The organism is Corallococcus macrosporus (assembly GCF_017302985.1).
In the GTDB taxonomy this organism is placed as follows: domain Bacteria; phylum Myxococcota; class Myxococcia; order Myxococcales; family Myxococcaceae; genus Corallococcus; species Corallococcus macrosporus_A.
This window is the reverse complement of sequence record NZ_JAFIMU010000013.1, coordinates 115,344-171,056: the sequence shown is the minus strand read 5'-3', so window position 1 is coordinate 171,056 and position 55,713 is coordinate 115,344. Positions and strand designations below refer to the sequence as shown.

At 69.6% G+C, this 55,713-nt stretch carries 50 protein-coding genes (2 of these 50 running past the window's edge); 16 read left to right on the top strand and 34 right to left on the bottom strand.

Annotated features, from left to right (window positions below; all coding sequences use genetic code 11):
* Positions 1-578, bottom strand: the 5' portion of a protein-coding gene (locus JYK02_RS34975) for a crotonase/enoyl-CoA hydratase family protein (RefSeq protein ID WP_207057267.1). 250 nt of this gene lie to the left of the window's left edge; only the first 578 of its 828 coding nucleotides appear in the window; the start codon lies at positions 576-578; the stop codon falls past the left edge of the window.
* A 130-nt stretch (positions 579-708) separates the two neighbouring features.
* Between JYK02_RS34975 and JYK02_RS34970 the strand changes: the two genes are divergently transcribed.
* A complete protein-coding gene (locus JYK02_RS34970; protein WP_207057266.1) occupies positions 709-1,278 on the top strand; it encodes a hypothetical protein in 570 nt (189 codons plus the stop codon).
* 5 nt (positions 1,279-1,283) lie between these two features.
* On the opposite strand, the gene JYK02_RS34965 is transcribed toward JYK02_RS34970, so the two are convergent.
* The 4 genes from JYK02_RS34965 to JYK02_RS34950 all read right to left on the bottom strand — a co-directional run bounded on the left by JYK02_RS34965 (position 1,284) and on the right by JYK02_RS34950 (position 4,789).
* Entirely contained in the window at positions 1,284-2,066 is a 783-nt protein-coding gene (locus JYK02_RS34965) for an endonuclease/exonuclease/phosphatase family protein (RefSeq protein WP_207057265.1), read from the bottom strand.
* Complete coding sequence (locus JYK02_RS34960) at positions 2,063-3,358, bottom strand: hypothetical protein (RefSeq protein WP_207057264.1); 1,296 nt, start codon at positions 3,356-3,358, stop codon at positions 2,063-2,065. The genes JYK02_RS34965 and JYK02_RS34960 overlap by 4 nt, the downstream gene beginning before the upstream one ends.
* Before the next feature lie 64 nt (positions 3,359-3,422).
* On the bottom strand, positions 3,423-4,109 hold the full coding sequence (locus JYK02_RS34955) for a DUF72 domain-containing protein (RefSeq protein ID WP_207057263.1): 687 nt from the start codon (positions 4,107-4,109) through the stop codon (positions 3,423-3,425).
* A 164-nt stretch (positions 4,110-4,273) separates the two neighbouring features.
* Entirely contained in the window at positions 4,274-4,789 is a 516-nt protein-coding gene (locus tag JYK02_RS34950; protein ID WP_242589554.1) for a hypothetical protein, read from the bottom strand.
* A 256-nt stretch (positions 4,790-5,045) separates the two neighbouring features.
* Between JYK02_RS34950 and JYK02_RS34945 the strand changes: the two genes are divergently transcribed.
* Positions 5,046-6,017, top strand: a complete 972-nt coding sequence (locus tag JYK02_RS34945; protein ID WP_207057262.1) for an aldo/keto reductase — start codon at positions 5,046-5,048, stop codon at positions 6,015-6,017.
* Between the two features lie 11 nt (positions 6,018-6,028).
* On the opposite strand, the gene JYK02_RS34940 is transcribed toward JYK02_RS34945, so the two are convergent.
* The gene (locus tag JYK02_RS34940) at positions 6,029-6,958 is read right to left on the bottom strand and encodes a LysR family transcriptional regulator (protein WP_207057261.1); all 930 of its coding nucleotides are present in this window, start codon (positions 6,956-6,958) and stop codon (positions 6,029-6,031) included.
* A gap of 102 nt (positions 6,959-7,060) precedes the next feature.
* On the opposite strand from JYK02_RS34940, the gene JYK02_RS34935 reads away from it, so the two are divergent.
* Positions 7,061-7,699 carry a glutathione S-transferase N-terminal domain-containing protein gene (locus tag JYK02_RS34935; RefSeq protein ID WP_207057260.1) on the top strand — a complete coding sequence of 213 codons (639 nt, stop codon included), beginning with the start codon at positions 7,061-7,063 and terminating at the stop codon, positions 7,697-7,699.
* Here JYK02_RS34935 and JYK02_RS34930 read toward each other — a convergent pair.
* Positions 7,693-8,376 carry a DUF1361 domain-containing protein gene (locus JYK02_RS34930; RefSeq protein ID WP_207057259.1) on the bottom strand — a complete coding sequence of 228 codons (684 nt, stop codon included), beginning with the start codon at positions 8,374-8,376 and terminating at the stop codon, positions 7,693-7,695. The genes JYK02_RS34935 and JYK02_RS34930 overlap by 7 nt on opposite strands.
* 170 nt (positions 8,377-8,546) lie before the next feature.
* Here JYK02_RS34930 and JYK02_RS34925 point away from each other — a divergent pair, with 170 nt between their 5' ends.
* Positions 8,547-9,953 (top strand): hypothetical protein, encoded by a 1,407-nt coding sequence (locus JYK02_RS34925; RefSeq protein WP_207057258.1) that lies wholly within the window; start codon positions 8,547-8,549, stop codon positions 9,951-9,953.
* Position 9,954: 1 nt separating this feature from the next.
* Here the strand turns inward: JYK02_RS34925 and JYK02_RS34920 are convergent, their stop codons facing one another.
* The 11 genes from JYK02_RS34920 to JYK02_RS34870 all read right to left on the bottom strand — a co-directional run bounded on the left by JYK02_RS34920 (position 9,955) and on the right by JYK02_RS34870 (position 22,397).
* A complete protein-coding gene (locus JYK02_RS34920; protein WP_207057257.1) occupies positions 9,955-10,878 on the bottom strand; it encodes a hypothetical protein in 924 nt (307 codons plus the stop codon).
* A gap of 1 nt (position 10,879) precedes the next feature.
* Positions 10,880-13,627, bottom strand: coding sequence for a TonB-dependent receptor (locus JYK02_RS34915; protein ID WP_242589553.1), 2,748 nt, complete (start codon positions 13,625-13,627; stop codon positions 10,880-10,882).
* Between the two features lie 146 nt (positions 13,628-13,773).
* Positions 13,774-15,273: a hypothetical protein gene (locus JYK02_RS34910; RefSeq protein ID WP_207057255.1), complete on the bottom strand. Its 1,500-nt coding sequence runs from the start codon at positions 15,271-15,273 to the stop codon at positions 13,774-13,776.
* Positions 15,270-15,932, bottom strand: a complete 663-nt coding sequence (locus tag JYK02_RS34905) for a hypothetical protein (protein ID WP_207057254.1) — start codon at positions 15,930-15,932, stop codon at positions 15,270-15,272. Before JYK02_RS34905 ends, JYK02_RS34910 begins: the two co-directional genes overlap by 4 nt.
* A gap of 357 nt (positions 15,933-16,289) precedes the next feature.
* On the bottom strand, positions 16,290-16,661 hold the full coding sequence (locus JYK02_RS34900; protein WP_207057253.1) for a hypothetical protein: 372 nt from the start codon (positions 16,659-16,661) through the stop codon (positions 16,290-16,292).
* A gap of 42 nt (positions 16,662-16,703) precedes the next feature.
* Positions 16,704-17,432: a hypothetical protein gene (locus JYK02_RS34895; protein ID WP_207057252.1), complete on the bottom strand. Its 729-nt coding sequence runs from the start codon at positions 17,430-17,432 to the stop codon at positions 16,704-16,706.
* Between the two features lie 198 nt (positions 17,433-17,630).
* A complete protein-coding gene (locus JYK02_RS34890) occupies positions 17,631-19,052 on the bottom strand; it encodes a Kelch repeat-containing protein (RefSeq protein ID WP_207057251.1) in 1,422 nt (473 codons plus the stop codon).
* Between the two features lie 82 nt (positions 19,053-19,134).
* A complete protein-coding gene (locus JYK02_RS34885; RefSeq protein ID WP_207057250.1) occupies positions 19,135-20,079 on the bottom strand; it encodes a hypothetical protein in 945 nt (314 codons plus the stop codon).
* A gap of 15 nt (positions 20,080-20,094) precedes the next feature.
* Complete coding sequence (locus JYK02_RS34880) at positions 20,095-20,553, bottom strand: hypothetical protein (protein WP_347402654.1); 459 nt, start codon at positions 20,551-20,553, stop codon at positions 20,095-20,097.
* Between the two features lie 14 nt (positions 20,554-20,567).
* Positions 20,568-21,323 carry a class I SAM-dependent methyltransferase gene (locus JYK02_RS34875; protein WP_207057248.1) on the bottom strand — a complete coding sequence of 252 codons (756 nt, stop codon included), beginning with the start codon at positions 21,321-21,323 and terminating at the stop codon, positions 20,568-20,570.
* Between the two features lie 63 nt (positions 21,324-21,386).
* Positions 21,387-22,397, bottom strand: coding sequence for an NAD(P)-dependent oxidoreductase (locus tag JYK02_RS34870; RefSeq protein WP_207057247.1), 1,011 nt, complete (start codon positions 22,395-22,397; stop codon positions 21,387-21,389).
* Between the two features lie 136 nt (positions 22,398-22,533).
* On the opposite strand from JYK02_RS34870, the gene JYK02_RS34865 reads away from it, so the two are divergent.
* From JYK02_RS34865 to JYK02_RS34855, 3 genes are all read left to right on the top strand, one after another.
* Positions 22,534-23,118, top strand: a complete 585-nt coding sequence (locus JYK02_RS34865) for a TetR/AcrR family transcriptional regulator (RefSeq protein WP_207057246.1) — start codon at positions 22,534-22,536, stop codon at positions 23,116-23,118.
* A 129-nt stretch (positions 23,119-23,247) separates the two neighbouring features.
* Entirely contained in the window at positions 23,248-24,126 is an 879-nt protein-coding gene (locus tag JYK02_RS34860) for a hypothetical protein (protein WP_207057245.1), read from the top strand.
* A gap of 43 nt (positions 24,127-24,169) precedes the next feature.
* Complete coding sequence (locus JYK02_RS34855; protein WP_207057244.1) at positions 24,170-25,066, top strand: hypothetical protein; 897 nt, start codon at positions 24,170-24,172, stop codon at positions 25,064-25,066.
* Between the two features lie 72 nt (positions 25,067-25,138).
* Here JYK02_RS34855 and JYK02_RS34850 read toward each other — a convergent pair whose 3' ends face one another.
* Entirely contained in the window at positions 25,139-28,741 is a 3,603-nt protein-coding gene (locus JYK02_RS34850; RefSeq protein ID WP_207057243.1) for a hypothetical protein, read from the bottom strand.
* Between the two features lie 240 nt (positions 28,742-28,981).
* On the opposite strand from JYK02_RS34850, the gene JYK02_RS34845 reads away from it, so the two are divergent.
* Positions 28,982-29,914 (top strand): hypothetical protein, encoded by a 933-nt coding sequence (locus JYK02_RS34845; protein ID WP_207057242.1) that lies wholly within the window; start codon positions 28,982-28,984, stop codon positions 29,912-29,914.
* A gap of 4 nt (positions 29,915-29,918) precedes the next feature.
* Here the strand turns inward: JYK02_RS34845 and JYK02_RS34840 are convergent, their stop codons facing one another.
* The 5 genes from JYK02_RS34840 to JYK02_RS34820 form a co-directional block, all read right to left on the bottom strand.
* A complete protein-coding gene (locus JYK02_RS34840; RefSeq protein ID WP_207057241.1) occupies positions 29,919-30,380 on the bottom strand; it encodes a DUF3592 domain-containing protein in 462 nt (153 codons plus the stop codon).
* Between the two features lie 89 nt (positions 30,381-30,469).
* Positions 30,470-31,963: a hypothetical protein gene (locus JYK02_RS34835; protein ID WP_207057240.1), complete on the bottom strand. Its 1,494-nt coding sequence runs from the start codon at positions 31,961-31,963 to the stop codon at positions 30,470-30,472.
* Positions 31,964-32,043: 80 nt separating this feature from the next.
* Positions 32,044-33,372: a PQQ-dependent sugar dehydrogenase gene (locus tag JYK02_RS34830; protein WP_207057239.1), complete on the bottom strand. Its 1,329-nt coding sequence runs from the start codon at positions 33,370-33,372 to the stop codon at positions 32,044-32,046.
* Positions 33,373-33,432: 60 nt separating this feature from the next.
* Entirely contained in the window at positions 33,433-34,575 is a 1,143-nt protein-coding gene (locus JYK02_RS34825; protein ID WP_207057238.1) for an esterase/lipase family protein, read from the bottom strand.
* A gap of 93 nt (positions 34,576-34,668) precedes the next feature.
* Positions 34,669-36,564, bottom strand: a complete 1,896-nt coding sequence (locus JYK02_RS34820) for an SEL1-like repeat protein (RefSeq protein ID WP_347402657.1) — start codon at positions 36,562-36,564, stop codon at positions 34,669-34,671.
* A gap of 420 nt (positions 36,565-36,984) precedes the next feature.
* Here JYK02_RS34820 and JYK02_RS34815 point away from each other — a divergent pair, with 420 nt between their 5' ends.
* The 3 genes from JYK02_RS34815 (at position 36,985) to JYK02_RS34805 (ending at position 39,424) form a co-directional block, all read left to right on the top strand.
* Positions 36,985-37,467: a hypothetical protein gene (locus JYK02_RS34815; RefSeq protein WP_207057236.1), complete on the top strand. Its 483-nt coding sequence runs from the start codon at positions 36,985-36,987 to the stop codon at positions 37,465-37,467.
* Between the two features lie 123 nt (positions 37,468-37,590).
* Positions 37,591-38,205 (top strand): hypothetical protein, encoded by a 615-nt coding sequence (locus JYK02_RS34810; protein WP_207057235.1) that lies wholly within the window; start codon positions 37,591-37,593, stop codon positions 38,203-38,205.
* Positions 38,206-38,209: 4 nt separating this feature from the next.
* A complete protein-coding gene (locus tag JYK02_RS34805) occupies positions 38,210-39,424 on the top strand; it encodes a methyltransferase (RefSeq protein ID WP_207057234.1) in 1,215 nt (404 codons plus the stop codon).
* Here the strand turns inward: JYK02_RS34805 and JYK02_RS34800 are convergent.
* Positions 39,402-39,701 (bottom strand): hypothetical protein, encoded by a 300-nt coding sequence (locus tag JYK02_RS34800; protein WP_207057233.1) that lies wholly within the window; start codon positions 39,699-39,701, stop codon positions 39,402-39,404. The genes JYK02_RS34805 and JYK02_RS34800 overlap by 23 nt on opposite strands.
* Before the next feature lie 220 nt (positions 39,702-39,921).
* Here JYK02_RS34800 and JYK02_RS34795 point away from each other — a divergent pair, with 220 nt between their 5' ends.
* Both JYK02_RS34795 and JYK02_RS34790 read left to right on the top strand, forming a co-directional pair.
* On the top strand, positions 39,922-42,981 hold the full coding sequence (locus JYK02_RS34795) for a kelch repeat-containing protein (RefSeq protein ID WP_207057232.1): 3,060 nt from the start codon (positions 39,922-39,924) through the stop codon (positions 42,979-42,981).
* Positions 42,982-43,026: 45 nt separating this feature from the next.
* Positions 43,027-43,428 (top strand): hypothetical protein, encoded by a 402-nt coding sequence (locus JYK02_RS34790; RefSeq protein ID WP_242589551.1) that lies wholly within the window; start codon positions 43,027-43,029, stop codon positions 43,426-43,428.
* Positions 43,429-43,449: 21 nt separating this feature from the next.
* Here JYK02_RS34790 and JYK02_RS34785 read toward each other — a convergent pair whose 3' ends face one another.
* The gene (locus tag JYK02_RS34785) at positions 43,450-44,529 is read right to left on the bottom strand and encodes a peptidylprolyl isomerase (RefSeq protein WP_347402653.1); all 1,080 of its coding nucleotides are present in this window, start codon (positions 44,527-44,529) and stop codon (positions 43,450-43,452) included.
* 124 nt (positions 44,530-44,653) lie between these two features.
* Positions 44,654-45,682, bottom strand: a complete 1,029-nt coding sequence (locus tag JYK02_RS34780; protein WP_207057231.1) for a hypothetical protein — start codon at positions 45,680-45,682, stop codon at positions 44,654-44,656.
* Positions 45,683-45,954: 272 nt separating this feature from the next.
* On the opposite strand from JYK02_RS34780, the gene JYK02_RS34775 reads away from it, so the two are divergent.
* A complete protein-coding gene (locus tag JYK02_RS34775) occupies positions 45,955-48,084 on the top strand; it encodes an alpha-amylase family glycosyl hydrolase (RefSeq protein WP_207057230.1) in 2,130 nt (709 codons plus the stop codon).
* Between the two features lie 151 nt (positions 48,085-48,235).
* On the opposite strand, the gene JYK02_RS34770 is transcribed toward JYK02_RS34775, so the two are convergent.
* The 3 genes from JYK02_RS34770 to JYK02_RS34760 all read right to left on the bottom strand — a co-directional run bounded on the left by JYK02_RS34770 (position 48,236) and on the right by JYK02_RS34760 (position 49,951).
* Positions 48,236-48,574: a hypothetical protein gene (locus JYK02_RS34770; protein WP_207057229.1), complete on the bottom strand. Its 339-nt coding sequence runs from the start codon at positions 48,572-48,574 to the stop codon at positions 48,236-48,238.
* A 145-nt stretch (positions 48,575-48,719) separates the two neighbouring features.
* On the bottom strand, positions 48,720-49,241 hold the full coding sequence (locus JYK02_RS34765; protein ID WP_207057228.1) for a hypothetical protein: 522 nt from the start codon (positions 49,239-49,241) through the stop codon (positions 48,720-48,722).
* Positions 49,242-49,408: 167 nt separating this feature from the next.
* A complete protein-coding gene (locus JYK02_RS34760; RefSeq protein ID WP_207057227.1) occupies positions 49,409-49,951 on the bottom strand; it encodes a hypothetical protein in 543 nt (180 codons plus the stop codon).
* 198 nt (positions 49,952-50,149) lie between these two features.
* On the opposite strand from JYK02_RS34760, the gene JYK02_RS34755 reads away from it, so the two are divergent.
* Entirely contained in the window at positions 50,150-50,671 is a 522-nt protein-coding gene (locus tag JYK02_RS34755) for a hypothetical protein (protein ID WP_207057226.1), read from the top strand.
* Positions 50,672-50,692: 21 nt separating this feature from the next.
* On the opposite strand, the gene JYK02_RS34750 is transcribed toward JYK02_RS34755, so the two are convergent.
* The 4 genes from JYK02_RS34750 to JYK02_RS34735 form a co-directional block, all read right to left on the bottom strand.
* Positions 50,693-52,096 carry a UdgX family uracil-DNA binding protein gene (locus tag JYK02_RS34750; protein WP_207057225.1) on the bottom strand — a complete coding sequence of 468 codons (1,404 nt, stop codon included), beginning with the start codon at positions 52,094-52,096 and terminating at the stop codon, positions 50,693-50,695.
* Entirely contained in the window at positions 52,096-53,346 is a 1,251-nt protein-coding gene (locus tag JYK02_RS34745) for a putative DNA modification/repair radical SAM protein (RefSeq protein ID WP_207057224.1), read from the bottom strand. The genes JYK02_RS34750 and JYK02_RS34745 overlap by 1 nt, the downstream gene beginning before the upstream one ends.
* Before the next feature lie 102 nt (positions 53,347-53,448).
* Positions 53,449-54,903, bottom strand: coding sequence for a carotenoid oxygenase family protein (locus JYK02_RS34740; RefSeq protein ID WP_207057223.1), 1,455 nt, complete (start codon positions 54,901-54,903; stop codon positions 53,449-53,451).
* 11 nt (positions 54,904-54,914) lie between these two features.
* Positions 54,915-55,325, bottom strand: coding sequence for a DUF2141 domain-containing protein (locus tag JYK02_RS34735; RefSeq protein WP_207057222.1), 411 nt, complete (start codon positions 55,323-55,325; stop codon positions 54,915-54,917).
* Positions 55,326-55,468: 143 nt separating this feature from the next.
* On the opposite strand from JYK02_RS34735, the gene JYK02_RS34730 reads away from it, so the two are divergent.
* Positions 55,469-55,713 carry the beginning of a sigma-70 family RNA polymerase sigma factor gene (locus tag JYK02_RS34730; RefSeq protein ID WP_207057221.1) on the top strand. 697 nt of this gene lie beyond the right edge of the window, so 245 of the gene's 942 nt are visible here — the first part of the coding sequence; it begins with the start codon at positions 55,469-55,471; the stop codon falls past the right edge of the window.

The window sequence follows — 55,713 nt, the reverse complement described above, 5'->3', positions numbered from 1 at the left end:
ACCAGGCCCATGCGCAGCGCTCGCGCCGCGTCCACGTCGCCGCCGGTGTACGCCAGCTCGCGCGTGTTCCCCTCGCCGATGATGCGCGGCAGCCGCTGGAGCGCGCCCAGGTCCGCGACGATGCCGACCTTCACCTCGCGCAGGGAGAACTTCGCCTCCTGCGAGCAGTACCGGAAGTCACACGCGGCGATGAGGTCCATGCCTCCGCCGATGCACCAGCCATGCACCGCGGCGATGACGGGCTTCTTGCACCGGGCCACGCCTTCCGTGGCCTGCTGCATCTCTCCAATCAGCTTGAGCAGCTGGCTGCGCTCCTTCGCCAGGTTGCTCTCCGACGTGAGCAGCGGCCCCAGGGACTCCATCATCCCCATCAGGTCCAGGCCGTAGGTGAAGTGGCTGCCCTCGCCGCGCACCAGCACCACGCGCACGGCGTCGTCGGCGTCCAGCAAGCGGAGCGCCTCGGGCATCTCGCGCCAGAAGTCGGGGCCCATGGCGTTGCCCTTGCCCGGGCCGGTGAGCACCAGCTCGGCGATGCCGTCGGCCTTCTCGATGCGCAGTGACTTGTACGTGCCGTCCATCCGTTTCCTCCCGGGGAAGTGAGCGGACGGCACTTGAGCAGATGCCGCGCGGCGCCTCCACTCCAGCAGTGCCTTCATTCCGGCGGACGTTCGGAATAGAGAGCGAAGACACACGCCTCATGGAGGTCCGATGTCGCCGCGCCATCTCGTGCCCTGGTTGTTGCTGGTGGGCCTGTTCACCGCCTGCGCTTCGTCCTCCCCGGCGGAACGCCCGGCGCGCCAGCCCCCCTCGGTTCTCTTCCAATCGCCGCTCGCGCTGCTGCTCGAGCAGCACGCGGAGCTGGCGCTCACCACCGACCAGTTGATCCAGGTGGGCCAGCGGCAGGAGGCGCTCGACGTGACCAACCGGCCCTACCGTGAGCAGCTCCGGCTGGTCTGGCACCCCGAACCGGCCCCAGGCGAGGGCCCCCCGCGCGGGCCCGGGGTGGGCAACAGGAACGCCCCCGTGGGCCTGGGAGGCCGGCCCGCCTACAGGTCCGCCGCCCGGCCTCGCGGGCCCCTGAGCGAAGAGGACCAGACGCGGCAGCAGGCCCTGTTCCAGGCGATGGAGGAGAACGAGATGGCGGCCTACCGCGACGTCGAAGCGCTCCTGGACGAGACGCAGAAGCCGAAGGCGCAAGCGCTGGTCGCGAAGCTGCGCGAGGAGCGACAGCGCGCGCGGGAGTCCATGAAGGAACCCGAAGCCACACCGGCGCCGTAGTCCCGCTAGCGCATCAGCCGCGCGGCGATCGGCAGGTGGTCAGAGGGCTCCTGCTCCGAAGGCATCGGCGTCCGCGCGTCCAGCGTCGTCAGCCGGTCTGGCAGGGCTCGCAGCGCGCTGGAGTGGAAGAGGAAGTCGATGGCCTTGGGCTCGCCGTTCGCGTTGCAGGTCGGCTGATGCTGGCCCGCGTAGGCGTCGAGCAGCCCGGCCGCTTCGAACGCCCGGACCAGCGGCTCCCCGGGCCGGGCGTTGAAGTCGCCGCACACGACCCACGAGGCGTTCGGATCCTTCCGGATCAATTCGTGGATCAGCTCGGTGGCCTGCTGCATGCCCTGGTGCTGCTCCACCGGCCGGTCGGGCCGGTCCCAGCGCAGGTGCGTGCAGGCCACGCGCAGCCGCTCCCCGCCGATGTCGAAGTCCACGACCAGCGCCAGATGTCCGGAGATGCGCCCGTCCTCCAGCCGGTCGCTGAAGTGATGGACCCGGTGGCCGGTGCTCCGCTCCAGGCGGTGGAACACCGCGCAGCCATCGGGGCGGCCTTGCTGCTTCTGGGCCATCACCCCTGTGTACCCGCGCGGCGTCAGCGCCTCCTGGAGCGCGGCGAAGCTGTCGGGCTCCACCTCCTGAAGACAGACGATGTCCGCGTCCAGCTCCAGGATGCGGCAGGCCAGCAACGCATGACGGCTTCGCGGCCTGAGCAGGTGCGCGGGCGTGTGCGGGAACCACTCCGGCTTGACGTAGGCGTCCGCCAGGATGTTGTACGAGGCGACCCGCAGGTCCACGGTCATGGCTTCGCGGCCTCGGCGTTCCAGCGCTGGAGCTGCTCCTTCGAGGGGAAGCCCTGCACGCGGTAGCGCTCCGGATACACCCCCAGCTCGGGCATCAGCAGCGTGCCGGCGTCACGCACCACGAGGTCCCACGGGACGGTGGCCACGGGAGGTGCGTCGGGGCCCAGCGCCGCGTCCACGAAGAGGATGACGTCCGTGCGCGGGAGCAGCGACTCGCCTTCGTTGGACCAGACGGTCCGGCTGTAGAAGTGTCCCTGGTCGTCCTGCTCCGGCAGGTAGCCCGCGACGAAGACCTTGCCGCCCTCCTGCTCCTGTTGCTGCCGGAGCCGTGCGGTCTGCTCCTGGTAGCCGCGCATCCGGCTGACGAACGCGAGCCTCTCCAGGATGATCCGGGACGGGCTGCCCGGCTCGGGGAGGAAGGGGCGCCAGCCGTCCGCCGTGAGGCGCAGCGCGGTCCCGTCCACGGGGCGCGGCGCGGTGACGCCCTCCTGGGCCGCCTCCGCCACGGTGAGCAGGCCCGTGGCGTCCTCGGAGCCGGTGATGAGCAGGGTGTCCCGGTTGGGCACCACCACCACCGGATCCCCCCGCACCTCGCAGCCGCGCACCACGTCGTCCAGGAACAGCCGCGAGGCCGCGTAGCTGTCGTTCGTGAAGAGCCCGCAGGCGCCCAGGGTCAGGCTCCTGAGCGGGACGGGGTCCAGCCGCCGCAGGTTGGCGAGCGCATCGGCGCGGGCCTGCTCGTACGTGATGCCCCAGCGCGACAGCTCCTCCGGGGGCACATAGCGCATGGCGTCCGGGGTGTCCTGGACGAGCGCCTCCGCCAGCACCTCGCCCAGCGGCCGCCAGGACACCGGGGCCGGCTCTCCGGACTCCAGGGAGAACTGCTCGAAGGTGTCGCGGGCGCGCACGACCAGCATCAGCCGGGGACGTGCCTGCGCATAGGTCGCCGGGGCCTCCGGGAGCACGCCCGCGCGTCCCAGGCGCGCGAGCAACGCGCCACGCTGTTCAGGCGGGCTGGCCAGGTATTCGCGGTGGAAGTTGCCGAGGAAGAGGGACATCCCCAGGCCGCCGTCCGGGGAGTAGCGCTGGATGAGGAAGCGCTCCGGGTCGTACTTCAGCTCGCCCGTGGGGTCCGCGGCGCGGAGGGCTTCCAGGGCCTGCTCGGCGAAGGCGTCCGGGTCCTCCGCGTCCGGTGACAGCTTCTTCTCGCCGTTGCTGAGGACCAGCGCGACGGCGAGCACCAGGGCCGAGACACCGAAGCCGACCCCCTTCCACTGCGCATTGCGTGACATGGGGCCGGGAGCAGACACCGCCCAAGCGGCCTTGTGCAAATCGTCCGGACCCCGGCGGACTCTTTCAGCCTGTCGCAGGCTGCCCGTCGAGCCGCAGCAACGACAGCGCATTGGGCAGCGCGGCGCCTTCCGCCGTGTTGTCGAAGATGCACCACACGCGCCGGCCGGCCTGCTCGTGCTTGGAGATCTCCCTGGCCAGCGCCTCCAGGAACGCCTGGGAGTAGGGGGAGTAGTACATCTTCGGCGAGCCGTGCAGCCGGTAGTAGACGACCTCCGCGTCGGGAGGCTCGGGCGCATCCACCGCGATGGGGTCCGCCTTCACGTAGCGGATGCGCGCGTCGTCCAGGACGCGCCGGGCCTCGTCCGTGAACCAGGTCCGGTGCCGGGGCTCGCACACGACGTCGACGGGGGTCCGCTCCCGCAGGGCCTGGAAGAAGGCGCGGGCTGTTTCGGGCTCGAGCTGGAGGCTGGGAGGCAGCTGCACCAGCAGGCAGCCCAGCTTCGCCTCCAGGTGGCCCGCCTCGCCCAGGAAGCGCTCCAGCGGCGCCTGCGCGTCGCGCAGGCGCAGCTCATGGGTGAGGACCTTGGGGACCTTCACCGCGAAGCGGAACGTCTCCGGGACGCTATCCCTCCAGCGCGCGTAGGTGGCGGGCCGGTGCGGCCGGTAGAAGGACGAGTTGAGCTCCACCGCGGGCAGGACGCGCGCATAGCGCTCCAGGTGGGTGCCCTCCGTGGGGAAGTGCTCGCCCACCGCGCTCGACAGGCTCCAACCGGCGCAGCCGACCCGGCAGCGCTCTGGTGCAGGAATGGAAGGTCCCTGGCGCACTCCAGGAATCTAGGCACGGGCAGGCGCGGCGTCACGGTGGAGGCCACGGCCCGGCGTCATCCGCCGGGCGCAGCCGCTCGCGGTGAGCCCTAGTACTTGCAGACCCGGCAGCCGAGATTGCAGGACGTGGAGATGGTGCAGCAGTAGCCGGGGCTGGGCGTGCAGCAGTAGCGCCACGCGCCGCACGTCACGCAGCAGGTGATGCCCTGATCCGCGGGCGCGGCCAGCGGGTTGAAGGGCAGGGGCTTGTCGTCGATGGTCGTCACCGCCACGTTGAAGGCGGCGCGCAGGCCCCGGTGGACCTGACCGTCGGCGCGGGCCTCGATGACCTCGATGGGCGCGGCCGAGTCCAGGTCATAGCCGTTGTAGATGGTGTAGCGCACGGTGTCCGGCCCGATGACCTCCGGCACGATGCGGTAGGAGAGCTTCCGCGACTCGTTGGTGGCGCTGAAGCCCTGTCCATCCACCGCGCGCACGACCGCGCTCTCTCCGGTCTCGCTGTAGACCGTCATGGCGATGATCTTCTTGTCGTTGGCGGCCTGCGCACTGCCCACCACGAAGAACAGCGAAACCAGCCCCACCAGCCTTGCAGCGGTCTTGAGCATGCACGTCTCCTTGTCTCGGGTTACGCACCCAAGACGCCTCCGGAATGACTGTCTTTGGGGCGATGTCCCACGGGCCAGGGCCTGCCGCCGGGACGCAACACTCGGGCCTCCCCATCCGCCAGCCAACGCCTCACCCGGAGGCCGCGGACCGTGCTGGACATCCCCGCACGCGGGTGCTCAGGCTCGCCGGCTCGAACGGGAGGACCGGCCCGTTTCCGCGCAGGGCGTTTCCGCGACCGGCCAAACAGGGGTCACCATGAAGTACTCGAATCTGGGGCGTACAGGGCTCTCCGTCAGCCGCATCTGTCTGGGCACGATGAACTTCGGCTGGACGACCGAGGAGCCGGATGCGCACGCCATCATGGACTCCGCGCACGCCAAGGGGATCAACTTCTTCGACACGGCGAACGTGTACGGCTGGGGTGAGAACAAGGGCCTCACGGAGAAAATCATCGGCAACTGGTTCGCGCAGGGCGGCGGCCGTCGCGAGCGCACCGTGCTGGCGACGAAGGTCTATGGCCCCATGGGCGAATGGCCCAACGAGGGCAAGCTGTCCGCGCTCAACATCCGCCGCGCCCTGGACGCGAGCCTCAAGCGGCTGAAGACCGACTACATCGACCTGTACCAGTTCCACCACGTGGACCGCGCCACGCCGTGGGAGGAGATCTGGCAGGCCATGGAGGTCGCGGTGGCGCAGGGCAAGGTGCTCTACGTGGGCAGCAGCAACTTCGCGGGCTGGCACCTCGCGCAGGCGCAGGCGGCGGCCGCGCAGCGCAACTTCCTGGGCCTGGTCAGCGAGCAGTCCCTCTACAACCTGCTGGCGCGGACGGTGGAGCTGGAGGTGCTGCCGGCCGCCCGTCACTACGGCCTGGGCGTCCTGCCGTGGTCACCGCTCCAGGGCGGGCTGCTGGGCGGCGTCCTGCGCAAGGAGCGCGAGGGCAAGCGCAGGCTGGAGGGCCGCGCGCAGGAGCAGCTCCAGAAGCACCGTGAGCGCATCGAGCGCTACGAGGCCTTCGCGGACGAGCTGGGCCACGAGCCCGGGGACGTCGCGCTGGCGTGGCTGCTCCACCAGCCCGCCGTCACCGCGCCCATCATCGGGCCGCGCACCGCCGGACAGCTCGACTCCGCGTTGCGCGCGGTGGACGTGAAGCTCGACGAGAAGGCGCTGGCGCGGCTGGATGAAATCTTCCCCGGCCACAAGACCGCGCCAGAAGACTACGCCTGGTAGCGGCGGGGCCCTCAAACCACCGCGAGTCCGCGGGGCACCGTGGGCTCGAGCGCGGCGTGGAGGCGGAGCGCGGCGTCGCCGAACTCCTTGCGCCAGGCCATCCGCCAGGGCCGCCGCAGGGGCCCTGACGCCAGCCGCTTCACGACGAGGTCGCCCTTGCCCAGGTGCGGGGCGGTGATCCACTCGGAGAGCACCGCCACGCCCAGGCCCGCGCGGGCCACGTCGAGGATGGCCTCGGTGAGCGGCAGCCGCTCGATGCGCAGCCGGGGCCGCTCGCGGCCGAACACCTGCGTCATGAACCACTGCGACTCCGCCGGGGGCGTCTGCCCCGTCAGGAGCGTGTGCTCGCGGAGGTCCTCGCGGGTGAGCGCCCGGCGCGACGCCAGCGGGTGCGACGCGGCCATCACGAAGATGATCTCATCCGAGAAGAGCGGCCGCGTCTCGATGCCAGTCCTCGGCACGGACGCCGTCGTGAGGAGCGCCACGTCCAGCTCTCCCGCCACCAGCGCCTGAACGGGATCCTGCGTGTGCTCCACCGCCAGGGAGATGTGGAGGCCTGGCAGGCTCTTGCGCAGCGTCACCAGCGCGGACGGCAGCCAGTGGTAGGCGGTGTAGCACTCGCAGACCAGGCGCAGGCGGATGGCCGTCGCCACCGGCGCGCGCACGCGGTGCTCCAGGTCGCCCAGCTCCACCAGCAGCCGCGTGGCTCCGGAGACGAGCTCCTGTCCCGCGGGCGTGGGCACGAGCCCGCGCGGAGTCCGGTCGAAGAGGCGCGTCCCCAGCCGCTCCTCCGCCGCGAGCAGCGCGCGGCTCACCGCCGGCTGCGTCAGGTGCAGGACCGCCGAGGCCTTCGCCGTCGTTCCCGCGGCGGCCAGGGCCAGCACCACGCGCAGGTCGCGCACGTCCAGGCGGGGGGAGGGAGGCGGAGCAATGTCTTCCATGCATCCAGTCTATGCCAACGATGCGTTGGACGCATCCCCCCCGGAGGCGCAGATTGCCGCCTGTCTCGCGAAGGCTTCACCCGACGTCCTGGAGGTCACACCATGCAGCTCTACTTCTCCCCCCTGTCCTGCTCCGCCGCGACCCGCATCACCCTGCACGAAGCGGGCGTGGAGGCGGAGTTCATCGAGGTCGACACGAAGGCGAAGCGCACGCTCGACGGCCGCGACTACCTGCAGGTGAATCCGCTGGGGCTCGTCCCCGCGCTGCGCATCGACAACGGAGACGTGCTGACGGAGAACGCCGCCATCCTGCAGTACCTCGCTGGCACGCTGCCCCACGCGGCCCTCGCGCCGGACGACGGCCCGGGGCGCGTGCGGCTCCAGCAGTGGCTGTCCTTCATCGGGACGGAGCTGCACAAGGCGACCTTCACCCCGCTCCTCGACGCGAAGGCGAACGATGGCGCGAAGGCCTATGCCCTGGAGCGCTCGGCCGCCCGGTTCGCGTGCCTGGAGCAGCACCTCACCGGCCGTGAGTTCCTGCTGGAGCGCTTCAGCGTCGCGGATGCGTACCTGACGACGATCCTCAACTGGTGCGCGGCGACGCCCATCGACCTGAAGAAGTGGCCCGCGATCAGCGCTTACTTCGCGCGCATGCAGGACCGCCCCAGCGTCGCGAAGGCCTTCCGGGAGGAGCGCAGGCTCTACGGTGCCCAGCAGGAACGGCGCAAGCTGGCTCAGTGACGGCGCACGCGGGCGAGCAGGGCCTCATAGCCGGCGTAGGACAGCGGCAGCAGCAGGGCGAAGAGGAGCGTGACCTGGGGCAGGGAGGGGTGGGCCAGGGGCTCGCGCACGTGGGCGGCCATCGCGCCGATGAGGCGGTCCGGCCGCGTCAGCACGTCCCAGCTGTTCCAGCGCTCCACCCGGCCCAGGTAGATGCCATAGCCGCACAACAGGGACGTGATGGCGACGAAGGCCCACGCCGCCGTCCGTCCCCAGCGCTCCTCCAGCCACTGCTTCCAGATCTCCAGCGACAGCAGGCCCAGCATCCACCCGGTGGCGGCGAACAGGGCCAGCAGGGCCGCGTCGAACCAGAGCGGCACCACCGGCCGCCGGTGCAGGTGGATGAAGTCGGTGAGCAGGTAGGGCGCGTTGGGAAAGAGCGCGAGCCAACCGACCGCCAGCGGCGCCAGGGTCCAGGTGCGGTCCAGGCCCCACAGCATGAGCACCCGCGCGAGCAGGGCCAGCAGGTAGGGCGCCCACGCGAGGAACAGGTTCCATGACAGAAAGGCGAAGCTGGCGCGCTCGCTCCAGTCGAGCCGGACGGCCAGGAGGTCCACCGCGAGCAGGCTGCTCACGGTCGCGGGCAGCAGGCCATGGCGGCTCAGGACGGACAGGAAGTCAGACGTGGGTCGGGACATGGTGGCGTGTGTGGCGAGGCAGCCGCACTTCGTGGCGGAATGGCCACGGAAGAAGCCCCTCGGGCCGGACCCAGAGCAATGCGCGGGCCAGCCCACGGCACCCCGGGCTGCAATGCCAGGCGATTTCGGGACAGACTGGGCCCACCCGTATTCCTCGCCAAAGGTGGGTCATGGTCCACGCTCCTGTCGTACTCGCGACGCTGATGCTCGCGGGCGCCGCTCCCGTTCCGGATGAAGCCGCGATGTGGAAGGCCATCTTCTCCCTGGAGCGGCCCGTCCCGGCGACGCGGGCCCGCTCGGAGTCCGAGCTGCTCAAGGGCGGCGCCACGGCCTATGGCGTCCTGGTGAAGGTCGCGCGGGTCGGGGGCATGGAGCAGGCCCTGGCGGCCGCCGGGCCGACCTCGTCCTGCAGCATCACCGCCACGGCGCGCTTCACGGCGCAGCGCCCGGATCGCTCGATACTGCCCACGAAGGCGGTGGACCTGGCGGCGCGGATGCTGATGGAGGACGCGGCGCTGCGTCAGCGGGCACAGCGGTCCGAGGAGCCGTTCGAGCGGGGCCTGGCGCTGGCGGCCGCGTCACGGGTCCCCGCGACGCAGGTGGAGGCCCTGGCGGCGATGCGGCTGGAGCCGGATCCGAAGCTGCGGCTGTGGGCCACCGCGTTCGCGGAGTGCTTCACGCACCTGGCCGAGAAGCGGAACGACGGCTCCGCGGAGGCCCTGGACGCCGCGGCGAAGGAGCTGGCGGAGCTGGCCGACGAGGTGCGCGCGCCCCTGCGGTGCGTGGAGCCTGGAGAGCTGGAGCCGGTGCTCGTGGACGAGCTGGCCCGGGGGCTGGCCGAGTCCTCCGGATACTCCTCTTCCAATGACGCCATGATTCTCACCGTGCGGCGCGAGAACGGTGAGCGAGTGGAGCTGAGCCCCGAGTGCGCGCTGGCGGCCTATGACGCGGCGGCGGCGAAGGGGGGCTACGACGAAGGATTGCTGACGCCGATGGCCACGACGATGCACGGCGACCTGAAGCTGAGGAAGGCCGCGGGACAGCGGCTCGCGCGCGATCTGGCCCACATGCAGGAGCACCGCCGCAACCACCTGGCCGCGGAACTGGTGCTCGCGGGCCACGAGGTGCCCCGGAAGGTGACCTTCGATGCGACGCGGCTCTCGTTCTCGACCGTGGAGCTGGAGGCCGCGGTGCGGCAGGGCAGCCCGGAGGCGAAGGCCGCCATCCAGAAGCTCATCCTCTGCAGCAGCGACATGGATCAGCGGGAGATGGCCCTGCTCGGCTACGTCGGAACGAAGGCGGCGGCGGACAAGGCGTATGCGCTCGCGCGGCAGTGTCCCTCGGGGAAGGCCGCGGCCGTCGCGGCGCTGGTGCGGCTGAAGGACCCCCGGGCCCTGAAGCTGCTGCCCCAGGCCATGGAGGACTGGGGCTTCAACCAGGAGGCGCTCAAGCGCGCCCTCCTGGAGGCCTACACCCCGAAGCTGGGGGAGGAGCTGCTGGCCCTGGAGGCCAAGGGCAACAACCCGGCGCGCTCCGCGGTGCAGTGGCTGAAGGCCGCGAACGTGATGAAGCCGTAGCTCACGGACTCCAGCGCGCGCGGCGCGTCACCCAGGAGCTGCCGCCGCGCCCGTCGCGCACCACGGCCCAGAACGTCACCTCCTGGGCCTGTGCGCCTTCCGCCGGCTCCCACTCCACGCGGTGCCGTCCCTCCTGGCCGCCGAAGTCCGCGCCGCCCGTCTCCGACAGGCTGAACTCGCCCAGCGTGCTGTACCAGGCGATCTCCCACGCCTCCTTGAGGTTGACGGCCTGCAGCCGTAGGCCCGGCACCACGTAGTTCTCCTCCAGGGCCGACACGTCGTCCGCCGTCACCACGAAGGGCCCCGGGCCGCTCAGCTCCAGCGGCTCGTTCTCCGGCCACGGCGCGTCGTCCACGCGCAGGCCCGGGATGACCGGCTGCACGTTCGCCGTCATGCCCTCCACCACCGGGCACCAGAAGACCATCAGCTTCTGCGCGTACACCTCCTCGTCGCCCGCCGTGACGCGGAGGACCAGCGGCATGCGGATGCCGCCCAGCCCCTTGTACGCGTCCTCCTCCAGCACGCGCTCCAGGAGCAGCTTGTCCCCCGAAACCCGGGCCGCGCCGGGGCGGATGGCGAGCGTGAGTTCGCCCGCGACCGTCGAGCCCTCCGCGAGCAGCGCGCGGTCCGCTTCGTTCGCGCACGTGCGGTCGGACTGATCCGCGCAGGCCCACAGCGTGTACTGGAGGGGGCGTCCCCCGCCGGCGGGGTCCACCAGCAGCGCGCGGTACGTCAGCTCCTCCGCGAGCTCGTCGAAGGCCTCCGGCGTCTGGTCGCAGGTGGAGGCGATGAACTCGGGCTTCTCCGTGGAGATGCCGAGCACGCGCAGGTCGTGCACGTTCGAGGGCTTGTCCTCGGGTTCGACGCAGGCGAAGGAAGCCAGCGCCAGGAGCAGCAGGCCTCCGGTGTGGAGCAGGGCTTTCATGTCAGAAGCTTCCTTTCACGCCCACCACGGGGAGGATGGGGATGCCGGGCACCTCGTACTCCCGGCGCTGCCGGTAGTCAGCGAAGGTGAACTCGACGTTCTCCGCGTTGTAGAGGTTCTGCACGTCCAGGTAGACCCCCAGGGTCCAGCTCTGGAACTGCCAGCTCTTGTCCAGCCGCATGTCCAACTGGTGGAAGCCGGACGTGCGCGCGGAGGCATAGGGGCCGTACGTGCCGTTGAAGCGGTTTCTGTCCACCTGGTACAGGTCGTACGAGTGGGCGATGGGCGTCGTCGGACGGCCGGTGGTGTAGCGGAAGCGCCCGCCCAGCTCCCAGCCGTTGCCCAGCACGTAGTTGCTCACCAGCGTGAGGATGTGCGTCTGGTCGAAGGGGCTGAGGCCGTACGTGTCGTCGCCGTTGCCGCCGAAGCCTCCGCCAAAGCCGCTCCCGTTGTCCTCGGGAGCAGGGCCCGCGCGTCCATCCAGGGACTGGCTGAAGGTGTACGACAGCCAGCCGGACCACCGGTCGGAAGCGGACGCGCGCTGCTTCTTCACCATCACCTCCAGGCCCAGGGCGCGGCCGATGCCCTGGTTGGAGTACGGCACCTGGATGACGCCTCCGCCCGGCAGCGAGCGCAGCTCCCCGGGCGCCGCGATGTTGTTGTAGCGGCGGTTGAAGAAGCCCGTCACGTCCACGTTGAGCACGTCCGTCAGCCGGTGCTCCACGCCGAGGCTGCTCTGGAACGCCCGCTGGTACGCGAGCTCCGGGTTGCCGTAGGGCAGGGTGATGAAGCGGAACGTCTCCGCCGGCTGGCTGTAGAGGCCGAGCGAGCCCTTGAGCTGGGTGCGCTCGGTGGCCTCGAAGCGCACCCACAGCCGGGGATCCAGCACCAGGTTCCGCGCGTCGCCCGCGAGCTGGTAGTTGCCGCGTACGCCGGGGGTGAAGGTGAACTTCCCCACCTTCAGGTCCGCCTCCACGAAGAGCGCGCCGTCGAAGGACCCGAGGCCAATCTTCTCCACCAGCAGCTCGCCCACGGACTCGGCGCCGGGGAAGGCCACGTACTCGAAGTTCTCCGGCGCGGGGAACTCCACGTCGAAGGACTGGTGCTCGTAGACGATGTCCAGGCCGGTGCGCACCGTGAGCGCGGAGGACAGCTCCAGGCCCAGCACCTCGCGCGCGCCCACCGTGTAGCCCACGCCGTCCTGCTTCGCGGCGCCGAACTTGAAGCTGGTGCCGTCGTAGCCCACGTACGGCGTGAAGACGGACGTGAGCGCGCCCTTGCGGTACGTCCAGTCGCCCTTGAGGCGGTGGAAGAGGGTGTGCGTGTCCACCGTCAGGTCGCGCTCCGTCTCCGGTCCGGAGGACACCAGGCGCAGCTGGTCGTCACTGCCGAAGGCCATGACGTAGCCGGTGCTGCGCGCGCCGCCCGCCTGGGCCTGCGCCTCCTCCTCCGTGCGGGCATCCCGCTTCGCGCCGAAGTCCACGCGCACCTGGTAGTCCCAGTAGCGCGGCACCACGGACAGCGTGCTGCCCTCGTCCTTGGGGAGCACCAGCGGCAACAGCGTGTCGATGTACGAGCGCCGCGCGGCGGCGGCCACGCTGATGCCGTCCGTCACGGGCGCCTCCAGGAAGAAGCCCGCGTCCAGCAGGTCCACCTTCACGGAGCCGTGGAACGTGTCGGCGGCGCCCTTGCGCGTGCCCACCTCCACGATGCCGCCCACCGCGCGGCCGTACTGGCTGCCGTAGCCGCCCGGGAAGAAGTCGAGCTGGTCGATGAACTCGGCGTTCACCACCGAGGGACCGCCGAGGAGGTGGAAGAGGAGGGGGATGCTGACCCCGTCCATCATCGTCGCCGTCTGGCCGGGGTTGGAGCCGCGCACCAGCAACTGGCCGGAGATGAAGGGCGCGCGCGCCACGCCCGGCAGGGTCTGGATGACGCGGATGGGGTCGCCGAAGGTGCCCGGCGTCTTCTGCGCCTCCTGACGCGTGATGGTCCGGCGCACGACCTCCTTCTTCGGGCGCTCGGAGCGAACGACGGTCTCCAGCGCGCCGGCGGTGGGCGCGAGGAAGAAGTTCACCTCCGTCGTCTCGTTCGCCTGGAGCTGCTCCTTCGTCTGGTAGAGCTGGAAGCCGGACGCCACCACGCGCACCGCGCACTCGCCGGGCGGCACCTCCAGCGTGAAGCGGCCGTCCGCGTCGGAGATGGCCTCGGGGGCCTCCGGGTCGTCACCGCAGCGCACGGTGGCGCCTGCCACCCGCGAGCGGCTGCCTCGAGAGATGAGCTGCCCGGTCAGCGTGGCCTTCGGCGCCGCCTGCGCCTGCTGCTCCGGCCCCGGGGTCTGCTCCGGAGGCGCGGCGAGGGTGAAGTGGTAGATGTACTCCACCTGCACGGGCGCGGGCACTCCGTCCACCTCCGCGGGGGAGAAGCGGAACTGGCGCACCGCCGCGATGGCCGCCTCGTCGAAGCCATGGCCCGCGGGCTCCGTGGGCAGCACGTCCGACACGCTGCCGTCCGCGGCGATGGTGATGATGAGGCGCACGGACGCGGTGAGCCCCTCCGCGAGCGCCTCGGGAGGGTAGGCGGCCTCCACCTGCTGCAGCAGCGCCGGAGGCTTCGTCATCACGGGCTGGGCCTGCGCGGCCGCTTCCGTGGGCGGCGCGTCGGCCTGCGGTGCCTGCGCCAGTGCCGGAGACGCCAGCAGGAGCGAGGCCGCGGCGAGCGCGCTTCGGGCTTTCAGATTCGGGGACATGGGGCGGCGGAGCATACGGGATGCGGCGTCTGCTTCAGCGCGCCCAAATCCACGGCCCGGACCGAATGTCACAGGCCCGTTTGACGGCGAGGCCGACAGGTGTGGGCAACGCCTTCTCCTGGCCGTGGGCTTCAGCCCGTAGCGCCCTAACGATGGGGCTGGAGGGCAGGCTCTTCGTCAACCTCCCACAGCAGGTACACCGTGATGAGGGCCCCCTGAACTGCACGACGGGTGCGTGAGCGCACGACCGAGGCCTCGAAGACGTCCTGCGCCCCCTTGATGGTCGATTCCCCCACGAGGAATGGGGCTTCTTCGGTGGCGAGCCGCTCAAAGACGCCCCGATAGGTGGGAGCCTTGACTGCGTGCGACAGCCGGCGCAGCCACGCCAGGCTGTTGATGACGGTAGTGGGGCCTTCACCTACCACCACGGCGGCCTCGCATGTCGCCAGCAACAGCCGGGTATTCGTGGTCCTGGCAAGGTGCAGGACCTTGCCGATGTCGATGCGCTTCTCGCCGCCGCCACGCAAATTCCGCCAGACGAGATGGGCGCCCTCGCGGTGCGCCACCAGCACCAGCATCCGTCCCTGGCTCTCGCTGAACGTCTGCCTCAGCCCGTTGAGCGAGGGCTCCTGGATGGGCAGGAGCTTGCCCGAGAAGTTCTCCGCGATGACACGGTTCGTCTGGAAGTCGTCCACCAACGAGGCGATTCGGACGTCATCCTCCCGGAACCGCATCCGGCCAAGGCCTTCGAAGTCCTCCAGCAACTCGGGCCGGCCGTTCGGCCGCAAGGTGAGGTTCGGCGCCACGACGACGTCGAAGTGGGTCTTGCCTTGCGCGTCCTGCCAGGGGTGCGCAGGCATCAGTTGGCCATCCCGCGTGTGTACGTACACCGATTCAGAGGCGGGCAGGTCCAGTCCACGGGTATCTGCGGCCACCGAGACGTCGAGGATGATGTGGTGACGCCCCAGGTCGACGTCCACGGGACGGCGCGGTTCCAAGACGAGGGCTCTGCTTCGCTCGAAGCCGAAGGAGTTCTCCATCAGGAGATGCCTGGAGAGGATTGAATTCACCCCGCGCTCCCCCGCCTGGGCCACGGTCTCCCCCTGAACCAAAGCCTCCTTCCTGAAAAAAACCACCTCAGGCATTCCGTACCGGCCCCTCTTCTCCATGGAGTCCCAGCGCAGGACCAGCCGGTCGTGGCTGCTGGAGATGTGGAGCCACCTCTCCCACTGGTGCTGCTGAGCCTTGGACGCGACGGTCTGTGCGCTCTCCGCGGTTGCCCGGAACTCAAGCGATTCGAAAGCCGGAGTCTTTGTGGGAAGAGAGAGCGTCCCCAGGAGGAACTCTACTTCCCGCTCAACCTGGAGGTGGAGCGGCGCCTCGGTCATCGCTCCGTTCAGACGCGGGGGCCGCCAGACCCGCTCGTCTGCGAGGATTCCTCGGAAGGACCCGGGGGTCAGTTCATGGCCAAGAAGTGGCTCCCAGGAGAACCGGAGCGACTCGCCGAGAAGCAGCTTGGAGCCCCAACTGAACTCCAGCTTGGAGATCCCCAAGGAGCGCGGAGCAGGCGCTGCCACGAGCGGGAACACCGCGAGCAGCAGGGTAACCGCCGAACGCGTCACGCGGCCCAGGAGGTTGGCGTTCATCGCAACTGCTCCTCCTCTCCGTCGTAAGCACCCGACGTCACTCCGACGTCCAGCAGCCGGCGGGCGAGCTCGTTGGCCTGGCCGATGAGTTCCTTGCCATACTCCAGGTCCAGCCCGGCGCTCCGCCATGCCCGCAGGTTGTTGAGGAGCTGTTCGCCCAGCACACGTGTCTCGACGAGCGTCACCAGTGCCTCGCCCGCGACTCGCTCGCCCCAGAGGGCCTGCCCCACGCTCTTCGAGAAGAGGGCCGCCAACGAGCCCAGGCAGGTGAGCCCGCCCAGCACGAGGCGCAGCTGCGGGTACTGCTCGGCCAGCGAGAGCAGGAAGCTCGCGCCTCCAACCAGGGTGAGCAGCTGCCCGATGAGCCGGATCACCTGGGAGCGCTTGGCCCGGCGATGCAGGAGCGGGTGCCAGAGGCGCGCGAGCCGCACGGCCGTTCTGAGGCCCTCGTCCGCCACCTCCGCGCGCATCCGGAGCTCCGGCAGGGTCAAGCCGCGCGGGGGCTCCTCCGGCGGCGTCACGCCGAGCAGGAAACCATCCAAAGGAAAGGCCCGCTTGATGCGCGCCCGCGCCAGAGGGTCGTACCGCGAGAGCAGCGTCACCAGCTCGTTGACGGGGGCGCTTTGCGACGATTCGTCGGAAGGATAGGCCAGCGTCATGTGGTTTCCAGGAGGATTGAGGCTCCCGAGACTCCGACTCATCAGTGCGGAGGGTTTCAGGAGGCGGGCGGTGCGTAGGCGTTGGTGTGCAACAGTCACGCAGTGAGGCGGGCCGAATTCGGCTTCAGCCTGGAGACGTAACCCCGCCCTTGAAATCAAATTCCTGTCCAACGGCGCCTTGCCCTGGGGGCCGTCCAGCGTCAGCCACCGCCAAGCCGGTGTAGAAGGACCGCGGAGGGGGACGCGAGGCGCGAAGGCGGACGAACCTCATGACAGTGGACTGGCGACGCTCGCGAGCCGCCAGCCCACCGCGCATTTCGGCCGAGGTGAGGCCTTGTCCGCCTCAGGCGCCATCGCTCACAGGGTGCAGATGACGGTGTTGTTGCCGCTCAGGTACGGAATGGTCTTGCTGCAGTTGTAGGAGCCGTACGTGCTGGTGACCCGGTACGGCGAAGGGCAGGTCGTGCCGCACGAGGTGAAGGACGCGCCCGTGTTGTTGTCGCACTGGACCGCGTTGTTGGTGTTGGTGCAGAAGCTGCCACACGAACTGCTGCACAGGTAGGCCGTCGGGTGCTGACCGCCCGGGCAGTTCAGGCCACAGTACTGCGTCAGTTCCTGCTGCGCCGACGCCATCATGGGCTCGGTGCTGTCCTCCGCCTGCTCGGGGCCTCCGCACGCGGTCAGACCCAGGGCCAGCGCACCCACCAGAAGCATTCCCAGTCGAGACATGTGTCCTCCCTTGTTGTCGTGTTGTGCTGTGTTTACCGTGGGCTACCAGATGCAGGAGAGCCCGCCGGAGACGTTGAACACCGGGACGGGGGTCAGCGCACCATCCGGAACGACACTGTTCGCGGGGTTGGCCGTGACGGACCTCCGCATGGTGGTGGAGCTGCTGTTGACGTACCCCAGGTTGTAGACGGTGCTGCTCGAACGCTCCCGGAGGTTCGTTCCGCACCACGGCTCGTACGTGGTGCTGGCCAGGGTCCCCAGCGGAATCACCTTCACGCTGGACCACCCCCCGAAGTAGTCGAGATCCGCCGGGGTGTTGACGGGGTACTTGGCGCCAGCCACCCAGAGATAGACCTGGCTCGTCGAGCGCTCCTGGACCAGGACATGGTTGTAGGTGGCGTTGAGGAAGTGCGAACGCCAGTCGCTGTTTGGGATGTCATTGACCATCCGCCAGTCATCCCAATAGGCCAGCTCCGTGGGCGACGGAATCCACCAGTACGCCTGGCCCACGACGACGTAGATCTCCGCGGTGCCCTTCTGACGGATCAGCGTGCCGTCCTGGGGGACCTGCGTGATGGCGTCGATGGTGGCCTGGGACAGCGCCACGGTGGTGGCGCCGGAGTACAGGGAGTGCTGCGCGGGAGGGATGTAGAACCTGGCGCCGCCGGCCACCAGGTAGCGGTTCGAGGTTCCGATGCCGAGCAGGACGTACCCGTCCGGCACGGACGTGTATTGCGCGAAGGCCTGGGCTCCGAAGAAGACCAGGCACATGGCGAGCCAGCGAGGAAGGACTACGCGGAGCGAGGAAGCACGCACAGGTTCTTCTCCGTTCAAGAGGGCCACCGTGGCCTCGTTGGAGAAGTACCGGGGTTGGCGGACACGGGACATCACCGTGCCGCCAGTGGCTCCAGACCCGGGGTGAAGCGGCCCTCCGCGTCCGTGAGCTGGCCGGACGCGCCGGGCCCGTTGCTACCGCGCGACGCAGCCGGGCTGCGTGATGATGCAGTTGCTGTTGGCCTCGCTGACACAGATGCTGTCCCAGGACGAGTTGCAGCAGAACGGATCCAGGCCGCAGACCTTGCTCGCGCAGGTGCCGCAGCTATTGCTCAGCGCGGTGCCAGTCGTGCACACGTCATGGGTGCAGGAGGTGGGCGTGCCCGTTCCACAGACGTTGTTGGTGCACGTCAGCCCCGTACCGCAAGTGCCGCAGCTCAGCGTGCCGCCACAGCCGTTGGAGATGGTGCCGCAGTTCTTGCCCTGCGCGGCGCACGTCGTCGGCGTGCACGGGGGAGGAGACAGGTCGAACTTCTCGATGCTGGCCATCGGCACCATGGAGCCCGTGCTGCTGGTGCCCGTTCCTCCCAGGAACAGCACGCGGCCGTCCGGCAGCGCGACGGTGGGGTGGTTCCTGCGCGACTGCGCGAGCGACCCCACCGTGCCCCAGGCGCCGGTGGAGGGCGTGTACAGCTCCACGGTGGTGTTGTTGTAGGAGCCGCCGGCCAGGAGGATGGTGCCGTTGGGGCGCATGACGGACGGCGCGGAGAAGTGCTGGACCGCCGTGTTCCCGGTGTTCGTCCAGACGTTGGTGGCCGGGTCGTACGCCTCCGTCATCGTCTCGGTGCCGACGGCGAGCGCCTTCCCGCTGGGGAGCAGGTGGAGGGTGTGGTCGTTACGGGCTTGGTTCATCGACGCCACGACCGTCCAGGTGCCGGTGGACGGCGTCCAGAGCTGGGCGAGGCTGGTACCGCCGCCCGAGAGGAGCACGCGCCCATCCGCGAGCCGCACCGCGGACTGGAAGCCCATCGCGGAGGGGAGCGAGCCCGTCGCGGTCCAGGTGTTCGCGGCCGGGTCGTAGAGGTGCGCCGACGTGCCGCCCGACGTACCGCCCACGCCGCCCACCACCAGCACCCGCCCGTCCGAGAGCAGCGTGGCGCTGTGTCCGTAGCTGATGCGGGGCAGGGGAGCGACAGTGGTCCAGGAGTTCGTGGAGGGCTGATAGCGCTCGACCGAGGACAGGATGCCGCCCGGCCCGATGCCGGCCACGATGAGCACGCTGCCGTCCTGCAACAGCGTGGCGGTGTGCGAGCGGCGCGCGAAGCTCAGCGAGGGACCGGCGCTCGACGTGGCGGTGGCCGGGTCATACAGCTCCGTGGTCGCGGTCTCCGTGGGAGTTCCGCCGCCCACCACCAGCACCTTGCCAGTGGAGAGCAGCGTGGCGGTGTGTTGATAACGCGCCGTCAGCAGGGAGCCAGCGGGATACACGGTGAGCGCGGAGGACTGGGACGCCTCGGCTGCGGGTGCCTCCGTCTCCACCGGCTCGACTTCGGGGCTGCACGCGAAACAGAGAAACAGGGGAACGACAACCAATGCCTTCCACGACGACAGGGACATGCGGTGCTCCTGGGGGGTGAGCCCGGGAACATCGCAGGGGTGTCTGACGCCCATGAAATCAAACCGCGAGGTGTCAGGTGACTCAGGCTCTTCGCTTCGCCTTCGCGACCTTCTTTGCCTTGCTCCCCACCTTCGTCGGCTTTCTCTTCTTCGCCGCGACCTTGCTCGCCTTCTTCACGGCCTTCCGCGCTCCTGCCTTGCGCACGGCCTTCTTCGCGCCTGCGCGCTTGGGGGGCGCGGTCGGCCCACTCGCCGGGGCCGCATCTTCCTCCACGAGCCACGCGCGGCCGAAAGACTTCAGTTCGTCGAAGTCGAACAGGGACGTGAGGTGCCAGTCCGCACCCTCCAAGTAGAAGAGCACCCGCTTCGGGTGCGTCATGACGAGCGTGCCGACATTTGGCTGTCCCCGCCTCGGCACGAACCGCAGCGGCTGACCGATCATCGACGCGGCCACCTTCGCCATGGCGGCGGAGCCGGAAATCACCGGGTCGGCGACGTACTTGTTCGGGCCGTGCTGGGGAATGAACGCGCCGGGGAGCTTGAATGCGGGGTCGCGTGGCGGGCCCACGCGAAAGCCGGCCGCCGGGTCTTGTGAGCGTTGGACCCGCGTGCGCTCCCCCGCGGGAGCCCGGGGCTCGGCGGGCAGGCCCGGTCCGGCGTCGTAGGCGGTCGTGCGCCACGCCATGCGCTTGCGCAAATGCTCTCCCCACGCCGGATGCGTCAGCTGGATGTCCAGGAAGGAACCGCTTCGCGTCACCTTCGACACGAACGCCTGCGCGTTCGCATTCATCCATGCGCTGTCGAAGGCATCGCGCTCGTCCATCGCTTGCGCGAGCGCCGAGTCATTCAGATGGCGGTACTTGCTGAACTCAGCGTCCCCCGACTTCGCGATGGGGTCGTACATCAACATCAATGCGAATACGGCGTGAGGCGCGGGCTTCCCCGCGTCAGGGTGCACGCGGTTCACCCCGAGGCGGACGGCGCGTCGGGTCACCCCGAGGACGCGGACGGCGTACAGGTCGGACATGGCACGACGATACCTCTAGCGAGTGGCCGGCCGGGCCCAGAGCACGTCCCAGCTCCAATCCGGGAAGGTCTCCCGGGGCGTGGTGACCCGCACCACCACTTCGGAGCTGCCGACCTCGGCGCCCTGTCGCCGGGCCTCGTCGAACAGCTGGTCGCGCAGGGCAATGCCATCCACGTAGCCCGCCGAGTACAGCAGGCCGGACTCTCCCACGGGGACGGCCGGGGAGAGGTCCGGGTACCGGGCTTCGAGCCCCCAGCGCTCCAGGAGCTCCGCGTACGCGTCGTCCAGGTCCATCAGGTTGACCGGGACGCCCCGGGCTCCGCAGGGACACTCCCAGCCAGAGCCAAGGACGCCGATCGGGCCTGGGGGCGGTGGCCGCTCGTGCGCGGATGCGCCGCAGAGGCCACACTTCACCGGGCCCATGCCTCCGGCCTGCTGTTGCTGTTCATCGAACAGGATGTGGAGCACTTCCACGGGCCCGGTCTTCATCAGGGCCGGGGGATGAGGATGACGTCCTCGTCCTGTTCCAGCCGGTACGTGCCATCCGGCTGCCGGCAGCGCTCGGCATGCGCACGAATGCGGGCATCGAGCCTGCGCCAGTCGTCCGGGCTCAGGGCCGCCAGCTGCTCGGCGGTGAAGCAGCCCTCCAGCACGAGGAAGCGGCAGAGCGTCTCCATCTCCTCGAAGGTGTTCGCGGCGAACCCGCTCATCGTCGCGAGCACCTCGTGGGGCAGCCCCTTGCGCTGCACTTCAGCGACGATGTGCTCGCTGAAGTACAGGGTGTCGGAGAACTCGCGGCACATCGCATGGGTGGGCCCCCGGGCGGCGGCCATCACCATCAGGCACGTGCCTCCCGGGCGCACGAAGCCCAGCAGTCTGTCAATGAAGCCGCCCCATTCAGAAACAGGCACGTGGTACATGACGTGGGAGCACACGACCAGGTCGTACCTGTCCTTCGAGTCGTATCCGTCCAGGGAGAGCGGGAGGACCTTCGCCTTCTCGTGATGGAAGCGGGCACTCTGCGCGGGGTTGGGCTCCAGCAGGGTGAGCGAATCGAACAGCGGCGCGAGCCGCTCCGCCACCGTGCCCGCCCCCGCGCCGACGTCCAACAGGTTGGGGTGCGCGGAGAGCTTCGGCAGCAGCCGCTCCGTGACGATCTGATGGATGTTCTCCGGATGCCTCGCGGACGCCGCGAGGATGCGGAACGCCGTGGCGTAGTCCTGCGGTGACATCGTGATTCCCATGACGGACTCCCCCTGGTGCCGGGACAGGTTGCGGGGGAGAGATTACCACCTCGTCGGCACGGGCTACGCGCGGCGGATTCGCACGCCGGAGGCTTCCAGCCGCTGGACGAAGCCGGCCGGGTCGAAGAGGACGTGGGGCATGTAGAGCCCGGGTGCCACGGGGGACCCACCCGCGAGGCCCAGCAATCGCTCGACGGCGATGGCGACTCCGAACGCGGTCACCGGGGCCTGGCCTCCGGGATGGACGAGCTCGTGGCGGCTGCGTCCCCGCGTTCCATCCGGCTTCACCCCGGACAGCTCGATGATGATCTCCGTCGAAGCGGGCTCGCCACGCCGGCGCGTCGCTGTCTCGCCCACCACGAGGTCGAAGCGGATGGAGCGGGCCCCGGTCGCGGTCGCGAGGCTCAGCACGTCGAACGGCGAGTACGCCTGTCCCTCCAGCCGGGTCCCATCCACGCTGGTGATGGTGCGCGTCGCATCCGCTCCGTGGACCCAGCGCCACCGGCCCTCCTGGAGCACCAGGGCCCGGGGCGCGACTTCCGTGAGGCGCTCGAGGTCGGCATGGGCCGCCGGTCCTCCCACGTCCTGCGTGTCGAGCACCGCCGCGAGCTCGATGGCCTCGAGCGTCTTGAACTCGCGGGCGAAGTGGAGGACGGGCAGGGTGACCGCTCCCACCAGCCAGTGGCTGCCCATGAGGATGGGCGCGCTCGCGGGCTGCTGGATGTAGTGCGCCACCTCCGGCCCCACCTCGAACACACCGGTGGAGATGCTGAGGTACGCCGCCCGCTTCGCCTGGGCGTACTTCAGGGAGTGCAGGGTGTCGTCCTGCACGAACATGACGACGGCGCTGTAGGCCCTCCCGTCGGGCTGGCCCAGGTCCGGGCGCCCCAGGTCGACGCGCACCGCGTCCGCGCCGCCCACCTCCTTCGCGACGGCTTCGGCCCGGGCCAGGTCCCGGCCGCCGATGGTGAGGGGCAGGGTGGGATGGAGGCGACGAAGCACCTTCGCGGCCTGGGAGCCGACGAGGCCAGAGCCTCCCACGATGAGGACGGGGTGCTGCGGATTCATGGACATGACGGAGCAACTCCTCTGCCGGGCGGGCAGGACGGGTGTGGATTCGACCTTCCCTTCAAGTGGTAAGTTACTGTTGGTAGGTTCGCCATGTTTTCTTGGAGGTGCCCTCCCGGGGCGTTACGAAGCGGCGAGAGCCATGAGCAAGACCCCCAGCAAGAAGCTGCCGAAGGCGCAGCGACGCGAGCAGTTGCTCGACATCGCGCTCTCCATCGTCCGGGAGGAGGGGACGGACGCGTTGACGCTCGGCTACGTGGCCGAGCGTGCGGGCGTCAGCAAGCCCATCGCCTACGAGCACTTCCAGACGCGTGCAGGGCTGTTGATCGCGCTCTACGAGCAGATCGACGCCCGGCAGGTCCAGGCGCTCCTGGACGCGCTCCAGCGCACGCGCAAGCGGCTGGAGGACGTCGCCCGGGTGATGAGCGCCGCCTACATGCACTGCTACACGTCCGCGGGCCCGGAGTGGCATGCCATCTCCGCGGCGCTGAGGGGCGCGGAGGAGATGGAGGCCGTGCATCGTGAGCTGCTCGACGGCTACGTGGCCCTCTTCCGCGAGGCGCTCGCGCCCTACTCGGACCTGAAGAAGGACGCGCTGCACCTGCGCTGCGTGGGCATCATCGGCGCGGCGGAGGCCATCTCCCGCGACATGCTCCGGGGCCTGGTGGACGAGGCCCGGGCCGCGGAGACCCTGGCCTCGCTCATCGTCAGCTGGCTTTCCAGCTGAGGGGGGTGAGGGGAATTTCCTTCGAGTTTCGTTGAGGGGCCAGGGCCGGAAGAAAAGCACGGTGAACGCCGCGCGCCTCCGGTCGCTTCAGGCCATCCACACACCCCTGACGGGGCGGAGACTCGGACCATGCAATTCCGGAAGCAGACCCAGCCGTGGCGGAACGCGGCGCTCGCGGGAGCGCTGCTCCTGCCCGCGGCGGCGCTGGCGAACGAAACCCATGTCTACGGCATCGCCAACTTCGGAGGCGCGGGGCAGTGCAACGCGGACTCGCACTCCGTGCACACGAAGACGGCGGCGGAGTTCGCGGGCTACTTCAACTCGCTGGTGAACCAGGGCCTCTGGTCGGACGTCCGTACCCTCAACAACTCGAGCGCCCGCGCGGACCTCTGGACGGACGCCTCCAAGGCGGCGGCGGTCGACGCGAAGGACACCCAGCTCAACTCCGGCGTGGACGACGCGGACGTCCTCTTCGTGCACACCCACGGCGGCCACAGCGAGTCGTCCCTGCGCAGCTGGCTGGTGATGGGCACCAACGTGGATCAGTGCTCGGCCATGACGGACGTCCACATGAACCTGGGCAACAACGGCAAGCTGAACATCGCCGTCATCAAGGCCTGCCAGTCCGGCGACTACCAGGTCTGGAAGCAGGGCGGGTACCGGCAGCAGATGGTGACGAGCAACAGCGGCTTCAGCATGTGGAATGCCTTCCACGGCGATTCGTCGTGCGGCAACTTCGTGAAGCGCTACGTGAAGCGCTACGTGTCCAGCTCGCGCAACGACGGCGTGGGCGAGAACTGGATCGACGAGGCCTACGACTGGGACATCGGCAAGAACAACGACGACTGCCCGGTGTCCATCGTCTTCGGTGAGTCCAAGGCGGCGCGCCTGGCGATGTTCGAGAACGGCGGCTGGGGGGACCGCAAGAACACCGGCCCCAAGGTCGGCTCCACCTACTTCTACGTGGCGGGCTGCGACCCCGACAACGGGCAGAAGCTGCCCGAGTGACCGCCGCCGTTCCATCGACCTCGCACAGAAAGAACGAAACACCATGAAGACCCATCTGCTCTTCCGCTTCCTGACCGTCCTTCCGCTCGCCGCCGCGTCTGGCTGCGACAGCGGCGCCCTCATGGATCCCGAGGCCGTTCCCACCACCCAGGAGGCCCGCGCGACCCTCGGCTTCATCTTCGACTCCACGGCGCTGGCCACGCCGCCCACCGGAGGCATCCCCACCACGCTGCTTCCCCGCACCGCGTTCGATCCCGCCCCGTTGCAGCGCTCCCTGGTGGGAACGACCGAGACCTTCTCCCTGTCGGAGGTGCCGGTGGGCACCCGCGGGGACATGGAGTCCCAGACCTGGAAGATCGAGAGCGACCCGTCCGAAGGCCAGGTGCTGGTGCTGAACAAGGTGGGCGCGGGCCCTGAGACGCCGCAGGACCCCGCGCTGTTGCAGCGGGCCGCGCTGGCGCGCCTGCAGCGCTGGGGCATCCCCACGGCGGAGCTGGGGGCGGTGCGGCAGGTGAAGTCCTTCACCCAGAGCGAGCAGAACGGCGTCGCCGAAGCCCCGGCGCTCCACCGCCACAAGACCTTCGTGATGCGCGCCATCAATGGCATCCGCGTGGAGGGCCACCGCGCGGTGGTGTCCCAGGGCCCGGATGGCAGCTTCCAGCGCGCGCTCATCAGCTGGCCCGCCCTGGCCCGCTCCGGCCACCTGCTGCGCACGCGGCTGACGACGGCGGAGATCGAGCAGCGGGCGCGCGAGGCGCTGTGGGCCGAAGGCGAGACCACGGGGGCCGTGCACCTCTCCTGGAAGTACGTGCCCACCCAGCTCAGCACGGGTGAATGGGCGCTGACGCTCCAGGTGGCCGCCGTGATGCCCCCGGTGACGGGCACGACGAGCACCGAGGAGCCGCGCGTCATCGACGTGGACGTGAGCGCCGTGCCCTGAGCGGGGCACACGCGAGGCGCCGTGGAGGAGGGGGGCCTCCACGGCGCCGGCATTCAGGTGGCCCCTGGTGGCCTAGACGTCGTCGACGCTCGCGAGCGCTGACAGCTCGAGGCCGGTGAAGGAGAGGTCGGTCAGCACCTCCTGATCCACGTCCAGCCCCTGGGCCGCGGGCAGCATCGGGTTGTGCGACCCCTGCAGGTACCGGAACCAGCCGGAGCCTGCGTCGCTGCCCTTGGCCTCCTCGGCCGCCTTGCGGTCGTTGCGCCACGCGGCCGCCGCGGCTTCGGCGGTGTCGAGCGCGGCCCCCGTGAGCCCCAGCCCGTACTTCAGCTGGGAAGGCCCGGCCATGAGCAGGTCGAGCCCCTGGCCGTCACGCGTGCCGCCCTGCGTCCCGGGGCCGTTGTACGCCCACGTGTCCGCCTGTCCCAGGTGGGGGATGAGGTCGGCGTAGCCCTGCGGCAGGTTCGCCGCCACGCCGCCCGCGTTCGCGACCACGGAGGCGGGCAGGGTGAACAGGTAGCTGTTCCCGCTGATGGTCAGGCGGGGCCCCTCCACCAGCCGTCCCACGATGCGCTTGCGGTGGAGCTCCACCATCCAGTCGAGGACGGCCGCGAGCTTCGCGCTGCGCGCCCGCAGCGTGGCGTTGAACCCGAGCCGCTCGCCAATGGCCAGCGCGTGCAGCCAGTACCCGATGAAGAAGTCGTGCTGCTGGTACTCGCCGTTCGACATGTAGCCCGGCCCGAAGCGGTTCACGAGGATGGTGAAGAGCTGGAACTCGCTCGTGAACGTCGCGGGAGGGTTGAAGAACCCGGGCGTCGTCGCGCAGTAGGTGTCGTGGAAGTCCTCCAACTGGAGCTGCACGAAGGCCAGCACGTCCTCGCGCGAGTACAGGCGTTCGCTGCGCTTCGCCGCGGTCTTCCACGCCAGCGCCGCGTGCAGGTACGCCCACGCCGAAGCGCGCTCGCCCACCTCTCCCCAGCCCGGGAGGATCCGGTTGGAGTACAGCCGCGTCTGGTCCCAGAACTTGTGGCCGAGGAAGGCGAACTCCGGCGTCCGGAACAGGAGCGAGCCCCAGTGCGGGTACTGGTGCGCGTGCGACGAGTCGATTTGATACGTGCCGAAGACGGGCTTGCCAGGCGCCGTGCCATGCACGGGCACCTTCGCCCGCCACGGGTTGGCGTCATCGCAAATCTCGTAGGGCCGCCCGCCCTTCGCGTAGTAGGCGCGCTCGGGCGGGGTGCTCGCCTCGCCCCACCCGTACCAGTGCCCCCGCATCGTGATGGGCCGGGCCGGCCTGCCGCGGAACAGCGGGCGCGGGCGGCCGTCCTCGAAGACGTGGATGGGGTCGGAGACGTAGCCCGTGAGGTAGTCCAGCGCGAGCTCCCGGTGCGGCGTGCCATCCCAGCGCTGGCCGGACGGGTTCGTCAGGTACAGCCACACCGGCTCCGCGATGGCCTGGCGGTCATCGCGGATGCCTCCGGGCCCGGTGACGGGCGAGCGTGCCTGCATGTTGAACGCCGTGTACTTGAGCCACGTCGACCCGACCGCGCGCTTGGAGTTCGTGCCGTAGAGCCCCTTGTAGGGGTCACCCGCGCCCACCGTCGCGTCGTTCACCCAGGTCTCCGCGTCCGTGGGGTTGAAGGGCATGACGCGGATGTTGCCGAAGCCGTTGACCTGCCCATCCGGGCCATGGCCTCCGAACGCGAGCCGCCAGTCGAAGCCGTTGCTCGAGTAGTCGAGGTGCATGGCGTAGGGCACGTCCGTCGCGTAGCGCGGCAGCTTCGCGCCCAGCGTCTGCGGCGGCACCGGCTCCGGCTGCTTCGAGCGCCAGATGAGGCCCGCGCGCGCCGTGCCGAACGGGACCCAGCGGTTCGTCGGCGTGGTGAGCGGCTTGTTGACGCCGTCCCACGGCCCCTCGAACACCGGGCTTCGTCCCGCCTGGTTGAGCGGCGTGCCGTCATGCTGCTGGAGCGTGCCCAGGGGATTGCCGGCCCTGTCGCGCACCACCCACTTGTGGGGAATCATGTAGCTGTCGATGCCCTGCGGATCGCCGAACGGCGTCGAGGGCAGCGCGCTCGGCGCGAAGTCGTAGCCGAACTGGAACTGCGTGTAGCCCCGCATGCGGATGCCTTCGCAGTAGTAGCGCAGGCTGCCCAGCTCGATGGGCGCCTCCAGCGGGGTCACCTCGGTCCACGTGCCGACGAGCGGCCCGAACTCGGCGTCCTCGAGGGACAGGTTCTGGCCCACCACCTTCGTCATCGTGTAGACGCCGACCTGGACGGGCGTCCCGGTGGACCAGTCCTGCAGCACGACGTCATGCGCCTCGTTCGCCGCCGTGACGTAGGGGCCCACCCGCACCGTCAAGTCCTCGCCCGCGCTCGCGTCCGGCGAACCGAGCCGATACCGGAGGGAGTAGGGGCCGGACGGGGAGGCGATCGCGGTGGCGTCGAACATCAGGGTGCGCGCCACGTTCGCGGGCACGACGCTGGAGCCCACCGCCGTGAACTGCTGAGTGAAGACAGGCACCGGCACCGTGAAGTCGAGCGCGCGGACACCCAGGCCCGCGGTGCCGTTCCGGTGGTTCCAGCCGATGTTGTTGACGAAGAAGGGGAGCACGGGTTGGAGCTTGAGCTTCGCGGTGAGCGTGCGCGGCGCGCCGAGCGCCACCCCGTCCTTGTAGAACTGCAGGCTTCCCCCCGGCCCCTGCGGGTCGTCGGTGTAGCGGAACGCGACGTCGACGTCCGCGTTGGCCGCCAGTCCGTACGGGATCTCGAGCTGCTGGTTGTTGGCGTAGTTCCTGAACACGATGTTGAACGACCAGTCGGTGTAGATGACGAAGCCGCCGGGCACCCGGTCCATCCACATCGCGCCCAGCGTCGCGGCATCATCGATGGACGCGGGCATCCGCCCCCGGAAGCGGAACTCGAAGAACCCCGGGACGTCGTTCGTCAGGGTGAAGTCGAAGCCCACCGCCCCCGCCGTCGCCAGCCCGCCCTTCGCTCCACCCGTGGGCCCGAGCCGGATGAAGTCGCCCTCGTCGGTGATGGGCGCGGCTTCAGTGGAAACCAGGGCCAGGCCGCTCGGCATCCCGGCCGGGGCCGCGAAGGGGGGCAGCGTGGCGGTGGGGATGCTGGCGCTCCGTTCGTCATACGTGACGAGGGTGGTGACCGTCCCCAGGGGGAGCGCGCTGCCCGGTGTCTCCAGCAGATGCACGTTGCCCGTGAAGTCGTCCGGGAGGTCGAGCGTCGCCGGGAAGTAGGACGCCGGAGGGCCGTACACGTCCCGCGTCCCGACGATGACGGGCGTGTGGTGGAGGTAGGGGAGCCGGAAGTCGGAAAGCTTGAGGCGCCTGCCGAGCACGAGGTCCAGGGTGGGCAGGCGCAGCTGCCGGTCCGTGTCCGCGTAGAGGCCCACCGTCAGCGGCGCGACCGTCGTGGGGCCCGACCGCAGCCGCGCCTCGTGGACCGTCCCGGTGCGCTGCACGTCGCCGGTCACGACCGGGTGGAGGAGCGCGGGAGGCTCTTCCTGCAGCGACAGGTTCGGCAGCGCCACGCGGCACAACACCTGGCCGGAGGCGTCCAGGAAGTCCACGGCCCACAGGCCCGCGTTCTTGAGCCGCGCTCCCTCCAGGAACAGCCCGGCACCAGCAGGGGTCAATTCAAGCGGAGCAGTCATTTTGGATTTTCTCCCGGGGACGCCAGCGGGGATGGGATGGAATTGCTGGCGTCCCGGACATTCCTCATCGCCGCGAACCCAGGCAAGGTTGAGCCAGGCATGAATTCATGTCTGACTTTGGGGGTGGCCCTGTCTGCCCATGCGGGAGGACCCGTCAGGAACTTGAACGGCGGCCCCGTGGGATCCGGAGGGACACTTCCGGTACGCTGGACGCGCTTCAGCTCACTCGGGGGACGCACCATGGCGGAGACCGAACTTGTCGCGAAGCTCTCCATCCGGCTGCGGGGCTTCGTGTTTCCAGACACGGACGCGCAGTTCGAGGGCTACGTCGAGCCCGGCACGTACTTCGTGCTCGAGCACCGGAAGGGCTACCCGACGCAGGACACCGACTTCGCCCGGCTGGAGATGCCGACGCTGGGGGCGCTCGACACGTGGATCTGCACGCGGTGGAGGTCGCAGTCCTACGCGAAGGTCTTCCTCGCGCCGAAACCTCCGCCGGTGCAGCGGCGGACGTACGACGACGAGCCCCTGGCCGTGTCCGAGGCGGCGCTCGTCGGGCTGCTGAAGGACTTCACCGCGTATCGCTATGACCTGAACCAGGCCTACTACCCGTGGACGCTCCCCGGCATCCGCGTCCCGCTGGCGCCTCCGCAGCGGAACAACTGCTGCACCTTCGTGGAGGCGCTGACCGTGAAGGCCTTCTCCGACGCGCACGGCGCGGACTTCACCTGGGACGCGCGCAGGCACCGGCAGATGATGGTCGCCTCCACGGAGGACTCTTTCTCCCCGGTCACCGCCGCCATCGAGAGCGGCATGGCCCTGCTTCCGCCGTCCGAGTCCACGCCTCCCCACCCGTGGACGCTCATCCAGGGCTGGCGCAGGCAGTGGGACTCCGGCCACACCTTCCTCGTCGTGGACCACCACGTGGAGTCGGACAAGGTGCTGCTGCTGGAGTCCAATGCCTATGAAGGGCTCAACGGGGTCGGCTTCCGCAACATCGGCAACCTGCGGGACCTCGGCGTCGACCTGCTGGGAGACAAGCCGCTGGGCGAGTGGTGGCACCGGAGCGACGTGTGGACCTGGCGGCGCATCTGCTCCACCTACCTGTCCCGGAAGCAGGCCTGGCTGAAGGTGAAGGACCGCAAGCTGTCAGGCCTCGCGTTCACCGGGTAGTCGCCTAGTAGGTCCCCAGCTTGTTTCGCTGCGCGGTGTCCCGGGCGTCCTCCTTGGCCCGGGGCTCGTGGGTCTTCAGGGCTGCGCCTGCTGCCATGACCCATGCGACCACGAGCATCACCGCGACCAGGATGACTCCCCAGATGCGAGTGCCCTGCCCGACGGGCTGACTGTACTTCGGATTGCTCGGCAAGTAGTCAATGTCAACGGACGCGCCGGGCGCCAGGTGGTCAAAGGACTCGCCATCCTGCGTGTACGTGTGCGTCACCCGCCGTCCATCCGGCAACTTGAAGCAGTAGTGCAGCTCCGCGGAGCTGTCGGAGCCCCCCGGCTCGATGCGCAGCACCGTACCCCGGACTCGCACTCCCTCCCGGCGCAGGAGCTGGGCGCGCGCGTACCGCCGCCAGACGACCACCAGGAAGAGCAAGGGGATGCCCACGACAAAGGACAGGCTGAGCAGTTTCATGGCGGCCTCGGTTCACCCTGTCTTCCAGCGGGACGGAGGCTACTTTGAAAGTGACATTCCGGTGAACCCCCGCGCGGATGCCGCCGTGCTCAGGGCTGCTCTTCAGGGGGCTGGAGCTCCACCAGGCGGGCGGTGACACCGGAGCCGTCCCGGGGATTCCAGCTCAGGTCCACCGCGCTTTCGTCCGTGAGCTTCATCCGGAGCGTCTGTCCCGGCTTCTGCCAGGTATAGCTGTCCGTGGAGAAGCCAGACTGTTCCGGCTCGAACAGCGTCTGGCCTTGATGGGTGAGGGTGTCAGAGCAGGAGCCCCACGACAGCAGTTCGACTTCAGAACCCTCGGCCTCCCCCATCCTCCACAGATTCAAGGAGGTATCGACCGCGGCGCCGCAGGGCCCTGACACGTTGCCCAGCATGAAGCTGGTGTTCTCCACCACCGCCCCGAGCGCCCCATCCTCGAAGCGGAAGGCCACCTTCAGCACCCCGTCAATCATGGCCGACCGGAGCTTGGGCTTCCCGCGCAACAGCACCAGCTCCTGCCTGCCCATCTCGTCGCCCCCTTCATGCTTCAGTTGCTGGACGGGAACGCGCACGGTGTCCGGCCCCGCGAAGGGCGTGGCGGGCCCCAGCGTCCACTGGGGGAACACGTACTCCTCCACTTCGTCGACGGTGCTCCGGCAGTACCGGTTCGAGTCCCGGGGCGTGCTCCGGTCGGTGCCGACGCCCCGCCACTCCTCGCCCATGCGCATGAAATAGCGGGGCAGCGCCTCCAGCTCCGGCTGGCTCAGCTCCGGAACCCCCGCCAGCAGCTGCACCTTCAGGGGTTGGGCCAGCTTCACCTCGTCGAAGGTGGAGGGCTCGCCCCACTGGGGCGCGGCGTGGCTGGAGCGCAGCACCTCGGGCGCGCCACGGCCCCCCGCGTCGATGACGTCCACCCGGGCGCGCAGGGTCTCCACCCCGGTGCGCGGGACGAAGACGAGCCCTCCCGGTTGGATCTTCGCGCTGACGTGGTAGCCGCGCTGCGTCTTCCGCACCGAGTAGCTCACGTCTCCTGGGGCCAGGGCGGGCGTCAGTCCCGCGGCCGCGTGGACCGGACGGTCATAGAGCACGGCCGGGCGGCCATCGCGGAACAGCCCCAGGTGGGCCAGGCCGAAGAAGGCGCGCACCCGGCGCGCGGGCGGTGTCCCCAGTCCCTGGCGTGCGTTGCGCTCGCTCTCGGTGCAATCGAGCCCGTTGTCCTCGGCTGCCTCGGGCTCCTTGCGGATGCTCCGGTCGAGGGCCCTGGGGCTGTCCCCGCCGTCCACGCGGTACAGGTGTCCCTCTCCGGCGGTGACGAAGCGCGTGGGGCCCACCGCATCGAGGTCCGCCAGCGAGAACCAGAGCTCGACGTGGTCGGAGTGGACGTCATCCTTCGAGGACGACGGCGTCGTGTCCACCACCTCCACCTCGAGCAGGAGCTGCTGGCCATCCGAGGTCATCTCCACCGAGGACGCGGCCGTCTTCTCCCCACGGGCCCGCAGGGGCGCGGAGAAGTCGGAGGGGGCCGCCATCAGCAGCCACCCCGCCAGCACAGGAAGGGAGATCATTCGGGTCTCGCGAGGTGGGGGTGTGGCTGAAGGGCCACATGTCCCAAGCCTGGAGCATCTCCCGTGCCAGCAACAAGGCTTCAGGGCGCGCGGCCCGGCGGAGTGGCCCCCGGGGTGAGCTTCCACAGGCGGCCGTTCGAATCATCCGTGAGCAGGTAGAGCGCGCCGTCGGGTCCCTGGACCACTTCGCGGATCCGCGCGTTGCGCTCCGTGAGCAGGCGCTCCTCGCCGACCACGCGGTCGTCCTTCAAGACGAGCCGCACCAGCGCCTGGCTGGACAGGCCGCCGATGAAGAAGTTCCCCTTCCACTCCGGGAAGAGCGACCCCGAGTAGATGGTCAGCCCCGAGGGCGAGATGACCGGATCCCAATAATAGACAGGCTGCTCCATGCCGGCGGCCTGCGTCGTCTTGTGGATGGGCTCACCCGAGTATTCCTCGCCATAGCCAATCGTGGGCCAGCCGTAATCCTTGCCAGCCTCGGGGCGGTTGAGCTCATCACCGCCGCGCGGTCCCATCTCCACCACCCAGAGCCGCTGCTGCGAGTCCAGGGCCGCGGAGAGCACGTTGCGGTGTCCGGAGGACCAGATCTCCGGCCGCGCGTCCTTCTTGCCCACGAAGGGGTTGTCCTGGGGAATGGTGCCGTCCGGGAGGATGCGGACGACCTTGCCGAAGTCGCTCTTGAGGTCCTGCGCCTGGACGCGGCCCGGGAGGATGGAGCGCTCGCCGAGCGTGACGAAGAGCTTGCCGTCCGGCGTGAAGACGAGCCGCCCGCCCGCGTGCAGCGTGGACTCGAGCGTGGGCTGCATGCGGAAGATGACCTGGAGTCCCTCGATGCGAGGCTTCGGGCCGTCCACCAGCTTCGCGCGCGCGACCGCGAGGCCGTTGCCGCCCTCACGCGGCTCGTAATAGGTCCAGTAGATGAGTCCGCTCTTCGCGTAGTCCGGCCCCACCTCCACGTCGAGCAGTCCGCCCTGGCCCCGGCCGTCGACCTTGGGCAGGCCCGCCACCGCGGGCGACTTCTTGCCCGCGGCGGTGACGATGTAGAGCGAGCCCGTGGGCTTCTCCGTGACGAGGAAGCGGCCATCCGGCAGGAACGCGATGGCCCACGGCTTGTTGAAGCCCGAGGCGACTTCCGTGACGACGATGGGCGTGCGCGTCTTCACCGCCGGGGCGCGCGTCTGCTGCGGGAACGCGGGCTTGAACTCCGGGACGTTGGGAGGCGCGGTCTCCACGGGCGCGCCCGCGGGGATGTCGCCCTGGCGCGGCACGGACTGCTGACTGTCCCCCGCGCGTCCCGGGGCGAGGTTGCCTTCCTGGCGGGAGGGCGGCCGGGGCGACTGGGCCTGTGCTTCGGGGACAGCGCTCAACAGGAGCGAGGCGAGGAACGGGGTCACGAGTCCATGGCGCATGGGGTGACTCTCCGTCGGGAGGGTCGGGACGTCACCCGGTGAAGGGCACGCACCTCTGCATCAGGTGCCTGGGTGAACAGTCACCGGGCGGCCCACCGTGAAGTCGATCACCCGGTCCCACAGCGTCTGGAATTGGGGTTCCTGGAAGTGGGAGGCCGACTTCAGCCAGCTGATGTACTCGGGCGGCTGGTCGAAGTGGCCCGTGACGTCCATGTGGTCCGCGGTCGCGACGTGGAGGACCTGTCCCCAGACCTGGGAGCGGCTCGGGACGACGCCGTCGCTCCAGGCCTCGAACCGCTCGCCAAAGGCCTCCTGGAGGGCCCGCGTCTGCGCCTCGGTGCGCTCGGGGATCTGGAGGTCCCGGGACAGGGGCGCGCTCCTCCCATACAGGAAGGAGAAGATGCCGTAGAGGAGCGCGTCCGGGGTGAGCAGCAGCCGGAGGGCCAGCGTGGGCGGCGGCGCGCCCGCGACGACGCAGCCGTAGCGCACGCCCTCGCGGTCGGGGGTCTGCGCGTTGAAGGTCCGCAGGCTGGCGGGCATGAGGTCACCGATCAGCGCCTGGTTCTCGCCCACCTGGCTGAAGAAGCGGATCAGCTCTTCGCGCTCGTTCTCGGACAGGTGCGCCGTCAGCCGGGCAATCTGGTTGAAGAGGTTGGGCGGCAGCTTCGCCTCTTCACTCCTCAGGACGAGCCAGTAGCACGCCTGGAGCGCGGCGGTGCGCAAGGGCATGGCCTTGCGGTGCAGGGTGAGGAACGTGAAGAGCCACAGGTAGCGCAGCAGCGTCCTCCCCACGTTGCCCTGGTGGAAGAAGCTGGCCAGCGGGGTGCCGTGATGCGGCGTGCAGAGGCTCACGACGGAGCGCACGCGCTTCACGAAGGCCGGCGCCTCCTGGGCCATGCGCGGTGAGACGACGCTGCGTGCATCCAGCCCGCCCGTGGAGTGACCGACGAGGTGCAGGTGCGCGTCGTCCTCGTTCGCGGTCCGAGCCATCTCCCGGAACACGTCATGCGCCCGCGCCTCCAGCCCGGAAGTGGGGGAGGAGGCCACGGCATGCACCCGAGCGTCGATGCCGCGCTCCTGGAACCGCTGCTCGAGCAGCCGGGGGACGTTCTGGAAGTAGGCGATGCGCTCCGTTTCCTTGTCACCCATCTGCGTGAAGCCAAAGAAGCCGGGGACCAGATAGACGCGGTGCCGGGTTGCCATGGAGAAAGCCTGACGTGAAGGGAGTTCTCGACGAAGTCCCGAAGCCTTGAAACGGAATGCCTGCCGACAGGAATCGAGCCACCGCTGCGCATCTCATCGCTGGGCGCAAGCTTCGGAGAGACCAGCGCGGCAGGCTTTTTCGAAGTAGGAGGAGGCAAGGCTTGCTGAGTCAGGCCCTCCGCGCCCCTGTCCCTGCTTGTAGAACAAACCGACATTGAAACAGCCCGCGGCAGCCCCGCCCGTGCAGGCCTTCTCGAAGAGGTCGGCGGCCCGGCGCGCGTCCTGAGGCACTCCACTGCCATTCGCGTACCGGACGCCGAGGGCGTTACAGCCCTCGGCCACGTCGCCCGTGCAGGCCTGCTCGAAGATCACCGCGGCCCGGCGTTCATCCTGCGGTACTCCAATGCCTTTCGCGTAGCGAACGCCCAGATTGAGGCACCCATCGGCCACGCCGCCCTTGCAGGCCTGCTCCTGTAGCGCCGCGGCCCGGAACTCGTCCTGAGGCACGCCAAGGCCTTCCTCGTGGAGCAGGCCGAGGGCGTAGCAGCCCGCCGCCACGCCGCCCTTGCAGGCCTGCGCATACAGCGCGGCGGCCCGCCCCGCGTCCTGCGGCACGCCACGGCCCTTGCCGTAGCGCAGGCCGAGGTTGAAGCATCCCTCGGCCACGCCGGCCTTGCAGGCCTGCGCATACAGCGCGGCGGCCCGCCCCACGTCCTGCGGCACGCCACGACCTTTCTCGTGGTGCATGCCGAGGTGGACGCACCCCTCGGCCACGCCGCCGGTGCAGGCCTGCTCAAAGAGCGCCGCGGCCCGGCGCTCGTCCCGTGGCACGCCGTGGCCCTTGTCGTAGCATATGCCGAGGTTGAAGCATCCCTCGGCCACGCCGCCGGTGCAGGCCTGCTCAAAGAGCGCCGAAGCCCGGTGCTCGTCTTGGGGGACGCCACGGCCTTTTTCGTGGAGCAGGCCCAGGTTGAAGCAACCGCCGGCCATGCCACTCGTGCAGGCCCGCTCAAAGAACGCCGCGGCCCGGCGCTCGTCCGGAGGCACGCCGCTGCCTTTCGCGTAGCGAACGCCCAGGTGAACGCAAGCCCTGGCCATGCCGCTCGTGCAGGCCTGCTCATACAGCGCCATGGCCCGGAGCTCGTCCCGGGGCACTCCACGGCCATCCTCGTGGAGCAGACCGAGGTTGAGACACCCCCCGGCCACGCCGCCCGTGCAGGCCTGCTCATAGAGCACCGCGGCCTGGCGCGCGTCGCGGGGCACACCACGCCCCTCCTCGTGGATGAAGCCGAGATTGAAGCAGCCCTCGGCCATGCCGGCCGTGCAGGCCTGCTCGAAGAGCGCCGTGGCCCGGCGCTCGTCCTGGGGCACACCGCTGCCTTTCGCATAGCGGGCGCCCAGGTGGACGCAACCCGCGATTGCTCCGCCCGTGCAGGCCTGCTCAAAGAGCGCCGCGGCCCGGCGCTCGTCTTGAGGTACTCCACGGCCCTTGCTGTAGAGCAAGCCGAGATTGACACACCCCTCGACCGTTCCACCCGTGCAGGCCTGCTCGAAGAGCGCAGCAGCCCGGTGCGCGTCCTGGGGCACTCCGTTGCCTTCCTCGTGGATCAGGCCAAGGTTGAAGCAACCTTCGACCGCTCCGCCCGTGCAGGCCTGCTCGAAGAGCGCAGCAGCCCGGTGCGCGTCCTGGGGCACTCCGCTGCCTTTCGCATAGCGAATGCCAAGGTTGTTGCAGCTCTCGGCCACGCCGTCCGTGCAGGCCTGCTCATACAGCGCCGCAGCCTGGCGCGTGTCCTGAAGCACTCCACGGCCTTCCATGTATTGCGCGGCGAGGGAGACGCAGCTTTCGGCATTCCCTCCCGCACAGCCATCCTGGCGCGTGTTGGAAGACGAGACCGCGTGCCCCCCCGTGGCACATCCCTCCAGCAGCCCGACAAGGAGACAAAGCCCGACGCTCAGCCGTACCGCGCTTCCTTGCGCTCCTGACATTCCGTGTCCCCCGTAGGTGCGATACACCCGCACGGACAATCCCTGCTCGACCCGGTCCTCGAACTACATGGGCCGCCAGATTCGAAATGATGCATAGCATTCGCGCTCAGAAGACAGAAGGCCGCCCGCCAGGCTTGCATCCATTCCTGGCACAGCAGTGCCCTCCGGGGCGTTCCAACTGTTGTTTTGAGCACCCTCCGGGTCCGCTTCGTGGTCTCCAATTCCTAGATTTGAGATGGCATTGATGACGTCTGGCAGTGCCGGCCAAGCGCGTGGGTCAGAGCAGGCGGCTCGGCGGCCGAGGCAAGGCCGGTTGCCCGACAGGCCGCCTTCGCGCGCCCTGCAAGCGGCCAGGTGGGCTGGCCAGGGCTCCTGGATTGGATGGCGGGGTGTCAGCGGGGGGAGGTATGAGGAATGGCCATGAGCCACGAGCAGACGCCCGCCGAACCTGAAGTCATGGAGCCCACGTTCTGGAGGAAGAACGGCTGGTCGGCCAGGGTCATCAAGAACGAGGAGGACGACGGCTGGGCCGTGGAGATCCGCAAGCAGGGGCTCTCCGAGCCCGCCCTCATCAGCCCGTGGGTGATGGGCCGCGACAAGAAGAACCCCAAGCCCTTCGATTCGACGGCGTTCGCGACCTTCGTGAAGACGGCCTCGGAGGTCCTGGACCGCTCCGCCCGGCAGCGCGACCAGGCCATGACCAAGAAGCTCTCCATCGCCTGGGAGGGCCGCTGGTACGAGGTCCGGCTGGAGCTGGTGCCCGATGAGTACGATCCCCACGCACTGCTCTCCGCCATCGACGACGCCGGCTCGACCGTCGCGAAGCACCGCGTGCCGGCGAACTTCAAGTTCACCCGGGACGTCGCCAACGCGTGGGTGCGCGGCGGCTTCAGCGAGCCCTGACGCTTGTCCGGCCATGGCTTCACTCCTAGTGTGGGCGCCGCAACCTGGACGTTCAGACACTTCGAGAGGAGCAGGGCGATGACCATGCGCGGGTCGATGTGGGTTCTTGGCTGTGGAGTCCTGATGTCGTGCGGTGCCTCCATGCAGGACGAAGAAGCGGTGGTTCTCGGCACGCGGCAGGACGGCCTGGCCCAGGTCTTCACCCAGCAGGCGGACTTCACGGTGGCCACCGGGGCCACCCTGATCCCATTCCCCGCGGTCGCGTACGACGCGTATGCCGACCATCCCTCGGGCGCGGCGTCGAGCTGCACGCAGACGCTGCAGGGCATCGACCTGCCGTGGGGCTCCAGCGCGCCCATCGTCAACGTCCTGGCGCCTCGCGCCAGCACCTGGGTCTGCTTCATGGGGCCTGGCTGGAACCGCAACAACACGAACCCCCTGCCCGTGAAGCCGACGATCCTCGCCAACGGTGAGGACGACCTCGAGATTGCCTTCCTGCGCCCCGTCTCCGCCGTGGGCCTGGAGCTGCTCACGAACAACGTGGCCCAGCACAGGGTGACCCTGACCTTCACGGACGCCACCCAGGAGATTCTCGAGGACGCGGTGCTCGATACGAATGCCAATGCCTTCGAGTTCGTGGGGATCCAGTCCTCCAAGCGCATCCGCTCCATCTTCATCGACACCACGGGCGGCGCTTTGGTGAACGAGGGCATCGCCGCCATCTGGACCGCGCCGTGAGGACATGGACTTCCGGGCGCGGCTCCAGGCGCTAGCGGATCAGCTGGGGCCCTGGGCCCCGCTCTGGTCCCGCTCCATCCTCCAGGGCTGGCCGGGGTCTGGCGCCGCCTATCCCGAGGACTGGCGTGCCTACGCTCGTTCAATCGATGAAGCGGGCGAGCGGCGGCTGGACCAGGGCGAGCTCGTGGGCGCCCCGCCTCCGTCGCTGTCCGCGCTCCTGAACTCGCTCCAGGCGCTGACGGCGCTGCCCTGGCACGAGGGCCTTCACGCGCTGACGGTCACGGAGACGCAGGGCCTCACCGCCAAGAAGACCCACGAACTGGAGCGGGTGCTCGCGCTGCTCGAGCCCAGGACGCGCGCCATCCGGCGGGCGGTGGACATCGGCGGCGGCATGGGACACCTCGCCCGCCTCTGCGCGCGGACGTTCGGGTGGACGTTCCACAGCATCGACCGGGACGCCGCGCTGCAGGACAAGGGCCGGCGGTGGCTGGCGCGGACCTCCCGCGCGGACGGGGACACCCTGAGCTTCATCCAGGCCTCCGTCGAGGACGGCCCCCAGCCCCGGATTGATCCGCTCTTCTCCGGCCTGGACCGGGCCTCCATTGGCCTGCACACCTGCGGGCCGCTCGCCCTCACGCAGCTTCGAAAGAGCCAGGGGGCGGGCTTCGTCCTGAACATCGGCTGCTGCTACGACAAACTGGAGGCCCCGAGGGACTACCCCGTCTCCCACTTCGGGGGCGCGCATCCGCTGCCCTTCACCCCGCATGCGCTGGCGCTGACGACGCGCGGACGGCATCACAAGACGGAAGCGGAGTTCGCGCGGATGAAGCGGGTCTACGCGTGGCGCTTCGCGTTCGACCTCCTGTCGAGGCAGCGCTTTCCCGAACTTGGCTTCGTGAGGGCAGGGGACGCGCCCCGGGCGCTCTATGACGGGCCCTTCGCCGTCTACGCGCGCGACCGCCTGGTGCGCCTGGGGCTTGAACCCGGCATGACGGACGCCGAGCTGGACGCCTTCGAGGTGTCCGTACGCGCCGAGACGCGGGAGCTCCTGCTCTGCCATCTGCTGAGGGACCGCTTCGCGAGGGCGTTGGAGGTCGTGCTCCTGCTCGATCGCGCGCTCCTCTTGGAGGAGCTGGGCTTCCAGGTCGAGCTGCTCCAGCTCTTCGATCCGCGCCTGTCTCCGCGCAACCTCGCGCTCATCGCTTCGCGGGGCGCTTGAGCCCCGGCGTCAGCCGCGCCGTGAGGAAGCGCACGGCTTCGTCCGACAGACCCAGCGGCTGAGGACCGCCCCCCGTCAGGAAATCGCGGACGCCCGGGGCGTCTTCCTTGCGGCCGTCCTCGAACAGGATCCAGCACGCATCGCCACGATAGTCGTGCGCGTACCGGGCGATGCGCGTCCCTCCCCGGAAGATCTCATAGCGATAGTCGCCGAATGACTCGCGGTCCCCGGTCGCGTGCCGGATGGTCAGGGGGGATGGCGCGGATGTGCGTTTCATCGCGAGGGGGAGTCTGTCGACAAAGTGTCTCAAGGACTGTTTTAACTCGGAGTCTCACCACCCCGAAAGCGTGAACCCCATGCGTCACCTCACACGACATCTGGCCGCAGCGCTCGCACTCGCACTCCTTGCCTGCGGCCCCGGGCCCGAGCCCGAAGGCGATGGGGCGCAGGTTGGGGGGATGGGGCTCCCGCTGACGGCGACCATGACGTCGCGTCGAATGGATCACGCAGCGGCGCTGCTGGCCGACGGCCGGGTGCTCGTGATGGGCGGCACGGGGAACGACGGCGAGGTCACCACGGCCGAGGTGTATGACCCGGCCACCAACACGTGGACCGCCACCGGCTCGCTCGCGGTGGTCCGCCGTTTCCACACGGCGACCTTGCTGAACAACGGTCAGGTGCTTGTGGTGGGCGGGACGGGGAGCAGCGGCAACGTCGCGCTCGCGGAGCTGTACGACCCGGCCACCGGGACGTGGTCCGCCACCGGTTCGCTCAACCAGGCCCGCTACTCGCACACCGCGACGCTGCTGCCCAACGGCAAGGTGCTGGTGGCGGGCGGCTACGGCCGCTACCCCCCGGGCGTCCCCATGGAGAACGTCCCCACGGCGCTGGCCACGGCCGAGCTGTACGACCCGGCCACCGGCACGTGGACCCCCACCGGCTCGCTTCCCAACATCCGCTACGACCACCAGGCGACGCTGCTGCCCAATGGCAAGGTGCTGGTCGTGGGCGGGCGGTCGCTGAGCACGTCCAACACGAGCTTCTACGCTTCGGCCCTGCTCTACACCCCGGCGACCGGCACCTGGGCCGCGACCGGCGCGCTCCCGCACTACCGCGACGCTCCGGCGCTGACGCTGCTGCCGGATGGCCGGGTGCTCGCGGCGGGCGGGGGAGGCCCCACCGGGACCGTCTACGCCACCGCCGTGGCGTACAACCCGGCCACCGGCACCTGGGCCGCCACCGCCGCCACGGGTCTCCAGGGTCGCACCCAGCACACGGCGACGCCGCTGCCCAATGGCCGGGTGCTCCTCGTGGGCGGAGCCACGACGAGCGGCTCCGACCTCGCCGGCAACATCGTCAGGCGTGCCGAGGTGTATGATCCGGCGACTGGCGCCTCCCTCACCGGATGGCTCACGCAGGCTCGCGCCTTCCACACGGCGACGAAGCTGCTCGATGGCCGGGTGCTCGTGGCGGGAGGGCTGCTCCCCGGCGGCTACCGCCTCTCCACCTCCGAGGTGTACGACCCGGCCACCGGCTCCTGGACCGCCACGCCGTCACTCGCCGAGGCCCGTCAGCTCCACACGGCGACGCCCCTCTCCGATGGCCGCGTGCTCCTGGCGGGAGGGCAGGGCCCCAACGGCCCCATCGCCAGCGCCGAGCTGCACGACCCGGTCACCCACACCGCGTCCACCACCGGCGCGCTCGCCCAGGCCCGCTCCAGCCACACGGCGACGCCGCTCTCCGATGGCCGCGTGCTCGTCACCGGGGGCCTGGGCTCCAGCGGTCCGCTCGCGACCTGCGAGCTGTATGACCCCGCGACCGGCACCTGGAGTCCCACGGGGCCGCTCGCGCAGGCGCGCAGCGCTCACACGGCGACGGTGCTGATGGACGGCCGCGTCCTCGTCACGGGAGGGCTGGGCCCCAGCGCGCCCCTCGCGACCTCCGAGGTGTTCGACCCGGCCACCGGCACCTGGACGGTGACGGGCGCCCTGGCCGCGGCCCGCGCCAGTCACACGGCGACGCTGCTGCCCAACGGCAAGGTGCTGCTCGCGGGCGGCAGGAGCGCCACCGCCCCGTTGGCCACCGCCCAGCTCTACGACCCGGCCACCGGCGTCTGGACGGCGACGGGCGCACTGGCCGCGGCCCGCTCCAGTCACACCGCGACGCTGCTGCCCAACGGCAAGGTGCTGGTGGCGGGAGGCGCGGGCGCCAGTGCCCCGCTGGCCACCGCGCAGCTCTACGAGCCGGCCACCGGCGTCTGGACGGCGACGGGATCGCTGGCCGTGGCGCGCTCCCAGCACACCGCGACGCTGCTGCCGGACGGCACGGTGCTCGTGGCGGGCGGCAAGGGCGCCACCGAAGTCCTTCCCGGCACGGAGGTGCTGACCCCCGCGGTGGGCACCTGGCGCTTCCTGTCCCCGCTCGCGCAGTCCCGCACCGCCCACACGGCGACGCTGTTGCCCGACGGCAAGGTGCTCATGGCGGGCGGCTCGGGCCCCAGCGGCGCGCTGATCAGCTTCCAGGAGTACGACCCGGCCGCTGGCGCCTGGGCCGCCACCGGCTCGCTCGCGCAGGCCCGCCGCTTCCATACGGCGACGCGGTTGAGCAACGGCAAGGTGCTCGTGGTGGGCGGTCAGGGCCCCAGCGGCGCCCTCGCGAGCGCGGAGCTCTATGACCCGGTCACCGGGACGTGGACCGCCACCGGCTCGCTCGCCCAGGCCCGCTACTCCCACACCGCGACGCTGCTGGTGACGGGCGGGGTGCTGGTGGTGGGCGGATTCGGCACGGCCCGGCTCGCCACGGCGGAGGTGTACGACCCGGACACGGGCGTCTGGACCGCCGCGGGCTCGCTGACGACGGCCCGCTATCTCCATACCGCGACCCAGCTCTTCGGCTCGCCCCAGGTGCTGGTGGTGGGCGGCTCCGGGCCCAGCGGTCCGCTCGCCACGGCCCAGCTCTACGACGCGGAGACGGGCACCTGGAGCACGACGGGTTCCCTCACGGGGGCCCGCCACACCCACTCGGCGACCCTGGTTCCCGGTCTGCCTTCATGGAACCTCCTGGTGGTGGGCGGATATGGCTCCGCGGCCCTGGCCACGGCCGAGCGGTACAACCCGGCCACGGGCACCTGGACCGCCGTGGGCTCCGTCACCCAGGCGCGCTACGCCCATGGTGCGACCCTCCAGACCAGCGGCGGGGTGCTCGTGATGGGCGGGACGGGTGCCAGCGGTGCCCTCGCCACGGCCGAGCACTTCACGCCGGGCACCGCGCAGACGCTCGGGCGGCCCGCGGCGGGGCTTGTTCAAGCCCGCTCCCAGTTCGTGGAGACGCGGATGCCCGACGGCAAGGTGCTCGTGGTGGGCGGAACGGGCACCGCCGGCATCCTCGGCACCGCCGAGGTCTATGACCCGGCCCTCCCGGCGTGGTCCAGCACCGGCTCGCTCATCCAGGCCCGCCGGAGCCACACAGCCACGCTGCTGGCCAATGGCAGACTGCTCGTGGTCGGGGGTGAGAACAGCACCGCCGCCCCCTATCTCGCCAGCGCGGAGCTGTACTGACGTGCAAGGCGCGGCCCATGCCCGGTCCTCCGGGCGGGCCTCCCCGTGCTAGACAAGACGCCCGTGTTCCCAGACAAGCCCCAGCGCAGCCCCGAGCCGCCGCCTCCGGAACCGCCCCGCAGCTGGTGGCGGCGCGTCGTGAACTACCTGGAGCTGGACACCTGGGAGGGGCGGGGGGCCTTCTGGCTCGTGCTGGCCGTGCTCGTCGTCGGCTTCTGGCCGCTGGTGGCGCTGGCGGTCGCGGACGTGAGCGGCACGACCCGGCGGATGCTGATCGCCGCCGGGCCCGTGTCCATCTGCCTGGGCTTCGCCGTCCTCATCCTGTGGTGTGGCTACAAGTACGGCGAAGGGCTTCAGTGGTCACGCCGCCAGACGTGGGGCATGGCCGTGATGTTCCTGGGCCTGGGCCTGCTGGGTGGCCTGGGCCTCTGGTTCAGCGAGGGCTGAGCGCCGCAAGCGAGGCGGGCTTCAGGCCTGCTCCGCGCCCTCGAAGGTGACCTTCGCCTTGTTCATGACGTGCTCCACGGCGAGCAGGTACCAGCCCAGCTCGGCCAGGCGGCGCGTCGTCTCGGGCGACTCGCGCAGGGCGGCGTGGGCGTCCTCCGCGGTCAGCCCGAAGGGCTCCACGTAGTCGCGGATGAGCTGCTCCAGCTTCTCCGGCGTGAGCTGCAGCTTCTCCGCCTCCGTGACGGCCTTGAGCGCGATGCCGATGTGCAGCCGGCGCTCGGTGTCCGCGCGCGTGGTGGGGTCCGTGAGCCAGCCCTGGAGCGCTTCCTGCTGCTCGTCCACGTCGAACTGGTAGGCGACCATGGCCTGGCCCTCGGCCTGGACCCAGCGGCGGCGGATCTCCTCCTCCACCAGCACCCGGGGGAGCTCCACCGGCGCACGCCGGGCGACTTCGTCCAGGACCATGTCCTGGGCCTTGGCCCAGAGCTGCCCCGCGACCTCGTCCTCCAGCTCCTCGCGGATGTTGTTGAACACCTCTTCCAGCGTGGCGCCCATCCCCAGCTTCTGGAGGAACTCCGGGGAGTTGTCCGGGAGCATCGTCACCTGGTGGGCGCCGAGGATGTCCACGAGGAAGCGCGCGGGCTTCCCCTGGAGGCCTTCGACCGGGTAGTCCGCCGGAAGCTCCAGGGCGATCTGCATGGACTCGCCCACCTTGCCGCCTTCGGCCAGGGCCTCGCAGAACCCGGGCAGCGCCTCGATGGGCGCCAGCTCCGTCGTCATGCCGAAGCGCGCGGAGAAGGGGATGAACCTGCCGTCGCAGTAGCCCACGATGTTGAGCTGGACGTCGTCGCCCGGCTCCAGCGCCTCGCCCTTCTGGCGCTCACGCGTGGTGGCCATGGCGCGGCGCTTCTCGTGGAAGGCGCGCAGCAGGTCCTCTTCCGTGAGGTCGTCCGGGGTGGGCACGTTCACGGCGATGCCCTCCAGGGAGGGCGCCTGCACGCTGGGAACCTTGAGGGACTCGGCGGAGACGCTGCTCACCACCGGGCTCATCTTCAGCAGCCGCTCGACGCCGCGGCCTGGAGGCGCTTGAGGGGGGGTCACGAATGCTCCCGGGAGATAGACGACGAGTCCGCGTCCGCGCCAATGGGGAACAAAGCGACGGCTCGGCATGGACTGAGATCTAGTCCAGCCGAGCCGCTCTGACAAACCGCGAAGGTTCGAAGGATTACTTGAAGAAGGCGCCCACGATGCTGGAGACCGTGGAGACGGCCGCGCCCACCTGGCTGACCACCGGGATGTTGGTGGCCGCGGCGATGGAGCCCACGGCGGTGATGACCGACGTGACCTTCTTGCCGACGCCCGCGTTCTTGTCCATCAGCGTCGCGCCCGCGTTGGCCACGTCCACCGCGGCGATGGCCACGTTGACGCCCGGAGCGAAGCGGCCCAGCGTCTTGGCGGCCGTGCCCGCGGCGGCCTTCGCGCCCTGCTTGAGGGCGGCCTCACCGGCCTCGCGGCCCACCGTGGACAGCGCAGCCTTGGCGGCGGAGCGCGTCCCGCTGCCCAGGATGCCCTTGGCCAGCGTGCTGCCCGCCTTCGCGGCGTCGCCCGCGGCGGTGGTGACGGCGCGGCCCACGTTCTTCAGCGACGCGCCCTCCATGATGCCCTTGGTGGCGGCGCCCTTGACGGCCTTGAGCACGTCATCGCTGGCGTTGGGGAGCGCCTTCTTGAAGGTGTCGAAGGCCGCCTTGCCGGCGTCCAGCTTGCCCTTGAAGATGCTGCCGCCCAGCACGCCGCCCATCACCTTGCTGCCCACGATGCCGCCCGTCGCGGCGTTGATGGTGGACCTGGCCGCGTCCAGCGAGGAGCGCGTCGCGGTGATGATGTCGTCCTTGCTGCCGGAGCGGATGGCCTGGCGGATGTCCTTGAACGCCGTGGCGCCCGCGGCCACCGCGCCGGGGATGCCCGCGTAGCGCATGGCGGCGCCCATCTGCGCGCCGAACTTGGTCAGCCCCTTGAAGCCCTGGGAGAACGTGGGGTTGCGCACGAAGTCCAGGTTCGTCTTCCCGAGGATGCCCTGGGCGCCGGTGCCGATGTTCTTGATCTGCTGGAAGGCGTCCTTGCTGAAGTTGATCGCCTTGGACGCCTGGGTCGCGACCGCGATGCCGCCCTTCACGAGCTGCTTGTTGGCCTCGAAGGTCTGCTGGACGTTGGTGCGGACGGCGTTGAAGGTGCGCTTGATGTCGGGGAAACCCATGGTGGGCCTCGTGGATTCGGAAAGGAGGTGGAACTTGAACGGATTATCGGACGCGCAGCGCGCGAGTTGCTTGGGACCTGATTTTCAGGATGGCACGCCCGGGGCCAGCGGGTCAAAGCGCCAAGTCGCTGGAATCATTGCGTTTTCCTGGGCCGGGGCGTGGCGCGGGGCTGATGGCGAGCCCCACTCCGCGGGGACGGGTTGAGCGTCGCTGAGCGAGTATTCTGCCCCGTGGATTTTCATGGGGCATCGACCCCAGGGGAGCGCGTGTCATGCATTGGCGGAAGTCCCTTCTCACGCTGGTCACGGCGGGTGTCCTGGTCGCCTGCCAGGGTGGGAGCAGTGGTAGCGATGGAGGCACCCCGCCTCCGCCGCCGGTGGACGGGGGCGTGGACGCGGGCGTGGAGGAGGATGCAGGGGTGGACGCCGGAGTGGACGCGGGCGTCTCCTACACCGCGACCGTCAGCGTCTCCGCGACACGGGCCGACAGCCGTCTGGCCTGCTTCAGGGGCAACGGCGAACCCGAGTGCGGCCTGCGCCTGTACCAGGTCATGGTCGAGGCCTTCGTCGACGCCGACAGCAGCGCGGACTCCAACACCGGTTATGGCACCAGCCACCACAAGGGAGACCTGCAGGGCGTCATCAACAGCCTCGACGCCATCAAGTCCACGGGCGTCAACGCGCTCTGGCTGACCCCCATCTTCCACAGCGTGCCCGTGAGCGGCCAGGACGACTGGGCCCATCGCCTGGATGCCACGGGCTATTTCGCGTCGGACTACTTCAGCGTCGACCCGAAGTTCGGCACCAACGCGAAGCTCCAGGAGCTGGTGGACGCCGCGCATGCCCGGGGGCTGTATGTCTTCCTGGATGGCGTGTTCGGCCACTACAAGGTCAATGCCAGTGATTACGCCTCGCCGCAGGGCCGCAAGCTCTCCACCTCGGGGCAGCAGGGCGGCACCGGGCGGTCGGCGGTCTATCCAGACGACCTCGACTTCTTCAAGGAGGTCGCGACGCACTGGGTGACGGAGTACAAGATCGACGGGTGGCGTCTGGATCAGGCCAATCAGGTTCCGGTGCAGTACTGGGATGACCTGAGGACCGCCGTCGCCGGTGCCGCGGCGGACGTGAGCTACACGAACGCGGCCGGCCAGAGCGTCCATCCGCTGGGGTACATGGTGGCGGAGATCTGGAGCGGGCCGGCGGACATCGCCAGCAAGGGCTATGGCACCACCGCGAGCCCCGCGCTGCGGTCCGCGTTCGACTTCCCGATGCGCTACAGCCTGGTGCAGACCCTGGCGGTCGAGGAGTCCGGCACGGGAAACCGCGGCGCGAGCAACCTCCAGGCCGGGTATCAGAACCAACTGGCGTATCCGGCCCACGCCATGCCGAACCTGATGCTGACCAACCACGACCTGGTCCGCTTCGGCGATCTGCTCCAGCGAGGAAACCTGGCGGATCCCCAGGACAGCGCCTGGTGGGCGCGGCACAAGGCGGCCTTCAGCGTCATGGTCGGGTACAGCGGCCCCATCACCCTCTACTACGGGGATGAGGTGGGGCAGGAGCTGCCGGGCTTCGCGGCGAAGGAGGACAACGCGACCTGCGCCCTCCGGGGCGTCTGCGACGACCATGTCTCCCGGACCTCCGCCATCGTGGAGGGCATCCCGACCACGGTCGGGGCGCCCGCCACGGTGCTCTCGCCCGCGCAGGCGGACCTGAGGCACTACGTCGCGTCCCTGATGGCGCTGCGCGACGCGCATCCGGCGCTGGCGAATGGCAGCCGGACGCACATCTACTCGGACGACAGCGTCTACCTCGACCGCAAGGACAAGGGCACCGACCACGTCCTGTATGTGTTGAACGCGAAGGCGACGCCCGCGGTCGTCACCGTGGCCGGGACGGCCATTGGCAGCGCGGGGGCGCTCGTCGACCTGCTGGGAGGCGCGGAGGTGGCCCTCGTGGAAGGGCAGCATGAGATTGCGCTGAAGCCGTTCGAGGGCCGGTTCCTCACCATCGCCTCGCCGACAGCCGAGGGCCCGCAGACAGGCCCTGGCGGCGGACTCTCCGGTCAGGGCCCCCTGGCCCGTTGCGACGCTCCGACGGTCGACGGGCTCGGCCCGCTCGGGAAGGAGCTCTTCATCCGGGGCAGCTACGTCGGAGGAGACAACTTCGGTGCGACGCCCGCCAACCGCCGCTTCGCCTACAAGGGCGACAACATCTACCAGGTGGTGGTCAACGAGCCGGACGTCACCGCGTACACCTTCAAGTTCGCCAGCGCGGACTGGTCGAAGGAACTCGCGGTGTCGGGCGGGGCTCCGGTGGTGATTGCCTCGGAGCAGCCCATGTCGCTCGCCGCGGGGCCCGGCAAGGAGTCCTCGCTCGCCATCCCGGAGGCCGGCGACTAAGTGTTCAGCTTCCGCATCAATGCCACCAACGACGGCGGCGAGCTGATGGTGAGCAAGTGCCCCTGATGCGCTGACACGGCGGCACGAAAAAGCCCGGCCCTCGCTCGCGGAGGCCGGGCTTTCTCAGGATGAGACCTGGGCGCTGAGAGGCCTAGCAGGTCTTGTTGTAGAGCGCGATGCAGTTGTCCTTGAACTGCTGGTAGGTGCACTGGCCGTTCTGCTGACAGGTGGCCCAACCGTTGTAGCGCGGGTCCCGACAGTACAGGAGCGTGACCCAGCAGCCGGCGCCCATCGCGGAGACGTCGCCGCTCGAGTCCTCCATCGACGCCAGCGGCTCTTCCGAGCTCATGGGGCCGAAGTCCAGGTTGATGCTCTGGCCGGACTCGGTCGTCACCGTCTGCACGTTGTCAGACGAGGCGTCCTCCGCGCCCGCACCACAGCCGATGAGAGGAACCGCGGCCAGCATGAGCCCCAGGAGCAACTTCTTCATGGTTGTTCTTTCTCCCTCAGAGAAATCAAGAACGCCTGAGGGGGCGTCGCATGTGGATGAACGGCCTCCACACCCGGCATCCTAAGAACAAGTCAAATGCGGATATAGCTGAAAAACAAGAAATGTGGGCCAGAATACAAAGACCTCACTTCCGGTTCGCGCAGAAAGGGGCGTCGAAGGTTCCCGACAACCCTGTCGCCACTCCGTCGGATCTCCCCAGGAGCTGGACATCGAAGCTTCCAACGAGCTGGTCCGTCGTGGCGGTCGTCAGCTGGATGCTCCCGCTGGTGGCCACGCCAATCGTCTCCGTCCCTCCGTCCGTGAGGCGCTGCTGGAGCTGGACGAAGCCAGGGCCGTTGGCGCTGCCGACCTCGAACGTCCCTGCCGCAGGGGGGCCGAGGACCGAGACCGTCACGAAGCGGGACGGCGGAAGTTCATAGCCGGCGTCCGCGGGGGTCGTGCAGAGCCCGGAGAAGTCGCTGTCGGACAGGACGGCGATCGAGAAGGAAGTCCCGCCGTCGGGGCTGCGCGGCAGCAGTTCGCCGGACCAGGTCACCGGGAAGGCCTTGTCTCCCTTCAAGGTCCCCACGCCCTCCGTCTGTTCGGACTTGGAGTCACAGGCAGGAAGGAAGAGCAATCCGATGACGGGAAGGAGGTTCAAGCGCATGGGTGTCCTCGATGAGCGGGTCGGGTGTGCTGGAAATATCGCGGCGAACGGACTTCCACCTGCCACGCATTGTATTTCACGATGCACTGGCGGTGGCGGAACCCGAAGGGCGCGAGCCCTCCCCCATGAGGGGAGCGCCCGCGCCCGGGGTCAGCACTGCTCCATGCTCAGGGCAGCATCTGGCGCGTCAGCGTGGCGGGGCGGGTGGAGCGCGTCTGGGCCTCGTTGCCCAGCCAGGCCACCGTCACCTCGTTCGCGTCCTTGAGCGACGTGGCGTCCGGCAGGAAGACGAAGAGGCGGTCGGGTGGCACCGCCCAGGTGTCTCCGACGCGCTCTCCGTTGAGGTAGATCTCCGGCGAGGACGAGCGCTCCAGCGAGCCCAGGGGCTCCTGGGTCTGCACCTCGATGGCGATCGCATCCGTCGCGCGGGCGAAGCCGACGGCCTCCTTCAGCGTGGGGATGCGCTCCGCGTCCAGCGCGAAGCGCAGCTCGTAGACGGTGTTGGGCTCCAGCCCCTGGGCGCCGACGGTGAGCGAATCACCCACGGGCAGGACGTCAATCGCCTGCCCCCGGTCGTCCACCGGGGTGAAGACAGCCGCCCGGCTGGCGGATTGGATGAGCTGGGGAGGACTGCCTTCCGGATTCGTGCTGCCCAGGGCCGCGGTCGAGAACGCGGTGAGCAGCACGAAGGGCCATGCAAGACGTTTCACGGAGCCTCCGATGCGGGGATGACGGGGGCCGCTCAGAGGAGGGACGGAGGACGGGGACTCGCGGCCAGGAGGGATTGTAGCCGGAAAGGCCACAATGATTATCCATCCACGTAAAAAAAGAATTACTGAAACTGTCTTGCCAGCGTGAAAATTCCGTAATATCAGTAAAGCGCCTTAACTCGAATGAGGGGGATGAACATGAAGCGTGCAATCGAAGCGGTGTCTTCTGCGGTCCTGGTGCTGGCGGCTGTCACCATCCTGGGTGGCTGTGGGGGTCCGCCTGAAACCGTGGAGGAGCTCGACGTCGAGCAGTCGAAGTCCTCGCTCTTGTTTACGGGGGCGACGCTCTATGACTCGGGAACGCAATGCACCGTCAATGGCAGCACCATGCATTGTTGCCCTACCGGCTACGCGATGATTGGCGCGCACGTCGCCAATAACGTCTTCAAGTGCGCCCAGCTCTCATCCACGGGCGGCGTCCGCTTCCTCGATACCGGGCTCACGCGCAATAACATGCACGCCTGTCCCCAGGGCACCGTCATGGTGGGAATGAACGCCAGCAAGAACTACCTGGCGTGCCAGGCGCCGGGGACCGCCGTCGTCTTGGAGTACGTGGACGGAACGACCACGGACAGCTACCCCATGCATGTGTGCGGGGCGGGTGGGTACGCCATGAGTGGCATCCACCTCGGCAACAACCAGTACACCTGCGCGAGGTAGCGGGGCGTCTCCAGCCCGGACTCACCCGAGCGCGCGCAGCGTGTCCGCCGCCCGGCGCAGGTCCTCCTCGAAGTGGACCCGCGCCTGGGCCCGCGCGCGCTCGTCCGGCATGCGCAGGAGCGCCGAGGGGTGGAAGGTCGCCATCCATGCCTTCGCCCACGGCGTCTCGAACACCTGGCCCCGGCTCAGGTTGATGCGAAAGCCGGGCCCGAGGAAGGCCTGCGCCGCCGTGGCCCCCAGGCAGAGGATCATCCTCGGCTTCACCTGCGCCACTTCGGCGTCCAGCCACGCCTTGCACGCGAGCACCTCGCTCCGTCCGGGCTTCGCGTGCAGGCGCTGCTTCTCCTCGCCCGCCACCCACCCGAAGTGCTTCACCGCGTTGGTGACGTAGAGCTGCTCGCGCTCGAGGCCCACCTGGGCGAGCACCGTGTCGAGCAGCTGGCCCGCGGGACCGATGAAGGGCCGGCCCATGCGGTCCTCCTGGTCTCCGGGTTGCTCGCCCACGAGCATCAGCCGGGCCCCCATGGGCCCCTCACCGAACACCGTGCGCGTGGCCCGCTCGTGCAGCGGACAGGCCCGGCAGCCTTGCGCCGCCTGGGCGAGCGAGGCGAGGTCCCGGTGCTCGGGCAGGAAGCGGCCCGCTTCGGAGCGCTCCAGCTTCGGGGTCACCATGCGCGAGGTGCGCTGGGGCGCCTGGCGCACCAGCTCCGGGATGAGCCGGGCCTCGGGCAGGGTGGCCCAGTGCTTCTTGGGCATCTCCGCGCGCATGGCCCGCACGTTGAGCCGCGCTGGATTGAAGGTCGACGCGTAGTACGTCCCCCACATCTCCTCCAGCGCATCGCCCTCGGGCGCTTGCGAGCGCGGCACGCCGGGGCCGTACGTGAGCTGCTCCTGGTCCCAGGACACGCTCGCGTCCGGCGTGAGGATGCTCCAGCGCATGGACGGAAAGCGCCGCGCGAAGAAGGGCGCCACGTAGCGCACGATGAGGTGCTCGGGCCGGTGCCACGCGATGAAGAACTCCTCGCCGTCCTGCTCCACCCGCCGGAAGCGCACGAAGGCCTTCATCTTGTGCGCGTCCCGCTGCACGGCCTTGGCCATCATGAGCACGCGGTGCACGTCCGCGTCGCTTTCGATCTCCAGCAGCTTGCGCTCGCCTTGCACGAGCCGCCACAGCACCCGGTAGAGCAGCCCCCAACGCTCCGGCGAGCGGTGACACGCCACCTTCCGTGCCAGCTCCAGGAACGCCGGAGGCACCGACAGGGCAGCGATGGGCGCGCTCGCGGGCACCGCGTCCGGCGCGAGCAGTGAACCCTGGCCGTGCCCCTCCTCGGTGAACAGCACCTGCTCCGGAGACACCCCTCGGGCGAGCAGTCCTCGCGCGGCGGTGCGGAACGAGTCCAGGTCCGGCCCCACCTCCACCCGCATCAGAGCTCTCCGGTGAGGGCTTCCCGGGCGGAGGCGAAGAGGGAGAGCTGGGTGGCGGGAGGCGTCACCCGCTCCACGAGCCGGGCCGAGTCGAGGAGCCCCGTGGGCCGGTGGTCCGCCGTCACGATGAAGGGCTTCATGCGCGCGAGCGGGACGTGCAGCCGCGCGAGGTCCGCGAGCGTGACGCGGTGCCAGCGGCGGATGCGGAGGATCCGGTCCACCGTGCGCACGCCCATGCCCGGCACGCGCAGCAGGTCCTCGCGCGGGGCGCGGTTCACGTCCATGGGGAACAGCTCCCGCCGGCGCAGCGCCCACGCGAGCTTCGGGTCCAGCTCCAGCGACAGGTCCGGCTTCTCGGGCGGCGTGAGCTCGTCCACGCGAAAGCCGTAGAAGCGCAGGAGCCAGTCCGCCTGGTACAGCCGGTGCTCGCGCACGAGCGGCGGCGCCTTCGCGGGCAGGCGGGCGTCGACGATCGGAATGGGGCTGTAGGCCGAGTAGTACACGCGCTTGAGCTTGAAGCGCGTGTAGAGGCGGTTCGCCGTGTCGAGGATGGACGCGTCCGGCGTGGGGGTGGCGCCGACGATCATCTGCGTGCTCTGGCCCGCGGGTGCGAACTTCGGTGCCTTGGGGCTCTCCTTGCGCTCGGCCTTGGATTGCTCCACGCGGGCGGTGATGTCCTTCATCGTCCCGCCCGTGACGGCGAAGCTCTTCTCCGGCGCGAGCTTCTTCAGGTCGCCGTCCGTCGGCAGCTCGATGTTGGCGCTCAGCCGGTCCGCGTACCGTCCCGCCTGCTCGATGAGCTCCGTGGACGCGCCCGGCACCGCCTTGAGGTGGATGTAGCCCTGGAAGCCGTGCACCTCGCGCAGCGTGCGCGTCACCTCGATGAGCTGCTCCATCGTGTAGTCCGGGCTCTTGATGACGCCGGAGCTCAGGAACAGGCCTTCGATGTAGTTGCGCTTGTAGAAGTCGAGCGTGAGCCGCACGACCTCCGCGGGCGTGAAGCGCGCCCGGGCGGTGTCGCTGGAGATGCGGTTGATGCAGTACTGGCAGTCGTAGATGCAGAAGTTGGTGAGCAGGATCTTGAGCAGGGACACGCACCGGCCATCCGGCGTGTAGCTGTGGCAGATGCCCATGCCCTCGACACTGCCGAGCCCATCCTTCGCCGCCTTGCGTTTGCCGCCGCTGCTCGAACACGAGGCGTCGTACTTGGCGGCGTCGGCGAGGATCTCCAGCTTCTTGCGCACGTCCATGAAGGCAACCCTACCCACCGCCTCTGACGCTCGACGCGGTGATGGGACGTAGCAGGCAGGGTGACGAGGGCTGCTCCTCCGCCTGCCTGAACAGCCGGCCGACTACCCCTTCAGGAAGGTGCCGTGGAAGCCCAGCGGCAGCGCGCGGGGCAGGGTGGCGAGCGCCACGGGTCCATCGTCCAGGTGCTCCGCGTCAAAGGCCGCCAGGCGCGTGTGTCCGCGCGTGCAGTCCAGCGACGTGCCCAGCAACCAGCCCTGGCCCTCCCTTGAACCGGTGGGCACGAAGAGGTGCTCCTCGGCGATGACTCCCGGGCCGTAGTCGAAGCGCTGCACCCTGTCGCGCTCGACGTCGATGCGCGCGATGACGCCCCCATGCGGGAGCACGGCGTCCTTGTCCTCCATCACGACGAAGTGCGCACTCCCGCTTCGTCCCGGGACGCGGGCGTCCACGACCGGGAACTCCGCGCCGTGGGAGCTGCGCAGGATGCGGCCCTGACCGGCGCCGAGGGGAATCTCCAACTGGGCCAGCCGCGCCGGTGGGCGATCCTTCACCCGGCCCTGGATGTCCTGGTCCACCGTCAGGTGCATGAAGTGCGCGTCCTCATACCAGCAGGCGTAGGCGCGCAGGCGGTCTCCGTCCTCCCACGCATGGCCGAAGTGGAAGACGAAGCCCGCGGGCAGCTCCCGCCGCACGACGCGCGTCAGGTCCGCCTTCTCCACCACGAGCACCGTCGTGCCCAGCGACGGCTGCCAGGCCTCCTTGTCGAACCACGTCAGGTTCTGCGTGTCGTCCCACAGCAGCGGCGCGAGCACCACGATGAGATGGCGCTCGGTCTGCGCGAAGGCGTGCGCATAGCCGGGGATGGGCATGGGCAGGGACGCGAACTGGAGCATCCGCCCGTCGGCGCTGAAGTGGTACAGCATCATCAGGCCCTGCTCACCGGCGTACGGCGCGAGCCCGTAGTTCCAATAGCTGCCGTCGCGCTCGGGCAACGGGTGCGCGGAGAAGGGCACTCCGGTCAGCTCCTCGGACCAGTCCTTCGTGCCGCGCGTCTCGAGCGTCTCCGGGTCCAGCCGGTACGCGGAGCCCGCCTCCCAGAGCGCGAGCAGCTCGCCGCCCACCATGAGCACCGATGTATTGGCCACGTTGTTGGCATCGTTGCCGCGCGCGGGCAGCTCGGCGGTGCCCAGCGCGTAGTGGCCCAGCCGCTCCTCGTTCTGGAACTTGAAGGTCGACACGAAGCGCCCGTGGTGGGTGACGCCACGGGACGAGACGCGGAAGGACTGCACCATGCCGTCACCGTCGAACCAGTGACGGACACGCTGGCCCGCGCGCTCCAGGCGGGCGGGGCCATTGCGGAACAGCGTGCCGTGCAGCGCGTCCGGGAAGCGGCCCTTCACCTGCGCGTCCACGGGTGCCAGCGCCGCGGACGTCACGGAGCGCCACCCCAGGGCCCAGTCAGGGGCCAGGGGCGGCGTGGCGGCGGAACGCGGGCCCGAGGCGCAGCCGGTGAGCAGCGCGGCACCCATCCCCTTCAACAGTGTGCGGCGGTCCATGGCGCGGGTCCTCAGAACACCGTCAAGGTGAGCAGCGTGCCATCGGCGGCCAGCGTGAACTTCGCCTCATCGAACTTGGGCTTTCCGCGCGCGCCCACGTTGTTGCTGAAGCCGTAGCCTTCCTTGGGGATGCCAATGAAGTTGGTGTCGAGCTTGTTGTTGTCATTGGCATCATGGAAGAGGCTCACGGCGTAGGTGCCCGGCGCGAGGTCCGGGATGGTGACGGTCACCTTCGCGTCCTTCACCTCCACGGTGCGAATGGCCACGGGCTTGCCCTTGTCGTTGAACGACGCGGCGTCGGCGTGCACGGCGATGAGGAGGTGGCCCGTCTTCTTCGTCAGGCCCTGGATGTCCAGGGTGAGCGTCGCGGCGTGAGCATTGGCGGCCAGCAGCAGCAGGGAAGCGGCGAACAGGGTCTTCATGAGGGGCCTCGGGTGTGGCGGGTGGATGCGAGGCAATATGAAGGGCCGTGCCCGGGGGCACATGTGCCTGAAGTCACATGCGGACGCTTTCTCTCCGCGCCTCCCGGGCGTATCCTTTTTCGCCCGTCGCGTGTCTCTCCGGCATGAGCACTGAATCCCAAGACCCGCTGGGAGACGCCGTCAAGGCGTCCTGGCGCCGTTTCATCGAAACCTATGAGCCGCTGCGCCCGGAGCTCTACCGGTACTGCCGGCAGTTGACGCGCAGCCCCTGGGATGCCGAGGACATGGCCCAGGAGACGATGGCCCGTGCGTTCGCGAGCCTCGGCATCATGGCGGAGCCGCCGCGCAGCCCGCGCGCGTGGCTCTTCCGGGTCGCGAGCAACCTGTG

What these genes read in the sequence shown, in the direction of transcription:
- JYK02_RS34970 (WP_207057266.1), top strand. Translation starts at nt 709, where the DNA reads ATGTCGCCGCGCCATCTCGTGCCCTGGTTGTTGCTGGTGGGCCTGTTC.
- JYK02_RS34965 (WP_207057265.1), bottom strand. Translation starts at nt 2,066, where the DNA reads ATGACCGTGGACCTGCGGGTCGCCTCGTACAACATCCTGGCGGACGCC.
- JYK02_RS34960 (WP_207057264.1), bottom strand. Translation starts at nt 3,358, where the DNA reads ATGTCACGCAATGCGCAGTGGAAGGGGGTCGGCTTCGGTGTCTCGGCC.
- JYK02_RS34950 (WP_242589554.1), bottom strand. Translation starts at nt 4,789, where the DNA reads ATGCTCAAGACCGCTGCAAGGCTGGTGGGGCTGGTTTCGCTGTTCTTC.
- JYK02_RS34945 (WP_207057262.1), top strand. Translation starts at nt 5,046, where the DNA reads ATGAAGTACTCGAATCTGGGGCGTACAGGGCTCTCCGTCAGCCGCATC.
- JYK02_RS34940 (WP_207057261.1), bottom strand. Translation starts at nt 6,958, where the DNA reads ATGGAAGACATTGCTCCGCCTCCCTCCCCCCGCCTGGACGTGCGCGAC.
- JYK02_RS34935 (WP_207057260.1), top strand. Translation starts at nt 7,061, where the DNA reads ATGCAGCTCTACTTCTCCCCCCTGTCCTGCTCCGCCGCGACCCGCATC.
- JYK02_RS34930 (WP_207057259.1), bottom strand. Translation starts at nt 8,376, where the DNA reads ATGTCCCGACCCACGTCTGACTTCCTGTCCGTCCTGAGCCGCCATGGC.
- JYK02_RS34925 (WP_207057258.1), top strand. Translation starts at nt 8,547, where the DNA reads ATGGTCCACGCTCCTGTCGTACTCGCGACGCTGATGCTCGCGGGCGCC.
- JYK02_RS34920 (WP_207057257.1), bottom strand. Translation starts at nt 10,878, where the DNA reads ATGAAAGCCCTGCTCCACACCGGAGGCCTGCTGCTCCTGGCGCTGGCT.
- JYK02_RS34915 (WP_242589553.1), bottom strand. Translation starts at nt 13,627, where the DNA reads ATGTCCCCGAATCTGAAAGCCCGAAGCGCGCTCGCCGCGGCCTCGCTC.
- JYK02_RS34910 (WP_207057255.1), bottom strand. Translation starts at nt 15,273, where the DNA reads ATGAACGCCAACCTCCTGGGCCGCGTGACGCGTTCGGCGGTTACCCTG.
- JYK02_RS34905 (WP_207057254.1), bottom strand. Translation starts at nt 15,932, where the DNA reads ATGACGCTGGCCTATCCTTCCGACGAATCGTCGCAAAGCGCCCCCGTC.
- JYK02_RS34900 (WP_207057253.1), bottom strand. Translation starts at nt 16,661, where the DNA reads ATGTCTCGACTGGGAATGCTTCTGGTGGGTGCGCTGGCCCTGGGTCTG.
- JYK02_RS34895 (WP_207057252.1), bottom strand. Translation starts at nt 17,432, where the DNA reads ATGTGCCTGGTCTTCTTCGGAGCCCAGGCCTTCGCGCAATACACGTCC.
- JYK02_RS34890 (WP_207057251.1), bottom strand. Translation starts at nt 19,052, where the DNA reads ATGTCCCTGTCGTCGTGGAAGGCATTGGTTGTCGTTCCCCTGTTTCTC.
- JYK02_RS34885 (WP_207057250.1), bottom strand. Translation starts at nt 20,079, where the DNA reads ATGTCCGACCTGTACGCCGTCCGCGTCCTCGGGGTGACCCGACGCGCC.
- JYK02_RS34875 (WP_207057248.1), bottom strand. Translation starts at nt 21,323, where the DNA reads ATGGGAATCACGATGTCACCGCAGGACTACGCCACGGCGTTCCGCATC.
- JYK02_RS34870 (WP_207057247.1), bottom strand. Translation starts at nt 22,397, where the DNA reads ATGTCCATGAATCCGCAGCACCCCGTCCTCATCGTGGGAGGCTCTGGC.
- JYK02_RS34865 (WP_207057246.1), top strand. Translation starts at nt 22,534, where the DNA reads ATGAGCAAGACCCCCAGCAAGAAGCTGCCGAAGGCGCAGCGACGCGAG.
- JYK02_RS34860 (WP_207057245.1), top strand. Translation starts at nt 23,248, where the DNA reads ATGCAATTCCGGAAGCAGACCCAGCCGTGGCGGAACGCGGCGCTCGCG.
- JYK02_RS34855 (WP_207057244.1), top strand. Translation starts at nt 24,170, where the DNA reads ATGAAGACCCATCTGCTCTTCCGCTTCCTGACCGTCCTTCCGCTCGCC.
- JYK02_RS34850 (WP_207057243.1), bottom strand. Translation starts at nt 28,741, where the DNA reads ATGACTGCTCCGCTTGAATTGACCCCTGCTGGTGCCGGGCTGTTCCTG.
- JYK02_RS34845 (WP_207057242.1), top strand. Translation starts at nt 28,982, where the DNA reads ATGGCGGAGACCGAACTTGTCGCGAAGCTCTCCATCCGGCTGCGGGGC.
- JYK02_RS34840 (WP_207057241.1), bottom strand. Translation starts at nt 30,380, where the DNA reads ATGAAACTGCTCAGCCTGTCCTTTGTCGTGGGCATCCCCTTGCTCTTC.
- JYK02_RS34835 (WP_207057240.1), bottom strand. Translation starts at nt 31,963, where the DNA reads ATGATCTCCCTTCCTGTGCTGGCGGGGTGGCTGCTGATGGCGGCCCCC.
- JYK02_RS34830 (WP_207057239.1), bottom strand. Translation starts at nt 33,372, where the DNA reads ATGCGCCATGGACTCGTGACCCCGTTCCTCGCCTCGCTCCTGTTGAGC.
- JYK02_RS34825 (WP_207057238.1), bottom strand. Translation starts at nt 34,575, where the DNA reads ATGGCAACCCGGCACCGCGTCTATCTGGTCCCCGGCTTCTTTGGCTTC.
- JYK02_RS34820 (WP_347402657.1), bottom strand. Translation starts at nt 36,564, where the DNA reads ATGTCAGGAGCGCAAGGAAGCGCGGTACGGCTGAGCGTCGGGCTTTGT.
- JYK02_RS34815 (WP_207057236.1), top strand. Translation starts at nt 36,985, where the DNA reads ATGAGCCACGAGCAGACGCCCGCCGAACCTGAAGTCATGGAGCCCACG.
- JYK02_RS34810 (WP_207057235.1), top strand. Translation starts at nt 37,591, where the DNA reads ATGTCGTGCGGTGCCTCCATGCAGGACGAAGAAGCGGTGGTTCTCGGC.
- JYK02_RS34805 (WP_207057234.1), top strand. Translation starts at nt 38,210, where the DNA reads ATGGACTTCCGGGCGCGGCTCCAGGCGCTAGCGGATCAGCTGGGGCCC.
- JYK02_RS34800 (WP_207057233.1), bottom strand. Translation starts at nt 39,701, where the DNA reads ATGAAACGCACATCCGCGCCATCCCCCCTGACCATCCGGCACGCGACC.
- JYK02_RS34795 (WP_207057232.1), top strand. Translation starts at nt 39,922, where the DNA reads ATGGATCACGCAGCGGCGCTGCTGGCCGACGGCCGGGTGCTCGTGATG.
- JYK02_RS34780 (WP_207057231.1), bottom strand. Translation starts at nt 45,682, where the DNA reads ATGGGTTTCCCCGACATCAAGCGCACCTTCAACGCCGTCCGCACCAAC.
- JYK02_RS34775 (WP_207057230.1), top strand. Translation starts at nt 45,955, where the DNA reads ATGCATTGGCGGAAGTCCCTTCTCACGCTGGTCACGGCGGGTGTCCTG.
- JYK02_RS34770 (WP_207057229.1), bottom strand. Translation starts at nt 48,574, where the DNA reads ATGAAGAAGTTGCTCCTGGGGCTCATGCTGGCCGCGGTTCCTCTCATC.
- JYK02_RS34765 (WP_207057228.1), bottom strand. Translation starts at nt 49,241, where the DNA reads ATGCGCTTGAACCTCCTTCCCGTCATCGGATTGCTCTTCCTTCCTGCC.
- JYK02_RS34755 (WP_207057226.1), top strand. Translation starts at nt 50,150, where the DNA reads ATGAAGCGTGCAATCGAAGCGGTGTCTTCTGCGGTCCTGGTGCTGGCG.
- JYK02_RS34750 (WP_207057225.1), bottom strand. Translation starts at nt 52,096, where the DNA reads ATGCGGGTGGAGGTGGGGCCGGACCTGGACTCGTTCCGCACCGCCGCG.
- JYK02_RS34745 (WP_207057224.1), bottom strand. Translation starts at nt 53,346, where the DNA reads ATGGACGTGCGCAAGAAGCTGGAGATCCTCGCCGACGCCGCCAAGTAC.
- JYK02_RS34740 (WP_207057223.1), bottom strand. Translation starts at nt 54,903, where the DNA reads ATGGACCGCCGCACACTGTTGAAGGGGATGGGTGCCGCGCTGCTCACC.
- JYK02_RS34735 (WP_207057222.1), bottom strand. Translation starts at nt 55,325, where the DNA reads ATGAAGACCCTGTTCGCCGCTTCCCTGCTGCTGCTGGCCGCCAATGCT.